The organism is Anaerotignum sp., from assembly GCF_017483025.1.
Classification (GTDB): Bacteria; Bacillota; Clostridia; order Lachnospirales; family Anaerotignaceae; genus Anaerotignum_A.
Map to the genome: position 1 here is coordinate 1 of NZ_JAFUMA010000034.1, position 57,671 is coordinate 57,671.

Here is a 57,671-nt window from a genome sequence, read left to right on the forward strand (position 1 = left end):
AATTGTCAAGTCTGTTAGTGCTATCTCACGATTTATTTCCTAACATTTTCTTAATATTCCGAAAAATTGCTCAATCAATCATTGATTATTCAGAAAAATTTCTGTAAAACATGATAAAATAGCGTATTCTCAGGTATTATGCATCTCGTTAACTCTGTTAAGAAAATATCACCAGAGTAGAAAATATTATCCATTTTGGCATAAATTGGAACCAAAGAGTTATAAGCAATTTTGTAATAAAATTCTTTTATACTGACATATATTTTCGCATTTTTTCTAATGGCGTTTCCCCTTCCATTATAAATCCTTACACGCAAAAAAAGCCCGAATATGATATTGAAAAGAACACCATATACAGGCTCTCCTATCAAAGGAGGTTTTCTACTATGATCAGTTTATCTTCTTTTTGATCTGTACAAAAATACGCTCGATGCAATACGCCAGCAAAAATACCAGGAAGATCGCAATACCTGCCGTGCCGTATTCATACCCCTGGATGCTTGTAGAAATCAGGTAGCCGATGCCCCCTGCACCTACCATACCAAGGATAGCACATTCTGCAAAATTGATTTCAAAACGCATACCTGCCCATGCCACGATCTGAGACAGGGAAGAAGGCAATACTGCGTTCAGGAAAACGCCCAATCTTCCTACACCAGTCGCTTCCAGCGCCTCCAGCGTTTCCCCGGGGATGCTTTCAAAGCTCTGGGCAAAGGATTTTGTAAAGAATGCTGTTGTATGGACACACAGACCGGCGATACCAGCGGAAGGGCCCATCCCCAGACAAACCATCATTAAAAGCACCCATATGACCGTGGGCACTGCTCTCAGGAAAGTGAAAAAGCTCTGCACGAAGCGGGAGAATTTTTTATGACGGAATACATTTTCTGCTGCCAGCATACCAAAAAACAGCCCCAATACCAGACTATACAAGGTAGAAAGCACAGTGATGGAAAGGGTCTCCATCAGAGCAGAGCTGAGAAGATCCATATTTTTCAGATCAAAATGGATTAGTTTCCAGAAAATGATACCAACATCCGGCACACGGGAAGCCAGTCTCACCCAGTTGATATGCAAAAATCGTTCACTGATCACTGCCAGCACGGCAATAGAGATCAGGAAAACAGGGATCGTATGGTCCTTCTCTGCGCAATCCACCCGCAATTTGCCGGAACGGGTACGCCGCAGATCTTTTTTCACAAAAGTGATCTCACTCATTGATACAACCTCCTTCTCAGGTGACCTGTGATCAAATCTACCACGATAACCATTACTGCAATCATCAGGATGATGCTGAAGGCGATATGATACTTAAACCCTTTGATATAGGAAAACAGCACCATACCAACACCGCCGCCGCCAACCATGCCAACGATAGTGGAAGCTCTGATATTTACCTCGATGCAGTAAAGGAACCAGGAAAGGAAACCGCTCAGGCAGGAAGGCAAAACGCCATGCACGACTCTCTGGGAAAATGTCGTACCAACTGCCTGCAAACTTTCCAGACAATCCTGGGAAATATCCTCCATGGTCTCTGCAAAAGCACGTACCATGAATGCAAAACTTGTGATGCAGAGCGCCACAAAACCAACACCTGTGCCGATGCCCAGGGAAGAGAACAGGATAAACGCCCACACCAAGGCAGGAATGTTTCTTAAAAATGTGGCAAAACCACGAACGAATTTTGCTGCCTTAGGGAACGGAGACACACTTTCGCTGGCAAAAAGGGAAACAAAAAACGCCAGGATCGCAGCCGCCGTTGTTGCAGAAAGGGCCATAGCCACCGTTACAAATACGCTTTCAACGATATTGGCGATCTTCTCTGCTTTTGGCAGCTCAGGAGGGAAGAAATCTTCATTGATAAATGCCCAGAAATTTTCAGAATTATGAACCAGCTCCATGGGATTGAATTCTGTATAGACCGTACAGATGACAAACAGCACAACGATCACGGCAAAAAAGCCTTCATAGACCTTTTTCTCAGCTTGCGCGATCTGCGGGATACGTTTTTTCATCCTCTGCTCCTCCAATCATCAGATTTTCCTTGGATGTGCCGTAAATCTTTTCGATCACACCATTTGTCAGCTCTTCGGGCTTGCCGTCGAATACGACCTCTCCTTTATGCAGACCGATGATACGGGTAGAATATTTGATCGCTACATCCAGCTGATGCAGGTTCACGATGCAGGCGATATTTCTTCTGCTTGTCATATTTCTCAGGATATCCATGATGACCTTTGCACTGGAAGGGTCCAAAGATGCGATAGGTTCATCGCACAGCAGCAGCTTAGGGTTCTGCATGATGGCACGGGCGATGCCGACACGCTGCTTCTGCCCGCCGGAAAGATCACTGGCACGATTATAGCAAAAATTGCCTACCCCCAGTTCTTCCAACAGGGAGATGGCTTTGCTTTTATCTTCTTCTGTATACATCCCAAGGATACCTTTCAGCCCCCGCATATGCCCCAGTGTACCATGCAGCACATTCTGCAGTACAGATAAACGGTACACCAGATTATAGTTCTGGAAAATCATACCAATTTTACAGCGGGTCGCACGAAGTGTGCGCCCGCTTTGATTGGAAATATCCGTGCCATCAATGATCACAGAGCCTTCACTGATAGGGATCAGTTTATTGATGGCACGAAGGAGAGTCGATTTACCAGAGCCGGATGGACCAATAACGGAGATAAATTCCCCGGGCATCACATCCAGAGTGATGCCTTTCAGAGCATGAACACCATTGGGATAGTGCTTTACTACGTTTTTAAAACTTAAAATTGGTTCCATAAAAGCCTCCAATATTTTTACTGCTTATTCCGCGTTGATATTTTTATTCAGTGTGATGATGGGTTCGTAATCAGCGATGCTGCATTCTACGAAACGAGCGCCTTCAACTTTGATAACATCTGTGAAATACTGTTCGTTGTCATAGCTTGTCAGGAAGTCGATCAGTGTTTCTCTCAGGTCAGCATCTACGGTTTTGCCGATCACGATAGCTTCTGCGGGGATCGCTGCGGAAGAGTGGATGATTTTGATATCAGATTCTTTTGCATTGCCGTTAGCGATTTCGGAAGCCAGAATCTGGTCGGAAATGGGAACAACATCAACGTCGCCTTTGATAACAGCCTGCAGGCCTGCCTGATGTTTGCCGGAGTAACTTACTGCTTCGAAGAATTCGCCGTTTGTATGCAGTTTGTCGCTGTCCAGATCTTCATCGGGGAATGCTTCCATGATATCGGATGTAGGAACCAGGTTACCGGATGTAGAGTCGGGGTCTACGAATGCCATTGTTTTTCCCTTGATATCTTCGATGGAGTTGATTTCATCATTATCTGCTCTTGTGATCAGTACAGAATGGTAAATGGCTTCATCTTTATTGCCGTTGGGTGCTTTCATTACGATGGGTTCTACATCCGCACGTTCAGATGCCAGTGCTACTGCCATGGAGCCCATATAAGCCATATCTGCCTGACCTGTACGCAGTGCTTCGATGATTGCGTTATAGTCGCTTGCCTGGATCTCTTCTACTTCCATGCCCAGAACTGCGCCCAGATCATCTGCCAGACCCTGACGAGCATCTGCGCTTTCTGTTGTGGATTCATTAGGTGCATATGCAATTGTGAATGTGTCTTTTTCTGCTTCTGCAGCTTCACCGCCGCCACAGCCTGTGAATGCTGCCATCGCCATTGTTGCTGCCAGAGCCATTGCAAATAATTTCTTCATGATTTTCTCTCCTTTTTACTTTAGAAAATTGTTTTCAATATATTGTGAACGACTGCTTCAGTCAGTTCTTCCGGGTTATTGTCTGCTCTGCCCTTTGTGATGCTCTGCGCCACCAGCTGAGGCAGATCTTCTTCTGTCACGCCCCATTTCTGCAGGCGGATGGGATGTCCTGCCACTGCAAGAATACCATTGATACGGGGACGAACCTCTCCAATCTGTTCCACGCCCAGGGCTGTCAGCAATGCATCCAGATCTTTCACAGCAGGAGCATTCAGCTCCAGCACGGGCCCTAGCAACAAGCTGACTGCTGCACCATGGGGGATGCCGTGGTGCATGGTCAGGGGATAAGAAATGGAATGGCAGCCGGTGGTGCGGGTATTACTGAAGGCCATGCCTGCCATCATACTGCCCTTTGCCATCTGTTCGCGGGCTTCCAGGCTTCCCTGATCCGCCAGCAGCTTATCGATGCTGCCCATGATGGTGCGAATGGCTTCCAGCGCCAAACCGCGGGAAACTGTATTTGTAGCTTTTGCCCAGTAGCTTTCCACTGCATGTGCCACTGCGTCCAGGGCGGAAGAAACCGCCAGCTTCAGAGGCATGCTCTTTGTCAGATCAGGGTCTACTACTGCTGCATAAGCGAAATTTTCACGGGATTCTACGGAGCGTTTCATATTCTGACTGGGGTCCCAGATGGTTGCCCAGCAGGTAACTTCGCTGCCTGTACCGGATGTGGTAGGTACGCCGATCCATTTTGTTTTCGGCTGTCCATAGGCTTTTTCAGAAATGATCTTTCTCATCTCATCGGGAGAATCCACCTCTTTGCCATAGAAACAGCAAAGGGATTTGCCCACATCCATGACGCTGCCGCCGCCAACGGCTACCACAACTTCGGGCTGAAAATCAACCGTCCTGCTATACAGTTCAAACAGTTGCTCAACTGTAGGATTGGATTCATTGAAGCGAATGGTACGTACGGTGAAGGCATCCTTCAATTCCTTAAATCCTTCCAGATATGTAGTGCTTTCGCTCCATGTGAGCAGGAGCACTCTCCTTTTTTCAGAAATGATGTTTTCGATCAGCGCAGGGATCTCTTTGATGGCTCCGCTGCCGCAAATGACCTGAACGGGATTGTAATAACGATCCAACGTTTTTCCCCTCCTTTGGGTTTCTTTTTTCTCTCTCATTTACAAAAATGATTTTATTCCCCCTACGTAAAGTCTGCTAGCATCTGAATGTTAAGTGTAAAATCACAATGTTAAAAAAGGATGCTTTTTTTGAAAGCATCCTTTACAATCACATCATATTTATTTGATCAGGTGCAGGATACCGCGGATATCCTTCACCACATGATCAGCACCGGCAGCATAATAAATGCCTGCCACTTTGTGATACAGTGCATCCTGCACCGCTTCGGGCAGCGCATTGTATTCCTCTTCTGTCAGGCCCATCACAGAGCTGCCTTCTACGATACCTACAGACACCATGCCAGCATTTTTGCCTTCCTTGATATCGGAAACGGTATCGCCTACCTTCATGACTCTGGAAACATCCTGCAGCTTCAGTTCCTGCATGTTTTTGAAAATCATATAGGGATAAGGTCTGCCGCATTTACCAACGGAATCGGGGCTGAACCAGCAATCGGGCTCATAGCCGGCTTCTTTTGCCGCAGGTACAACGATATCCATCATTTCATCTGTGTAGCCTGTAGTAGAGCCGATCTTCAGGCCCATTTTTCTCAGCTCCGCGATGGTTTCCTTTACATAGGGCTTCGGCTCTGCGAACTGATCGACGATCTCCAGGATCTTCTTTTCGCTCAGTTCGTATACTTTTTTTACATCCTTTTCTGTCCACGCCTTGCCGTGCTTTTCTTCCCACAGCTTGCTGATACGTTCCATGGAAAGCATCGTGCGCACATGGTCAATCTTCAGCATGCCCATAGGTTCACGCACTTCTTCCAGCGTAGGAGTGATACCGAAAGCTTCGAATGCTTCGATAAATGCCTTTACGGGAGCAAAGCAGCCATAGTCCACCGTTGTGCCTGCCCAGTCAAAAATAATGCTATCGTATTTCATATTTTTCCTCCTTAGATAAAGCAAAATTCGGTTTTCTTTAAAAAAGAAACAGATTTATCATACACTGACAATGTAAAATTTAAAAAAGCAGTCCCGTAAAATGTTCGTAAAAGGATCTTTGGCAATTAACAAAGGCACTATCTTTTGAAAATAAGATAATGCCTTTGTTTTTCATCAGAGCATTGCTCTGTTGTTTTTTATTTTGTTCCGGGAATGATCGTTACTTCCTGTGTATCCGCATCCCACTGAACCGCTGCGCCCAGTCCCTCCGCAATGAATCTGACGGGCAGGTATGTTCTGCCGTTTTCGATGAATGCAGGAGCATCCAGCATCACTGCTTCATTATCCACGAATGCAAAGGAAGAACCGACATAAATCTCCAGAGTCTTATCTGTTGTTGCGATCGTCACTTTTTTCGTTGTATCATTCCATGTGACCTTTGCGCCCAGGGCTTCTGCAACAAATCTTGCAGGCAGCATGGTTCTTTCGTTTCTGATGACAGGAGCCACATCATTGATGACTGTTTCGCCAAAAACTTTTGCCGCTATCTGGTCGATGGTCAGAATGATCGTATCTTTTTCTTCTGCCTTAGAAATATCTGTTTCATCGGCTTCTGTTTCCTCGATCTTTTCAAATACAGAATCGATATCCACTTTGCCTTTGGGCATTACAAAGGAGTATTTGTCATTGCCCAGATCTTTTAAAGTCAGCTCGTTGCCTTCTGCATCTGTAACAACTAGCTTTTTCAGTTCATAGTTTTCCTCAGGTGTTACAGTAACTGTAACCGTAGAGCCTTTTTTCGCCCTTGTTGCACTTACTTTCACTTCGCCGTTTTTTGTATCATCTGTATTAATTTCATACTTCTTACTGGAAGAAGATTTAGAAGAAGAGGAGCCGCTGCTTGTATTGCTGCCGTCACCTGCATTGCCACTATCACCCGTGTTGTCATCGTCGCCTGCATTGCCGCTATCACCCGTGTTGTCATCGTCGCCTGCATTGCCGCTATCACCCGTGTTGTCACTGTCGCCTGCATTGCCGCTATCATCAGCGTCATCCTCTTCCGTTTCGCCAACATGAGGTACTGTAAAGGTAAACTGATTGCGGTCACGGAACAGCTGATCGTTATCCACAGAATACCAGTTTACATTTACTTCGTTGCTGTCTTTATGGAAAGTGAGCATCATCATCATACCCAGGCCATAGCTATTATCAATGCCCTGCGCATCACATAGGATAGAAGTTACTTCCTTGCCTGCACCGTTCAGATCTGTACGATGTGCCAGATCAGGATAGCCGATATGGCCGCCCATACCCAGGACAACGTTAGGATATTTGCCCAGTTTATCCCAGATGTCGCCACCGTCCATATTACCGGGATAGTCCATATCTTTGTCATCTAACAATGTGCCGTCTGCATACATATAGGCGTGGGCAGTCACGATAACATTCTTGTCAGGGTTATTTTTCACGATATCCTCTGCCCAACTCAGCGCGCTTTCTGTAGGATTCCAGCCCAGAGACAGGATCAGATAGTCTCTACCTCCTGCTGTTACTTTCCAGCAGGTCTGTCTCAGTGTCTTATCATCACTGGAATCTACAAACCAACTTTTCTTAGAATATTCATCATAGGTATAGTTGCTGTCCCATTCCTGGTTATTTGTACCAACGTCATGGTTGCCCTGCATAGGCATCCAGGGGATACCGGATTCATCCAGAATGTCTGTTGCAGCCTGACAGTTTGCAAACTGTTTATCGGTCGTTGTATTTACCATATCCCCCATGTGCATAACAGCCGCGATATTATATTTATCTTTATTTTCTGCAATCCAATGGGTCAATGCTTTATAAATATCAGGATATGTCTGAGAGAGGAACTGGGTATCCGGCAGAGCGATCATTGTATAATCGCCTTCTGCAAATTCAGGTTTCAGCCAGTCTACGAACTTGTAAACCTCATTCTCATCATCTGTCAGATCCATATCTTTATATTCTTTTGACGCGGAATCAAATTTCCAGCTTGCCATCAGGGTATCCCCTGTGAAAGGTACAGAACCATCTGCTTTCAGGGCATCGAAATCTGCTTTGATATCTGCCGCTGTTCTGGTATCAGACCAGATGCTCACATTGGCAATTTCGCCTTTGAAATACTGCTCGTTATAGCCCTTTGTATTTGTATCTTTACTGCTGTAGCCACCTGTGCCACGATAGTCGCCGCCGATTTTCAGCGCCTGTGTAGGAACCTTGGGCGTGAGTGTACAGTCTTCTGCCACATAAACCAGTTCGCCATTGATGTAGCAGCTGATTTCATCGTAATCTGTATCAAAGGTCATTGCTACATGTACCCATTCATCCTGACGCAGATCTACACCAGGGATCACAACGCTCTGTACGGTACCCTCATTGGACTTGTTACTCAGCTTCCAATACAATCTGGGCTGACCGTTTTCTGCAACTTCAAAGCTTACATAAACCAGACTGTAATTGTAATAACCCAGATCTACATAGTTGCCACAGATCACGCCACCGCGGCCTTCCAGATCCTTATCCAGTTTAACAGTAGCTTCGAAGGTCAACGGTGCAGCATCCAGAGTCTTTTCTGCACACAGCTGGTCGGTAATACTGAATGTTGCGCCGTTCAGATCTCCCAGTTCTGCAGATACATAGTTGTATTTGAAGCCTGCATAGATGGTGGTATCGGCAGAGATGGTGTCATTTTCAAAATCCCATTTTGTTGTACAGGCAGCATCTTTATACCATCCTGTGAATTCGCTGTTTCCTCTTTCCAGCGTAACTTTAGGTTCTTCTACTTTTGTATATGTTTTCTGTGTTCTGTCCGCTAATTCGGATATATCCCCCTCTTTCACAGAGGCGCCCGCAGTGTTAAATTTGACTGTAAATTCCACATTCGGATCATAAGGATAGCCAACAGCTTTCACGTCATAGCCGCCACTTTTCACCTTATCAGGGAATACAGTATCGGAATAAACCTCTTTGCTGCCTTCCTCACCGTTGACGGAAGCAAAACTCCACGCATGAGCCAGGCCTGCTTCGTTGCCCTTTACTGTTTTTGTCGCATATTCTGCGATTTCCTCGGCAGTGCGCACGTCGCTCCACATACGCACTTCGTTGATCTCACCATTCAGATAGTATGTAGGATTTGTATGATAGTCACTGCCGAAGCACAACCAGTTTTCCAACGTGGCATCCGCAAAACCCTCTACTTCCTGTTCCGCTGCCTTTACACCATCGATATATACAATTACTTTTTTATTCTCACTATCACGAACCAGAGAGATCAGTTTCCACTGGTCATCACAGATATCACCCAGTTCCGTAAATTTGATATCATTTTTTACGCCGGTATCTTCCCACAAACGTAGGTTATTGGCTGCAGTCACTTCCAAACCCCATGTTTTGCCGCCATTGCCATAATTGTTCATAATGGTCTGTCGTTTTCCTGTATCTGCGCTATCCAGCTTGATGCGAACTTCCACAGTTGCAGGCGTTGTCACTGCACCCTGTGCCTGTACATAGTCGCCGTCTTCATAATCGAACACCAGACCTGTGTAATTTTCTGTATTCACTTCAAAACCTTCTGTGATAATGTCATTACTGCCAGCTGTATCTTTTACGGTCGTATTTTCATAAGCTGTACCCTTTGTATCGCCAAAATCCCAGCAGTGTTCCAGATCATCTGCATTAGATTCTGTGCCATCATAATATGCTTTGATTTCATCAGCAGTACGGGCGTCACCAAACATACGCACTTCGCCGATCTCCCCTGCCAGCCAGTACTGTTTTCTTAAGTCAGTGCCAAAATATGTAGAGGTAGACAATTCTGTATCTGTAAAACTCCATTCATCTGTCAGCATACTGCCAGATGTTTTGTATTCCCCATTAATATATACATCCAGGGTGCTGTTCGCTTTATTGCGGACAACAGAAATCAGCGTCCATTCACCAGTGCAAATATTTACATCTGTGAATTTATAGCTGATGCGGTCTTTGCTGCCGTTGCTTGTGCCGCCGTTGACATTTTCCCAGTATCTCAGAGTATTATCATCATTGACTTCCAGCCCCCAGCTCTTTGTTGTCTCTTTCAGATAGTTGTTCATAATGATCTGGCGACGGTTTTCCCCTTCATCCAGCTTCACCCAAATTTCTACGGTATCGGGAATGGAAATGGGTTCTTCTGTCAGGGCATAGTTGCCGTCGTCTTTAGAACCATCGAAATACAGACCTTCCCGCTCCTCTGCTTCCGGTGCTTCGGGATTTTCAATCACATCGGTCTCTTCATCTTCTTCCAAGGCCAGTGTCATCAGAGGAGCTTCCTCTTTCTTCTTTTCTTCGATGATCGCTTCATCATCTTCTTCAGCTACTCCGTCTTCTACAGGTGTTTCGTCCTCTACAGATGCTTCATCCTCTGCGGGTGTTTCGCCCTCTACAGTCTTCTCTTCTTCTGTTTCATCTGTATCGATTGCTTCTTCAATCTCTGCCCCATCTGTCATCTCTGATTCCTCTGCCAATGCCAGAACGGGCACTGCAGATGTGGTCATGGATAATGCAAGAAATGTACATAAGCCTTTTTTCGATGCTGCTTTATATTTCATGATATTCCTCCCTTTCATCAATACCTCTCTTTTCAGGATTTCTACAGCATCAATATATCCTTCCTGTGTAAAATTCGAAATCGCCTCTTCGTAAAAAGCGTTTCGTCCATGTAAAAAAAGGACGCTTTTTGTAAAAGCATCCTTTTTTACATCCAAAAATATTCGATTTAACAAACCAGAATGGTATTTTTTACTTTCTCAAAATCATCAATACCTTTTTAAATACATTCTTTTGAGGGTATCCGTTTTTTTGAAAGCAACGGGATGATCGATAAAATACTGCTGTGCGCTCAAGGCATCCTTCCTTAAAAGAAAAGGCGTGCTCAAAAAGCACGCCTTTTCGGGAAATTATATATGAAGCAAACGTTTTTCAATGAATTTATAAATTCAAATGCTTCGATTATTTCTTCTTAGCGAAGATAGCACGTACAGGCAGGCCAACCAGTACCAGGATGATACCGCCAACAGCGATCTTTGTGGAGCCCATGCCAGCCATGAACAGCTGGTTGATCAGCACGTAGCCACCGGAGATGATAGCGATCAGAGGGATTACAGGGTATGCAGGTACTTTATATGTACGTTCTACATCGGGAGCCTGTTTTCTGTAAACCATAACAGCTGCAAATGTCAGTGTGTAGAATACCCAACCAACGAATGTACCCAGGTTTGTCAGCAGGTCGAACTGGCCTGTCAGAGCGTAGATAGCGCCCAGAATACCAATCAGGAAGATACAGTTGATAGGAACGCCTGTGCCGGAGATTTTGGACAGAGCTTTGCTGCCAGGCAGGTCGCCCTGAGTTGCCATATACAGAGCTGTACGAGAACCGGACAGGATAAAGCCGTTGCAAGCACCACCAGCGGAGATCATAATACCAACGGATACGAATTTACCACCCATATCGCCGAAGATTTCCATAGCTACTGCAGATGCAGGAGATTCCAGATTCATCATTACGTCAGCAGGCAGTACCCACAGGTAAGCCAGGTTAACGATGATGTAAACAGCCATGATCAGAGCTACACCACCAACGATAGCTTTAGGCAGGTCTTTGCCGGGGTCTTTCATTTCACCAGCGATCGCACCTACGTTTGTCCAACCTTCGAATGCGAACAGTACAGCGATCATCAGCTGACCCAGTACGGAACCCATGGACAGGCCTTCACCCAGCATGGGATCAAAGATGGGGTTACCATTACCTCTGATGAAACCAAAGATCATAATCAGTACCAGGGGAACCAGTTTAGCTACTGTGAAAACGTTCTGAGCTACGCCGCCAACTTTAGCGCCCATGCAGTTCAGAATAACCATGATAATGATACAAGCGATAGCTACGGGAACTACCATACCGTCGCCCAGGAACAGTTTAGCCTGGTTAGCAACAGCTACGCCCAGAGCAGCTACCAGACCGGGGTAGAATACTACAGTCTGCATCCAGCCGCACAGGTAACCAACTTTTTCGCCGAATACTCTTTTCAGGTATACGGGCATACCGCCTGTTTCAGGCATCAGAATTGCGATTTCAGCAAATGTCATAGCTGCGCAAAGGCACATCAGGGATGTGATGATCCAAGCCAGGATTGCCAGACCGGGTGCACCAGCTGTTGCTGTGTACATTGCTGTAGGTTTGAAGAATACACCAGAACCGATAACGCAGCCTACTACTGTTGTCATAGCAGTAAACATACCCAGTTCCTTCTTCATTTCTGTGTTGTTACTCATTTTTCCTTCCTCCTTTTTTTGAAAGATCTGCCAAAAAACACCAATTGCCCGGTATTAAAAAAGATATACAGCAAACACCAATTATATACCAGTTTGCCTGTATATCCTCTGTCTCTCTACCTGAAAGCATTACTTCTACGGTGGCTTTGGCAAAACCAAGCACTTTCCAGAGTTCCATCTGTAAAAGGTATTTGTACCTGAAAGTTTCTTCGGAAAACGGCTCTTTTCCCAAATTGCTCCATCGGTTTTCTCATCGTTAAATATGATGTGATTTTTATGATTGCGTGAGAAATCTCCCTTTTACTTCGTCTGGTTTTATGCACTTTGTGAGTAAATTATATATCGGTGAGAAAATCTTGTCAATATATTTCGGTAAATTTTTTTATCGTCAAATTATAAAAGTTCATTATGCCGACAAATTGCACTAGAATCGGAGTTTATCAGCTTTTCAGAACATTTGCATGCAAAATATTTTCCGTTTCTTTCCAGCCAATTCTTCCTGTTTGACGTTACTTTTGTTCAGTCAAATCCGCTGCAGCTCTCGTCTATTTCTTTCCCTCTTGTCATATATATGAAGGGAACATACACCGGAGGTTCTCTCATGAGCCGAAAGACCATCATCACCGGAACCCTTATCCTGACTGCTGCCAACCTCATTACAAAATGCATGGGGTTTTTCTATCGTGTTTTCATGTCCAATGCCATCGGAGCCGAAGGAATGGGGCTTTATCAGCTGATCCTGCCCATCTATTCCCTTTCCTGGAGCATCACATCCGCAGGCTTCACCACTACCATTTCACGCCTGACCGCCCAGGAACATATCCGCGGACAAAACGGAAACATCGGACGTATTGTCAAACAAGCTGTGTGTCTTTCCCTGTTCATCAGCTTCATTGTCAGTGGGGCTCTATTTATCTTCTCTGATAAAGTGGCATTCTATCTGTTAAAGGACAGCCGCACCGCCCTGCCTTTGCAGCTGCTTGCCATGGCTGTGCCCTTTATGGCTGCCGGTTCCTGCTTCCGTGGCTTTTTCCTGGGTATGCAGGAAACCCTGATCCCCGCTCTTTCCCAGGTTTTGGAGCAGACTGCCCGCATTGTTACCATCTATTTTCTGGCAGGTATCTTTGTACCTCTGGGTCTTTCCTACGCCTGCTGTGCAGCAGTTGCCGGCATTTTGCTGGGGGAATTCCTCTCCTGCGGCTTTGCAGTGTGGAATTATCTTCACTACAAACGAAAGCATAAGCTCATCCGCAAGCCGACTCTTTCTTCCCCTGCAGTGCTTTCCATGATACTGGCCATGGCAGTGCCCCTCTCCGCTACCCGTATCGCCACTTCCCTGCTTTCCACGGTGGAAAATATCCTGATCCCCCGCCAGTTGCAGCTTCATGGGCAAAATACCATGCAGGCTCTTTCTACATACGGCGAACTGACAGGGATGGCAATGCCCTTGATATTACTGCCCTCCGCCTGCCTGATGGCTGCTTCTGTTTCCCTTGTTCCGGAAATCTCAGAGGCCTGCGCCGTAAAACAGGATACTCGTATCAGCCGCACTGTTTCTGCAACATTCCTGTTCACTTCTATCATCAGCTTCGGGGCAGCGGCGCTGTTTGCAGTATTCCCAAGGGAAATCTGCTATGTAGTATACAACCGACAGGCGTTGGGGCAGGTTTTATTTCCCCTGGCATTCCTCTGCCCTTTCATTTATGCGCAGACTACATTACACGGGCTATTGAACGGCCTGGGAGAACAGTTCTTCCTTTTTTGGAGCAGCATCTTTTCTTCCTTCATCACCATCGCTGTCATCTGGTTCTTCATGCCTGCCTATGGCGTGGCAGCATTCCTTGGCGGATGGTTGCTGAGCCTGCTGGTCATTGTCGGACTTTCTCTTTGGAAGCTGTATCAGAGAACGGGGGTGTTTCCTTCTCTGTATAACTGCTTCCTGAAGCCATTGCTGGCAGGGGCAGCGGCGGGACTTCTGGTGAAATATGTCATCCGTATCTCTGAGCCGTCAAAGCTGCTGTTTTTAGGCTCCCTCTGCGGCATGGGGATGCTGTATCTTTTGTTCCTGCTGGCTTTGGGCTGCCTGCGCAGAAAAAATTTAGAAGCACTTCTGAGTGCAAAAAAATAAGCTGGCGCAAGGCCAGCTTTTCCTCCGAAAAAATCATTTATTCAACTCTACCAGACCTGCTTCATACAGCTTCTGCAGACTCATCAGAATACCTGTTTTTGCATGGAACCATGTCAGACCGCCCTGGAAATATACGGAATAAGGCTCTCTGATGGGGCCATCAGCACTCAGTTCGATAGAAGAACCCTGGATAAATGCGCCTGCCGCCATGATAACATCGCAGTTATAACCGGGCATTGCATAGGGAATCGGTGTTACATAGCTATCTACGGGGGCCGCCGCCTGGATGCCCTGACAGAATGCTTCCATGGCTTTCGCACTGCCCAATTCCACCGCCTGGATGATATCGTGACGGGGTTCTGTGCTGTTGGGGATGACATGGAAGCCCAGTTTTTCGTAAATATTTGCTGCAAAAACAGCACCCTTCAGCGCGCCTGCTGTCACCGTAGGCGCCAGGAAGAAGCCCTGATACAGAGAACGGTTTACATCCAGAGAAGCACCAACTTCCTGACCCAGACCAGGAGCACTCAAACGGTATGCGCATCTGTCGATGCACTCCTGCTTGCCGCAGATATAGCCGCCGATAGGAGCCAGACCACCGCCGGGGTTTTTGATGAGGGAACCAACGATCATATCCGCACCAAGGTCAGAGGGTTCAATGACATCAACAAACTCACCGTAGCAGTTATCTACCATGCAGACCACATCAGGCTTGATGCCTTTGATGAAAGCAATCAGTTCACCGATCTGTTTCACAGAAAAAGTAGGTCTCATGGCATAGCCTTTGGAACGCTGGATAGTCACCAGCTTTGTTTTTTCATTGATGGCTTTTTTGATGTTTTCATAATCGAAGGTACCATCTTCCAGCAGGTCTACCTGTCTGTAGCTTACGCCATATTCCTTCAGGGAACAGGGAGAAGGCACAGTACCAATTACCTTTTCCAGTGTATCATAAGGCTTGCCCACGGGGGAAAGCAGTTCATCCCCGGGCACAAGATTTGCGCTCAAGGCAATGGCCAGCGCGTGGGTGCCGCATGTGATCTGAGGACGTACCAGTGCCGCTTCTGTATTGAAGCATCTTGCATATACGTTTTCCAGTTTATCACGACCGTCGTCGTTGTAGCCATAGCCTGTAGAACCCGCAAAACATGTAGCGTTTACGCGTTCTGCCTGCATGGCTTTCAGAACCTTTGCCTGATTATATTCTGCAACTGCATCGATTTTTTCGAAGCGTTCTTTTAAATCTTTCAGAATTTCGTTGCCGAAAGCTTCTACCTCAGGGGAGATGCCCAGCATACCGTACATATTTTCCATTTTTAACTCCAATCTATTTCAAAAACTGTATTTTTCACTCACAATTTGAAATCATATCAAATCTTTCCTATTCTTTCAAGTTTCCCGGGTAAAATCCATAATTTCGATCTGGCCGCCCTTGTCTTTGTTCAGAATGAGAACTGCCGTACCCTTTTCTCCTGTCTGGGGCAGGGTCACCGTCATGCGGTCAGTTTTGCCATTTTTCAGCAGCAGTTTCACCATGCCGCCGTCCAAATCCAGACCGTAGGGTTTCAGGCTGTCCTTCCAAAAGGAAAATTTACATCCATTCTTCCATCCTGCGCAGTAGAAGGACTTCGTATTTTCCAAAATATCTCTGCCGCAGACAGGGCATTTGCCAAAGGCGTTGTTTTTCCGCTTTTTCCCGCGGATCTGTTCCTCAGGGAAGACCACATCTGCCCTTCTGCCGGAAGCCGCATCCTGTATCAGAAACTGGACATATCTGCGAATACTCGCCATAAAGCGTTCTTCCGTCATATTGCCCTTTGCAATGGAAGAAAGACCTTTTTCCCATTTGCCTGTGGTCTGAGGGGAACGCATCTCATTGGGAACCACTTCGATAAGTTTCCGTCCTTTTTCAGTCGGCACCAATGTCTTCCCTTTGCGGACGATATAGCCTACCGTCAACAGGCGTTCAATGATAGCGGCACGAGTGGCAGGTGTGCCTAAGCCGCTGTCCTTCATCTGCTCTTTCAGGGCTTCATCCTCTACGAATCTTCCTGCATTTTCCATGGCAGAAAGGAGACTGCTTTCCGTATAGGGTGTAGGCGGTTTGGTTTTCTTTTTCTGCACCGTCGCCTTTTCGATTTTTCGTTCTTCTCCTTCGCTGAGGGCGGGCAATTTTTGTTCTTCCTCGTCTTTTTTCTTCTTTTTCGCTGCCGCCGCAGGGGTCAGGGCTTTTTCTACCGCCTGCCAGCCCTCTTCCAGAACCATTGTTCCTTTGGAAAGGAAGCGTTCTGCTTCCGCTTCAGCATATACCTTGGTGGTCTCATATCTATAATAAGGATAGAACACCGCAAGGAAACGAGCCGCCACCAGAGAGAATACCTTCCTTTCCTCTTCCGTTAAGCTGTCCACACGAAGTTTTGCATCTGTAGGGATGATGGCATGGTGGTCTGTCACTTTGGAATTATCGATGATACGTTTTGTAAAAGAGACATTTTCCATCAGAGGCTGTGCGTAGGGGGCATATTCGCCCAGCTCATTCAGCCGCTTGATGGTATTTCGCACCTTCCCCTTCATATCGTCGCTGAGATAACGGCTGTCCGTTCTGGGATAGGTGATCATTTTTCGTTTTTCATAAAGACTCTGGGCAATATCCAGCGTCTTTTTCGCAGAAAAACCGAATTTTTTATTGCAATCCCTCTGCAATTCCGTCAGGTCATAAAGCAGCGGAGGGGGCGTTTTCTTTTCTTCTTTTTCTACTTTTGTGATGCGGGCGGCTTTGTCCGCAACCTTTGCCACGATGGCCTTTGCCGTTTCCTCTTTTTCGATACGGGTATGTTCTTCTCTATCGATCCACATGCCCGTATAGCCGCCAAAATCCGCCTGCACTTCGAAGTAATCCTCCGCTACGAAAGCATCGATTTCCTTCTGGCGGTCTACAATAATGGCAAGAGTAGGTGTCTGTACACGGCCGATGCTCAATAGGGCATCATACCGTAAAGTATAGGCTCTTGTAGCGTTCATGCCCACCAGCCAGTCCGCTTCGGAGCGGCATTTTGCAGAGGTATAGAGCAGGTCATATTCCCTGCCGTCTTTCAGGGTGGCAAAGCCTTCCCTGATGGCTTCTTCCGTCATACTGCTGATCCAGAGGCGTTCGAAAGGTTTCGTACATTTGGTGATTTCGTAAATATAGCGGAAAATCAGCTCGCCTTCCCGCCCGCTGTCGGTGGCGCAGATGAGGCTATCAATTTCCCTGCTGTGCATCCATTTATGTAATACTTTCAGTTGGTCGCGGGTCTGCTTGATGGCCTTCAGTTTCATTTCTTCCGGAAGGATCGGCAATGTAGAAAAGTTCCATTTTTTATATTTTTCGTCATATTCCTCAGGCTCTGCCAGAGTCACCAGATGCCCCACTGCCCAGGAAACCACATATTTTTCCCCAATCAGGCAGCCGTCCCCCTTCTGGTTGGCCTTCAGCACCTTAGCGATATCTCTCGCCACCGATGGTTTTTCGGCAATGACCAGTATTTTTCCCATTTACGTTTCCTCCCTTCTTTCGATTTACACAATTTTGTATTATAACATTTCCTTTTGAAATTGACAAATCTCTTCCAGTATAAACTTCCCCGAAACATAAATTTTACAATTCTTACCATCCAGATATTACATCATGTGGTATACCTTACTACATTACAGTGTCATCGAATTTGTTGACACCTCAAGAAATAGTCGATAAAATAAATACTGAAAGATTATGTATATGATAAAATAGATAAATGGAGGTCATCCCTTATGAATACATATAAGATCATTGCTGATACATCCTGTGATATTCCCGTTTCCCTTATGAAAGCAAATCATATCACATACGTACCCTTCCATGTTTCCTTCGATCAGGAAAACTATCTGGAAGAACTGAGAGACATCACTCCCGATGAATTTTACAACAAGATCAATGCAGAAAAACTGTTTCCTAAAACATCCCTGCCCTCTGTACAGAGCTACATGGATGCCATGGAGGCAGCCCTGAAGGAAGGCAACGATGTGCTGTGCCTGTGCCTGTCCTCCAAATTCAGCGGTTCTTTCCAGAGCGCTGTCAATGCAGGCAATATTCTGTCCGAATCCTACCCTGACCATATCATCAGAGTAGTAGATACCACATGTGCCACAGCCTGTGAAGGCATGATGGTGCTGGAAGCCTGCCGCATGAGAGATGCCGGTCTGGATATTGAAACAACTGTGCAGAAACTGGAAGCCCTGAAAAATTCCGCTTGCCTGTATGTAACCGTGGACTCTCTGGAGCATCTGCAGAAAGGCGGCAGAATCGGTAAAGCCTCCGCTATGGCAGGCACCATTCTGAATATCAAACCCATCATCGCTATGAGAGACGGCGAGCTGCAGCCCGAAAGCAAGGTACGCGGTTCCAAAAAAGCCCTGAAAACCATTATGGATATGTCCAAAGCAAAAATGGGCGAAGAAAAAGACCAGTATCGTGTAACTCTGGTTCGTGGCGAACTGGAACGTCTGGCAACTGCTGATGAACTGGCAAAGGAACTGAAGGCAGAAGGCTATGATGTAGCTGAAGATGTATGGACCGTCGGCATCACCATCGGCTCCCATATCGGCCCTACTCCTATCGCTATCTGTATGCTGAAAAAATATGAATTTGTCTAAAGGCGGAGAAAACGAAAATTAAAAAAGATGTTCGATGAGCTTGCTCAATCGAACATCTTTTTTGTTTTCATTTGCGTAGCAAAAACACCGAAAATCCGAAGGATTTGAGGCGTTCTCCGCCGTTTTGAAGATTCTTATTTATCTCTCAGCTGTGCGCCCAGTTCTTCTGCCAGACCTTTCAGGATCGCATCCATAGCGTCTGCGATGTCTGCATCAGACAGTGTTTTTTCTGCACTGCGGAATGCGATGGAGTAAGCCACAGATTTGTGACCTGCTTCGATCTGCGCACCCTGATATACGTCGAAGAGTTTTACTTCTTCCAGATATGCGCCGCCGTTCTTCTTGATAACATCAGCAATTTCTTTTACTGTTACATCTTCTTTTACCAGCATAGCAATATCTCTTGTCAGTGCGGGGAATTTAGGCAGTGCTTTGTAAACTACGTCTCTGTTTGCATTTGCAATGATCTTTTCCATATCCAGAACAGCCAGATATGCTCTTGTGCCAATGCCGTAGTTTTTCAGCACTGCGGGATGCAGTTCACCCAGGTAACCGATGTTTTCGCCATTTACGATAACGGAAGCAGTTCTGCCGGGGTGCATCCAGGGCAGGGATTTTTCTGTTACATATTCTGCAACTTTGCCCATACCCAGTACATTCATCAGGTGTTCTACGATACCTTTCAGATCATAGAAATCCATATTGCCGTACATACCCATTGTCAGTGTAGGGATTTCATGAGGCAGTTCTGTCAGAGGCAGTGCTTTGGGAATGTAAACTTTTGCTACTTCGAACAGACCTGCACTTTCGTTTCTTCTGTTATAGTTTGTTGCCAGAGATGTCAGGATACCATTGAAGGATACTGTTCTCATGATGGAGAAATCTTCACCCAGAGGGTTGGAGATCACGATGGCTTTTCTCAGATCACTGTCCGCGGGGATCAGCAGTTTATCGAATACCTTAGGGCTTTCGAAGCTGTATGTCATTGCTTCACACAGGCCGTTTGCGATCACTGTATCTTTCACCAGTGCTGTGATGCTCTGTTCGTATGTTCTCTTACCAACTGTAGGTGTGCCGCTTGCCAGAGTTGCTTCGATCTTGTTATAGCCATAGAAACGAGCAATTTCTTCTGCCAGGTCTGCCTGTGCTTCCAGGTCGGGACGGAAAGTAGGAATTGTAACGATATGATTTACGGGATCCACTTTCAGTTCGATCTTTTCGAAGATCTGCTGCATTTCTTCTTCGGAAATATCTGTGCCCAGGAATTTATTAATCCAAGCGGGATTGTAGGACAGTTCCCAAGTGTCTCTCTTGTTGGGGTATTCATCTACTACGCCGGGAACAACATCGCCAGCGCCCAGCAGTTCAACAAGCTGTACGGCACGGTTTACTGCTTCCATAGCCAGATTGGGGTCCAGACCTTTTTCGAATTTGCTGGATGCGTCTGTTCTGAGACCAACTTTTTTCGCTGTGATACGAACGTTGGGGCCATCGAAGTTTGCAGATTCGAACAGAACTGCCTGAGAACCTTCTACGATCATGGAGTTTTCGCCATCCATAACACCTGCGATAGCAACTGCTTTTTCAGGGTCAGCAATTACCAGCATGGAAGGATCCAGATTTCTTACCTGGCCATCCAGTGTTGTGATTGTTTCGCCTTCTTTTGCGTTTCTTACGATGATATGGCTATCTTTGATGGTTTCGATGGAGAAAGCATGCATGGGCTGACCCATTTCGATCATCACATAGTTTGTGATATCAACGATGTTATTGATGGGACGAACGCCTGCCATACGCAGTCTCTTTCTCATCCATCTGGGAGAAGGACCGATTTTTACATTTTTCACCACTCTTGCCACGTATCTGGGGCACAGTTCGGGATTTTCGATTGTTACTTTAACGAAGTCTTCTGCTTTGCCTTCCGCTTCTTCTTTCACTGTGATTTCAGGGTAGTTGAAGGGGATATCATAAGTTGCAGCAGCTTCTCTTGCGATACCCAGAACGGAAAAGCAGTCGGGTCTGTTGGATGTGATTTCGTATTCTACTACTTCATCTTTCAGATCCAGCACTTCTACGATATCCTTGCCCAGTTCTACTGCTTCAGGGAAGATATAGATGCCGTATTCGGGTGCTTCGGGGAAGTCGTGTCTGTCGCAGCCCAGTTCTTCGATAGAACACAGCATACCTTCAGACATAACACCACGCAATTCGCCTGTGTGGATCTCTTTGCCGCCGGCGATCACGGAGTTATCCAGAGCAACAGGAACATAATCGCCAACTTTTACATTGGGTGCGCCTGTTACGATGGTCAGGTCTTTGCCCTGGCCCGCGTCGATGGTGCAGATAACCAGTTTATCCGCATGGGGGTGTTTTACGATTTCTTTGATATAGCCTGTTACTACGTTTTTGATTTCACCGGCTACTGTTGTATAGCCTTCTACTTTGGAACCGGACAATGTGATATCTTCAATAAAATCTTTGATATCTGTTGTCACAGGTGCATATTCTTTCATCCAAGACATAGGTACGTCCATGAAAATAACTCTCCTTTCGTTTATAACAAAACCTTGGGACGCTGTCCCAAAGATTAGAACTGTTTCAAGAACTTCGCGTCGTTTTCAAACAGCAGACGCAGGTCTGTGATGCCGTATCTCTGCATCGCTACACGTTCCAGACCCATACCGAATGCGAAACCGCTGTATTCTTCGGGGTCAATGCCGCTCATTTTCAGAACTTTGGGATGAACCATACCGCAGCCCAGCAGTTCGATATAGCCTTCGCCTTTGCATACGCGGCAGCCTTCACCGCCACAAGCGAAGCATGTTACGTCCATTTCCGCACTGGGTTCTGTGAAAGGGAAATGATGAGGACGGAAACGAACCTTTGTATCTTCGCCGAACAGTTCTTTTGCGAATACTGCCAGCGCGCCTTTCAGGTCGCCCATTGTAACGTTTTTATCAATTACCATGCCTTCCAGCTGATGGAATACAGGAGAATGTGTTGCGTCAACTTCGTCAGAACGATAAACCGCACCGGGGCAAACCATACGAATAGGCAGTTTGCCTTTTTCCATAGTACGAACCTGTACAGGGGATGTCTGTGTTCTCAGCAGGATATCGCCGTTGATATAGAATGTATCCTGTTCGTCTTTTGCAGGATGGTTCGCAGGGATATTCAGTGCTTCAAAGTTATAGTAGTCTTTTTCGATTTCGGGGCCGTCGGCTACTTCGTAGCCCATGCCTTTGAAGATATCGCAGATTTCGTCGATAACGATGCTCATGGGGTGTTTATGACCTTCGGGTCTTTCCTTACCGGGCATAGTTACGTCGATTTTTTCTGTTTCCAGTTTCAGGGCCATTTCTGCTGCTTCCAGACGTTTTTTGCTTTCTTCCAGCATTTTTTCGATGCTCTGTCTTACTTCATTTGCCATCTGGCCAATCACAGGTCTTTCTTCGGCAGACAGTTTGCCCATTTCTTTCAGAATGGCTGTCAATTCACCTTTTTTACCAAGGAATTTTACTTTCAGTTCATCAACATCTTTCAGTTCTCTGGCTTCCTGGAACGCTGCCAGTGCCTTTTCCTGGATCAGTTTCAACTTATCCTTCATCACTTTTGCTCCTCTCATATTTTAACGTTGATTAGTTTCATGCTATAAAGAAAGCCTCCGTCACACAAAGGGACGAAGGCTCGCGGTACCACCCAAATTCCTGCTATCACAGGCACTCTAATGCGTAACGTGCATGAAACGGACTCCCCTACTATTCGTTCAGGAAGCCGACTCCGATGGGAACTTCTGCAGCTTCGCAAACTAAAGGCTCTTTCAGCTCGGAACGATTCCGAAAGCCCTCTCTCTGAAGCAGTTCACTGCATACTTTTCATCTTCACAGTCGTTAAATATTCACAATAAATTTATTTTACCATAATGTTTTGCAAAGTCAAGGAAAAACCTTTATTTCTCACCATTATTCCCCTTTCAGGCGGCGCAAATGTTCCTTAATGCGGCGTTCAATACCGTTGTCTGTCGGTTCGTAGTATACAGTACCCACCAACTCATCAGGCAAATACTGCTGCTCCACATAATGACCGGGATAATTATGGGCATATTTATAGCCAATGCCATGCTCCAGTTCCTTGGCGCCGCTGTAATGGCTGTCCTTCAGATGAGGGGGAACAGTACGGATACGGATATTTCGCACATCGCTCAAAGCCTTATCAATACCCAGATAAGCCGCATTGCTTTTCGGCGCACAGGCCACGTAAGTCACCGCCTGCGCCAAAGGGATACGCCCTTCGGGCATGCCGATAAAATTCACCGCTTCCATAGCCGCCACTGCCACCTGCAGAGCATGAGGGTCAGCATTGCCAACGTCCTCAGAAGCACAAATGACAACTCTGCGAGCGATAAATTTCGGGTCTTCCCCTGCATAGATCATCTTTGCCAGATAGTACAACGCTGCATCGGGGTCAGAGCCGCGCATACTCTTAATAAAAGCGGAGATGGTGTCGTAATGATTATCCCCATCTTTATCATAATTCAATGCCCGCTTCTGAATACATTCCTGGGCTTCTTCCAGGGTAATATGTATCGTTCCATCCTTGCTGGGGTCAGTGGTCAGCACTGCCAGTTCCAGTGCGTTCAAAGCCGTACGGGCATCGCCGTTGGCTGTATTGGCAAGGAAAGACAAAGCGTCCTCATCCAATTCCGCATGATACACGCCCATGCCATTCTTTTCATCCGCCAGCGCCCGCTGCAACAGAACCTTGATATCCTTATCTTCCAACTGGCGCAGTTCAAACACGATGGAACGGGAAACCAGCGCTTTATTCACCTCGAAATAAGGATTTTCCGTTGTGGCACCAATCAAAATGATCGTACCATCTTCCACATGGGGCAGCAATGCATCCTGCTGGCTTTTATTGAAACGATGGATTTCGTCGATGAACAGAATCGTCTTTTTGCCGTACATGCCCAAATCTGCCTTAGCATCCTCTACCGTTTCCTTGATATCTTTGATACCTGCAGTAGTGGCGTTGATCTGGCGGAAAGCGCTTTTTGTGGTATTGGCGATGATCTTCGCTAGTGTAGTCTTGCCCGTACCGGGAGGGCCATAAAAAATAACAGAACTCAGTCTATCGCTCTTAATGGCACGATACAGCAGTTTTCCCTTGCCGACAATATGCTCCTGACCAACGAATTCTTCCAGCGTTGTGGGGCGCATACGCGCCGCCAGAGGAGCATCCTTCCCGCCCTGCAGGCTGCGGTTATATTCAAATAAATCCATTTTTCTTTTCACCGCCTTTTATTCAGAGGGCCCTGCCCTCTGACTCCCGCCAAGGGGAATCATTCCCCTTGGAACCCCGATACGCAAAACTATCGCTTTTGCAGGGTAAGAGAGAAACAGGACAAGGCCCTATTATCTTCATATTATTCCTTTGCTAAGAAAAGGCAAGCGTCGCCAAAACTGAAAAATCTATATCTTTCGGCCACAGCGTTTTTATAAGATTCCATTACCAAATCTTTCCCCATCAATGCGGAAACCAGCATAATGAGGGTAGATTCCGGCAGATGGAAATTTGTCACCAGACAATCTACCGCCTTGAATTCATAACCGGGATAAATAAAGATTTTCGTCCAGCCAGTCTTAGGCTGGATGATGCCATTTTCATCGGTCACGGATTCCAGTGTTCTGGTGCTGGTTGTACCCACGGCGATGATTCTGCCGCCGTTTTTCTTTGTTTCGTTCATAATGGCCGCCTGTTCGGGCTCTACCACATAAAATTCAGAGTGCATTTCGTGGTCCAGCACATTATCCACCTTTACAGGGCGGAAGGTTCCCAGGCCAACATGCAATGTCACATGGGCAATTTTTACACCCATTTCTTCGATTTCCTGCAGCAATTCAGGCGTAAAGTGAAGCCCTGCTGTAGGGGCTGCTGCAGAACCTTCATGCTCCGCATAAACGGTCTGATATCTATTCTTATCCTCCAGCTTATGGGTGATATAGGGAGGCAGAGGCATTTCGCCCAACTCGTCCAGAATCGCTTCAAAAACGCCTTCATATTCAAATTTGATAATACGGTTACCGCCTTCGATAACTTCCAGCACCTCCGCCACCAGCTTGCCGCCGCCGAAGGATATTTTATCACCGGGTTTTGCTTTTTTACCGGGTCTTACAAGCACTTCCCATGTATCCATATCTCTTCTCACCAGAAGCAGGATTTCCATGGCTGCGCCTGTACCCACTCTTTCGCCGTACATTCTGGCAGGAAGCACCTTTGTGTTATTGATAACAAGGCAGTCCCCTGCTTTCAGATATTCCTTGATATCTCTGAAATGTCTGTGCTCTCTTTCGCCAGTATCCTTATGCACCACCATCAGGCGGCTGGACGCTCTGTCCTTCAAAGGCTCCTGGGCAATCAGTTCCTCAGGCAGATCAAAGTAAAAATCACTTGTTTTCATCTTGTTCCTTTCAATAAATATGTCTCAGCATATTTTATACCAATAATTTTCAACATTTCCTTACGATAAGTGATCGTCGCATCATCAGGCAGATAATCGAAGCCCTCGATGTCGTAATCATGCAGCACATAATGTTCTTCCATATCCTGAGAATTGATAACAACTTCAGGGTCTGTTAACTTACGGAAGATATCTACTACTTCACATTCAGGGTCATCGGAAACAGCTCGCATGATCTGTTCAATTTCATGGTCTTTCAGTCTTTTTACAAACATATCTGTTCCCTCCCTTAATGTTCCAGCAAGTATTTGATTGCATATTCATCACCGAACCATTTATACATCAGTGTTCTGTAAACATAGTCAGAGCCTGCGCCGGCACGGTTTTTGCCGCGGATATTATAATCATACAGCTGATAGGTTTCGATGTCCTCCTGGAATTTCGCTGTTACCTCCGGAACATTGGAAACGGCAACAGCATCATCAAAGCTGCTATCATAGGTACGAATTTTCAAAATCGTCAATTCCCCGTCATCGGAAATGACATTCATAACTTCTCTGATCTGTTCTTCTGTCAGTTTTTCAAAAAACATCTCTCATTCCTCCTCGTTCCAATCTCTTTCAATGGCTTCCCAGAGTTCTGTTTTTCCTACCCCTAGCAGAGCTTCCTTCACTGCTTCTTTTTTAGGGTCAATGTGTCGGTGCATACCGCCGCAGCGAAGTCCTTCGTCCAAAAACAACCAGAGTTCATCTCCGTTTGGCTCACCGATCAGCCCTCTGTCGGAAAAAACAACGGTATTTCCTTTTTCATCCTGCCAGCCCTTGCAGGAAAGCAGGAATTTCCTCCAATCTTTCATAGCTTAATCCTCAATGGTGATGCCTGTGTAATAATGGTGCAGGATATCTTGATAATCATAGCCCAGCTGCGCCATATACTGGGCGCCCTTCTGGCTCAGGCCGACGCCATGGCCAACACCAACGCCTTCGAATACAAATTTTCCATTTTTCACTGTGCTGATATTCACAGAATATACTTCATAATCACTGTTATCCACAGAAACAGAGGGCTTACCCGCAGATTCTGCCGCTTCCACCTCTACGGAGAGATTTTTGCCGTTCAGATAGGATAATGCCCCTTCTGTTTTGGCAATGATACCCTTACTGGAAACTGCCGCCAGCAGACCACTCTTTACAGTAGTCTGTGTGGTCATAGATGCAGCCCCGCTGTGCTGGCCTACTTCTCCCCCCTTGCCATTGATGGTGAACATCTTGCTGGGCAGGCTGCCGCAGGCAGAAGAGAAATAGGTACGGATGGTTTCTTTTGTCAGTGTTTTTGTGCCATTTGTGCCGACGATCTGCAGTTCCTGCACACGACCGCCGGTGGAAAGCTTGGTGATAACGATATCCTTCGCTGTGCCAATGCCTTCGCCTTTGGCATTCAGAAGGTCGGTCAGTTCGTTCAGGGTCAATTCTCTCGTCCAGCTGTTGTCGCCATATTCGCCCAGTTCAGGCACTGCCCGCAGATAAGGCACTGCTGCATACCAGACATTTTCACTGTTTTCCGTATAGCCGCCGGTGGAAGCAGAGAACACTGCTTCAATGGGGCTTCCGTTATAACAGGCAACTTCCCCCGCAGTAGCATCTACTGCCACTGTGGTGGAAGATGCTTCGTTACTATAGCCTTTATATACCTGGCAGGCTGTGGTATCACAAAGCTGATATCCGCTGCCTGTATGGGCGCCCAACTTCGTCATGGCGTATGTACGTGCCGCAACGGCCTGGGCTTTCAGTGCTTCCGCATGATAGCTCTGGGGCATTTCGGAAGGAACAACACCATAAAGGTATTCTTCCAGATCAACAACATTCACACCAGTCATCGTAGTACCATTCACAGCGAAAGTCAGCATGCCGCGATAAGGCATGGTATTTAATTTGAATGTATCATCCACATTTCCGCCCATCAACACCGCTTCTTCAGGCACGATGACAGCCGCTTCTCCGCCTGTGATGCTGTAGCCTTCAAAACCGGATACCTTCTTGGCAGACTTTCTGGATGCGGTTTCCACCACAGAAACAGAAGAACCTTTTACATAAACATTCCAGTCCTCATCTTCCAGATATGCTGCGTAAGCATCCAGCCCCATATTAGATAAGGTTTTCGCCAGACTCAACGCATCCTCACAATCCATTTCATCATCGATAGCGATAAATTCACCCGTAGCAGGCTTTGCTGTGAAAATGCCGCTGGATGTGATCACGCCGCCTTTTTCAAAATCGCCGTCATCTTCCATGCCGATACGCAGTTCCCACGCGCCAATCGTAGCAGAAGAAACATTTTTACAGATAGATTCCAACCCGACACGAACAGTCTCGGGCACATCATATGCCATTGCCTCCACAGGGGCTGCACCAAAGAGCATGGCACAGGCCAGAATAGAAGCAAGTTGTTTTTTTCCTTTCATATTACCCCTCCTGTTTGGAGATTTTTCATGAGCATACTACTCATATTTTATCATTAAATTATAACATAACTTTCTATATCCTGACAGTATTATTTCCAATTTCTAATATAGAAAAATTTTACAAAAAATTTTCAGAATTTGTATTGACAAAAATACAATTCGGTGTTTAAATTGTATTTATTCTGATACAAAAAAACACGAAGAAGAGGAATAGTAAAACCTTCAGATGTTTTCAGAGAGCCTGCGGCTGGTGCGAGCAGGCAGCGAAAGAATGTTTGAACTGGCCTCGGAGTGGTTCGCTGAAAGAAAAGCAGTAGGTGCAACCGGCAGTCGACCGTTACCCCGACAGGATATCGGCTTAAAGCCCGTATCTGTAAAAGCGTATCCCCTTTCGGGATAAAAAAGAGTGGTACCGCGGATGGTTATGGCCTTTCGTCTCTTAAGACAGAGATGAAGGGCTTTTCTATTTTCCCCCGCTCTTCAAACCTAACGAAAATCACGAACCAAAGATAAAATCACCACAAGACACATAAGATTTAGAAAACACGACAGACCTAAGGAGGAACCACAAATGATGAACTACACAAAGTACAGACCTTATCCCCCCATGGATATGCCCAACCGCAAATGGCCCAGCAACACCATCAAAAAAGCCCCCGTATGGTGCAGCGTTGATATGAGAGACGGCAACCAGTCTCTGGAAATCCCCATGAATCTGCCTGAAAAACTGAAATTCTTCCAGTTCCTGGTGGATACAGGCTTTAAGGAAATCGAAATCGGCTTCCCCGCAGCCAGCGACACAGAATTCGAATTTGCAAGACATCTGATCGAAAACGATCTGATCCCCGATGACGTTGTGGTACAGGTTCTGACACAGAGCAGACCTCACATCATCCATAAAACATTCGAAGCACTGAAAGGCGCTAAAAAGGCCATCGTGCATCTGTACAATTCCACATCTACTCTGCAGAGAGACGTTGTTTTCGGCAATTCCATGCAGGAAACCATCGACCTGGCAGTAGCAGGTGCAACACAGATCAAGGAAGAAGCTGCAGCGATCCCCGAAACAGAATTCTTCTTTGAATATTCTCCTGAAAGCTTCACAGGTACAGAAATGCCCTTCGCAGTTGAAATCTGCAACGCAGTTCTGGATGTATGGCAGCCTACACCCGATCACAAAGCCATCATCAACCTGCCCTCTACAGTAGAAATGGCAACACCTAACGTTTATGCAGACCAGATTGAATACTGCTGCGATAACCTGAAATACAGAGACAGCATCTATGTCAGCCTGCATGCTCACAACGACCGCGGCACAGCCGTAGCAGCAACAGAAATGGCTATGCTGGCTGGCGCTGACCGTGTAGAAGGTACACTGTTCGGCAACGGCGAAAGAACAGGCAACACAGACATCATGAACGTGGCAATGAACATCTTCTCTCAGGGCATCGACCCCGAACTGGATTTCAGCCATATCGATGACGCGGTTAATATCTACGAAGAATCCACAAGAATGTTCATCTCCCCCAGACACCCTTATGCAGGCTCTCTGGTTTACACAGCATTCTCCGGCTCTCATCAGGATGCCATCAGAAAAGGCATGGAAGCAATGAAGAAGCATCCCGACAGATGGGAAGTTCCTTATCTGCCCATCGACCCCATGGACGTTGGCAGAAACTACGACCCTATCGTTCGTATCAACAGCCAGAGCGGCAAGGGCGGCGTAGCCTTCATCCTGGAACAGAACTACGGTCTGTATCTGCCCAAGGCATTCCAGCAGGATTTCAGTACAATTACAACAAGCATGAGCGACAAGCGTCATAAAGACCTGACTCCTGCTGATATCTATGAAGCATTTATCGATGAGTATGTAGACAACAGAGTTCCTCTGGAACTGGTAAGCTATAAAGAAATCGTTCTGAAAAACCATGAAGACGTTGCCATCGAAGCACAGTGCAACTATCATGGCGAACCCATTACAATCACAGGCGAAGGCAACGGTATCATTTCCGCTCTTTGCCATGCCATCGAAGATAAATTTGGTATCGTAATGGAAGTTGTGGACTATCGTGAACATTCCATGTCCCACGGCACAAAATCCAGAGCGATCTGCTATATCCAGATTGCTGATAACGAAGGCGGCATGTACTTCGGCGCAGGCACATCCAGCAACATCACAAAATCCGGTCTGCGTGCCGTAGTCAGCACAACAAACAAGATCATCAAATAAAATTTTAGATACGGAGGATAAAATATCATGGGAATGACAATGACACAAAAGATCCTTGCAGCCCATGCAGGGGAAACAAGCGTAAAAGCAGGACAGCTCATCCAGGCAAAACTGGACGTAGTTATGGGCAACGACATCACAACAGCTGTTGCTCTGAAAGAATTCAAAAAAACAGGCGCAAAGGAAGTTTTTGATAAGGACAAAGTAGTCATCGTTCTGGACCACTTCACGCCCAACAAAGACATCAAGGCAGCAGAACAGTGCAAAGCATGCCGTACTTTCGCGTATGATATGGAAGTAAAGAATTTCTTCGACGTAGGCCAAATGGGTATCGAACATGCCCTGCTGCCCGAAAAAGGTATCGTAGTGCCCGGTCAGGTCATCATCGGTGCGGACTCTCATACTTGTACATACGGCGCGCTGGGTGCCTTCTCCACTGGTATCGGCTCTACAGATATGGCCATCGGTATGGCAACAGGCGAAGCATGGTTCAAAGTACCCAGTGCCATCAAATTTGTCCTGACAGGTAAACCCGCAAAATGGATCAGCGGCAAGGACATCATCCTGCACATCATTGGCATGATCGGTGTTGACGGCGCTCTGTATCGCAGCATGGAATTCGTTGGTGATGGTATCCAGTACCTGACAATGGATGACCGCTTCTCCATGGCAAACATGGCCATCGAAGCCGGTGCAAAGAACGGTATCTTCCCCGTTGATGAAAAAACTCTGGAATATGTAAAAGAACACTCCATAAAAGAACCCGTTGTATACGAAGCAGACGAAGATGCAGAATACGACGAAGTATATACCATCGACCTGAGCACACTGAGACCTACAGTATCCTTCCCTCACCTGCCCGAAAACACAAAGACAGTGGATGAAGCTGGCAAAGTTGTGATTGATCAGGTTGTGATCGGCTCCTGCACAAACGGCAGACTGAATGACATGAAGATCGCTGCAGATATCCTGCGCGGCAAACAGGTTAACCCCAAAGTTCGTACCATCGTTATCCCCGCAACACAGCAGATCTATCTGGACTGCATCAAGTTGGGCTACGTGGAAGATATCGTAAAAGCAGGTGCTATTTTTAGCACACCTACCTGCGGCCCTTGCCTGGGCGGCCATATGGGCATCCTGGCAGCAGGCGAACGTTGTGTTTCCACAACAAACAGAAACTTTGTAGGCAGAATGGGTCATACAGAAAGTGAAGTATACCTGGCAAGCCCCGCTGTTGCAGCGGCTTCCGCAATCGCAGGCTACATCGCAGACCCCGAAGAAATCGCAGGAGGGAACAAATAATGGAAACAGCAAAAGGTAAAGTATTCAAATATGGCGACAACGTCGATACAGACGTTATCATCCCCGCAAGATATCTGAACGTATCCAGCGGCGAAGAACTGGCAAAATACTGCATGATCGATATCGATGCAGATTTCGTAAACAACGTAAAAGAAGGCGACATCATGGTTGCTACAAAGAACTTCGGCTGCGGTTCCTCCCGTGAACACGCGCCTCTGGCGATCAAATGTGCAGGTGTTTCCTGCGTTATCGCTTCCACATTCGCTCGCATTTTCTACAGAAACGCTATCAACATCGGCCTGCCTATCCTGGAATGTGAAGAAGCAGCCAACGATATCGAAGCCGGCGATACCGTTTCTGTTGATTTCAACACTGGTGTCATCACAAATGAAACAAAGGGCAAAACTTACAAAGCAGAACCCTTCCCTGAATTCATGCAGAAGATTATGGCTGCAGGCGGCTTGGTAACATATACAAAGGAAAAAATCGAAGGTTAAGGTGAAAGAAAATGGGTTCTTATAATATTACAGTATTGAAAGGCGACGGCATCGGCCCCGATGTCGTTACCGAAGCTATGGGCGTTTTGGAATGTGTTGGTGCAAAATTCAGCCATAGCTTCAACTTCAACGAAAAACTGGCAGGCGGCTGTGCATACGACGTATACGGCGAACCCCTGCCCGATGAAACACTGGAAGCATGCAAAAACAGCGATGCTATCCTGCTGGGTGCCGTTGGCGGCCCCAAATGGGATCATCTGCCCGCAAACCTGCGCCCCGAAGCAGGCGCTCTGCTGAAGCTGAGAAGCAGCCTGGGTCTGTATGCAAACCTGCGCCCTGCCATCATCCATAAGGCATTGAGCGCAGCCAGCCCTATCAAACCCGAAATCATTGGCGACAGCTTGGATATCCTGGTGGTTCGTGAACTGACAGGCGGTATCTATTTCGGCGAAAGAGGCTACCGTGAAGGCAAATATGGCCAGGAAGCTTACGATATGGAAGCATACAGCGAATTTGAAGTAAAACGTATCGCTGTACAGGCCTTTGAAGCCGCTATGAAGCGCAATAAACGCGTGACAAGTATTGATAAGGCAAACGTATTGGAAAGCAGCAAACTGTGGCGCAGAACGGTCACAGAAGTGGCAAAAGACTACCCTGAAGTAACACTGGATCATATGTACGTAGATAACGCAGCAATGCAGCTGGTCAGAAACCCCAAACATTTTGACGTTATCGTTACTTCCAATATTTTCGGCGACATCATTTCCGACGAAGCCAGCCAGATCACAGGCTCCATCGGTATGCTGCCCTCCGCCAGCCTGGCAGACGGCGCATTCGGCATGTATGAACCCATCCATGGTTCCGCGCCCGATATCGCAGGTCAGGATATGGCGAACCCCATCGCTACCATCCTTTCCGCAGCAATGATGCTGAAATTCTCCTTCGGTCTGGTAGAAGAATCCAATGCCATCGAAGCAGCCGTAACAAAAGTGCTGGATGCAGGCTACAGAACACCTGATATCTACAGCGAAGGTACAACAAAAGTTGGTACAAAAGAAATGGGTAAGCTTATTTGCGAGGCTATCCAGAAATAATAATAAAAATCCTTATAAAACAAGCCACAGATTATCTGATCTGTGGCTGATTTTATATCAAAAAAGAACCCCTCTGCTCTCAGAGGGGTTTGATTTTTCGTTATGAAATTTTTTACTTCAGAACACGTCTTGCTGTTACATATGTACTTGCACTATAGCTGCTGCTCAGGCTTGTAACTGTTACACCATAGGCTTTGCCGTCTGTGGAATGTACGTATGTGCCATCGCCGCAGTAAATACCAACGTGACAGATGCCACTATTACCGCCGCTGTTGAAGAATACCAGGTCACCAGCCTGCAGGTTGGATTTGGAAACTTCCACGCCGTTGCTTACCATGGATGCGGAAGATCTGTTCAGTGTGATACCGAAGTTTTTATAAACAGCATATACGAAACCGGAACAGTCAACGCCTGTTTTCAGGTTTGTGCCGCCCCAAACATAGGGAGTACCAATGAACTGCTTACCATATGCTACCACTTCTGCGCCCTTGCCGGATGCACTGGAACGTGTAGTTCTTGCGCCTGTTCTAACGGAAAGGTAATCTGCACTTACGTAACCCTTCTGGCCTGCGTCAGTAACGACTCTTACCCATTCCTGACCCACTCTGTCTACGTCCACTTCTGTGCCGTAAGGCAACACTGTCAGAACTGTAGAATTCATGGATGCTTCTTTTCTCAGTTTCAGGCCTGTATCAGCTGTTACCACGCCGTATGTAGATTCCACGGACTGAGAAGATACATTCTCAAACTTAGGTGTATATCTTGTGTAATCGCCTGTTACATAATCCTTGCTGATATAAGCAGAGCCGCCTTTATAGGAGATACGATACCAGTTATCATTCTGGCCTGTTACTGTTACATAATCGCCATCCGCAAATTTGCCAAGGGAATCGGAAGATGTAGAAGCACTTTCTCTCAGGTTCACACTGGAACCATCAACATTCGCATCTGCTTTTGTCACTTCAAAATAATCTGCGGAAACGAAGCCGTTCGCGCCATTATAAGAAATTTTGAACCAATCACCTGTTTTCCCCAGAACATTATATTCTGTGCCTTTGTTGATCTTGCCCAGCACGTTAGCACTTGTGCTTGCTTCGGCACGAACATTTACATTTGTACCGGAAGCCTGCCCTGCATTGGCAGCGAAAGCTGTTACTGTCCCCAGAGCAACAAAAACAGCGGTCATGCAAAACTGTTTGATCGCTTTATTTATACGCATTGGAATCTCCTCCAAACTCATTTCATTTTAAATTGTTACAAATCTGTTACAATCAGTATATAAAAAAGTAATAAAGCTGTCAACCTTTTTTCTATGAAAGTTTGCATAAAAATCAACTTTTCTCAATTAAAAAAGGCCGAAATTCGACCTTTTTCGCTCTTTATATTTACATAACTTTCCAATTATTGTTATTTACACAAATTTTTCAATTATTTAAAACTTTTAAAAATTTTACGATTTTCTTCAAAATCTTTTTACAAAACTCCCCCATCCTTTCAAAAAGACTGCAAGAATAGAATATCCCGCAGCCTTTCTGTTATTTTTCTAATAATTCTTCCTTAAACCTGCCGTTTTCGTAGAAAAGCACGCCATCGGCATAAATCCTGCCTTCTTTGGTCATATCGTTGATCATATCCCAATGGATAGCAGATTCATTTTTACCGCCCGCTTCCTGAAAAGCTTCACCGATTGCCATATGCATGGAACCGCCGATCTTTTCATCGAAGAGGATATTTTTCGTATGACGCTGGATGCCGTAGTTGGTGCCGATAGCGACTTCACCGAAATAACGGGAGCCTTCGTCTGTATCGATATAGGAAAGCAGTGTATCCAGCATTTCCGCATTTTTGCAGGAAACATCCACAATGCGACCTTTTTCCACCGTCAGACGCACTTCATAAAACTCATTGCCATTCATAATGGAAGGATAAGAAAAAGTAATATAGCCATTGATGCCATCTTCCACAGGAGAAGTAAAGATTTCACCATCGGGGAAGTTTGCATCGCCACAGCAATTGATCCATTTTCTGCCGTCTACATTTACCCGGATATCCGTATCCTTGGAAAGGATATGCAATTCCTTCGTTCCATCCAGCCAATTCACCCATTTTTCCTGCCATGCCGCCATTTCTTCCCATTTTGCAACAGGATCAGCTTCATAAAGGTAGCCTGCAGCATATACGAAATCTTCATATTCTTCCAGACTCATGCCTGCATTCTGGGCATCACCATTGGTAGGGAACTGAGTACCACACCAGCGCAGTTTCCCTGTGCCCATGCGATCGGAATAGATTTTGCGATTCTCTTTATTGGCAAGCCGCTTCTGTTTCAGTCTTTCACCATCGATGGACTGCATGGTCTTTGTATTTTCGCTGCCCCATGCGCTGATCCAGACATCGCTTCTGGCACAGGCGCCAAAACGGATATTTTCACGGGCATACTGTTCTTCTGCACCGTTTTTCAGAATTTCCGCATCCACATCGGGCACGTCCACATAGTAATCCACCAATGCGCCAGCCTTCACTGCTGCCCTTGCCACAGCTTTGATGAAAGGCAAAGCCACATCCTCCGCGGAAATGGCAACGCGATCGCCCTTTTTCACTTTTGTAGAGTAATTCACCAGCACATCCGCCAGTTTTTCCAGTCTTTCGTCTCTCATATATCGAACCTCACTTTTACAAAAGTCAACTGTTCGTTTTACTCACAGCTGCTAACAACATTCGTAAGATTCCGTCTTACTCATGCTCATGCAGTTAGGTTGTTTAATGTCCGCATGTAAATTCCTGAAAGCAGTCATTTTGCTTCGTTCATTTACAACACTTTGATCTGACACATCTGCATTGTTTTCAGAGCCGCTTCGTGGCTTTCAGGCGTTACCCCTGCGCAGCAGGAGGAATCCACGCTGATCTTCACTTCAGGCAGTCTTGCTTTCAGGATCATCGCATTGGAAACAACACAGATATCTGTGCACAGGCCAACCAGTTCGATTTCACATTCAGACAGTTCATGACCGAAGAATTCCATCATCATCATATCCGCCAGCTGCAGAGAGCCGAAGGTAGGCTTATTTACCACAACGGCTGTGCCAAGGGCCGCTTTTACTTTTTCATTGATCTCCCAGCCATGGGTACCTTCAATGCAGTGCACCACGGGCAGATTTTCGCCTTCCTGGGTCTGCAGGTAATCATCCTGGTGAGTATCTCTTGTGGCATAAACACAATCCTTTGTATATGTGTTGATTTTCGCAACTACGTTTTCTACAATGGCTTCTGCCTCTGGTGTGCCCAAAGAGCCATCGATAAAATCATTCTGCATATCTACAACGATCAAGATCTTTTTCATTTTCATTCTTCCTTTCCCTGTTTCAAGGTGAAATTTTCCATACTTTATTATTTTACCATAAGGGAAAGGGACAAGTCAATGCAGCTGTCAATACACCTTATCCACTTGAGGAAAAACAAATGATTTTCTGCCTTTTTCCTTGACATAACAGACTTTTTCGGGTTATCATAGATAGCGTGAAAAACAATGACAGGGAATAGTAGAAAAGCAATTTGTCTTCAGAAAACAGGCGGTCGATGCGAGCCTCGGCAAACCTTTTTGAACCTGCCCCTTGAGTTCCGCAGGGAAAATGCGGCGTAGATTCGGCGTTAACGATTTCGAGAGGATGATTTTATCATCAATAAGGGTGGCACCGCCGAATGACCTTGGTCCCTTTTTATGGGGATGAAGGCTTTTTTTTCGCCCATAAACCTGCATTATAAATTCCAAAGGAGGAAACAAAAATGGCAAAAGATAAGAAATTTGTAGAATCCATCACCGATATGGAGTTGGATTTTCCCCAGTGGTATACTGACGTTGTAAAAAAAGCTGAACTGGTAGAATACTCCAGTATCAAAGGCTGCATGGTTATCCGTCCCTACGGCTATGCAATCTGGGAACTGATCCAGAAAGATCTGGATGCTCGTTTCAAAGCAACAGATGTTGAAAACTGCTACATGCCCATGTTCATCCCTGAAAGCCTGCTGCAGAAAGAAAAAGACCATGTAGAAGGCTTCGCTCCCGAAGTAGCTTGGGTTACACACGGTGGTGACAAGAAACTGGAAGAACGTATGTGTGTACGCCCTACTTCCGAAACACTGTTCTGTGAACACTACGCAAACATCATCCAGTCCCACAGAGACCTGCCCAAACTGTACAACCAGTGGTGCTCCGTTGTTCGTTGGGAAAAAACAACTCGTCCTTTCCTGAGATCCATGGAATTCCTGTGGCAGGAAGGTCACACAGCGCACGCTACAGCAGAAGAAGCACAGGAAAGAACCATCCAGATGCTGAATGTATACTCTGATTTCTGCCACGAAGTACTGGCAATCCCCGTAGTAAAAGGTGAAAAAACAGAAAAAGAACGTTTCGCCGGTGCTGCTCACACATTCACAATCGAATCCCTGATGCACGATGGTAAAGCCCTGCAGTCCGGTACATCCCATAACTTCGGTGATGGCTTCGCAAAAGCTTTCGGCATCCAGTATTCCGATAAAGAAAACAAACTGCAGTATGTTCACCAGACAAGCTGGGGTATGACAACACGTCTGATCGGTGCTGTTATCATGGTTCACGGCGACAACAGCGGTCTGGTTCTGCCTCCCAGAATCGCACCTACACAAGTTGTCATCGTTCCTATTGCGCAGAAAAAAGAAGGCGTTCTGGAAAAAGCGGGCGAACTGAAAGACAAACTGAAAAACATCTGCCGCGTAAAACTGGATGATTCCGATAAGACACCTGGCTGGAAATTCTCCGAATATGAAATGAAAGGTGTTCCCGTTCGCCTGGAAATCGGCCCTAAAGATATCGAACAGAACCAGTGCGTACTGGCAAGAAGAGACACAGGCGAAAAAATCATTGTTTCTCTGGATGAACTGGAAACAAAGATCCCTGCCCTGCTGGATGAAATCCAGGCTAACCTGCTGAAAAAAGCAACAGAACACAGAAATTCCAGAACATATACAGCAAAAAATATGGAAGAATTCGACAAGATCATCAACGAAACACCCGGCTTCATCAAAGCTATGTGGTGCGGCGATCAGGCTTGCGAAGATGCAATCAAAGAAAAAACAGCTGCAACAAGCAGATGTATTCCCTTCGAACAGGAAGAAATCTCCGACGTTTGCGTATGCTGCGGCAAACCTGCAAAACACATGGTTTACTGGGGCAGAGCATACTAATTCACCCAAATACACAAAAAAGACACGGTTTTTACCGTGTCTTTCTTTTTTATATTTTATTTCCAGATCGTTACTGTTTTTGTTGCTGCATCCCAATCCACATTTGCACCCAGTGCTTCAGAAATGAAACGAATAGGCAGGAATGTTCTGCCATCTTTCACGAAAGCAGGCACATCCAATTCCTTTGTTTCACCATTGACTGTTGCCTTATCGCTGCCGATTTCCAGTTTCACCAGACTTTCAGGGGCTGCAGGTTCTTCGCCTACGGCATAAGCGCCTACTGTACCGCTGACTTCAAAGGCGGCCAGCAGAACAGGCGTGCCAGAAGGAGAATTTTCTGCAGAAATGAATGCCAGACCTTCTGGAGCGATATCGCCTGTCAGTTTTTCTGCTGTATCAGGATCTTCACTGAAGTCTCTTGTATTGATGTAGTTGCAGAAAGCTGCCTTTTCGGGATTTGTGATATCATATACCATCACACCGCCGATTCGTTCCAGACCTACAAACGCGTATGTCTTATCCCCTACTTTACCTACGGTTACGTTTTCAGGTTCAGGACCTTTTTTAGGAGAACGGCTGTCATATTCATTGTCATCATTGGAAACATTGAAGTATTCAGGGAAGTATGCTGCTGTTTTTGCTTCAAAATCATTTCCGCTGTCAAACACCTGCGTTAAACCGCCTTTGTCCACGCGATATATGGAGAAAGAACGACCGCCATACAATATCGCTTTCCCTTCCGGCAGGCCTTCTGTTGTTGCTTTATCCAGCACACGAACCTTTTTTGCTTCTGTGCCGTCTGCTGCGATCACTGTTTCCTTCACTTCATTGCAGTAGTCGCCCCATTCGCGAGCATCGCCTTCATTTGCTGTCAGGATATATGTTTTTCCCTTTGCTTCATAAACTGCTACGCCATCTGGCATATACGCGCCTAATGCATCATAAGTTTTTGCATCGTATACACCATCTTCCACCAGATCCAGCGCATTTTCTGCCGTGCTCAGGTCTTTATAACCCAGAGAGTATACGCCGCTGAATGTCTTTGTTTCCAGATCCAGTACTGCGATGGCATTGTTTTCCTGCAGAGCCACATAAGCAGCCTTATCTGTTACTGCAATATATTCAGGTTCAAAATCTACAGAAGGCATGGAATCCTTCACCATAATGATGTTCTCGGAAATCAGTGTTTCTCTCTGGCTATCGAAAGCTTCAAAACCAATTGTAACGGCTGTGCTTTTCTTTGCATCCGCTGCATCCACAGTGATAACTGTGACAGAACCAGCGGGATCAACGATGCCTTCGCCATAGCCCTCACGGGGTTCGCCCTCGTTTGCCACCAGAATCTTTGTACCATCAGGGGTAAAAGTGATCATATCAGGCTGACAGCCTGCTTCGATCATCGCCAGCAATTCGCCTTCTGTTGTCAGGAGCGCTGCATAGCCATGTTTGCTATAATCCGCATCCTGCAGTGCAATGGCAACGATACCTTTTTCACTATTTACTGCCACAGAAGTCATATCTCCGTAAGCAAAATCAGGGGCCGCTTCCGTCACGATAGAACGAATATCCAGACTCTTTGCAGGCATTTTATTGGAAACAGCGCTTGTTACGCCATCCATGTCCAAAATATCCAGCTTTCCTGTTGCACCATTGACTACCCATGCCTGATTTTTCACAGTGTCATAGGAAATGATCTCCGCTACGCCGCCGTCTTTGTTGGAAAAGCCGGAATCGTAACCACCAATTTTTACGAGATCTACCGCATTGCCATTTTCAAAACCCTCTGCTTTTCCCTCTGCCGCAAAACACTGTGTGTTGCTGCCCAGCACTGCCGCAGAAACCAGCATCAGGGATACTGCCTTTTTCATTTGTTTCATGATTACCTCTCCTTTTCATTTTTGATGCTTCTATTTTCTCTTAGAAAAATAAAATCCACCATCTTTCCATGTAAAAACTGCGTGAAACTCCGTTAAAACAGGAGAGCATTTTGTTAAAAACAAAAAAAGCATGGTAAAAACCATGCTCTCTTTCCATTTTTATTTCTTTTGTCCCTTCAGATTAAATAACAACAGACCGCCGATGATAACAGCCCCGCCGATGAACGTCCCCATACCGGGCACTTCCCCTAACAGCAGGAAGCTCATCAGCGCAGACAAAAACGGCGACAGGAACATAAAATTTGCTACTTCACTGGTCTTTTCTGCGTAAGCCATGGCCTTCCCCCAGAGGATACAGCCTGCCGCATTGGAAATGATGGCAAGATACAACAGAGAAAGGATATGTTTCCATTCCGCTGTATAGGTTTCTCTGAAACCATCCACAGACCAGAAGCATAGCCAGAATGCCGCTGCGATCATGCTGAAACAGGTGATTTGTGCAGAAGTATATCCTAACGCTACCAATTTTCTTGTCATAATATTATATCCTGCCCAGGAAGCAGCAGAAAGCAGCATCCAAAGCATAGCCGCATCAATGGTGAATGCGCCGCCGCTATCCCAAAGCAAAAGGATGGCAACACCTGCAAATGCAATAAAGATCGCACACCAGCTGATCAGATTGATTTTTTCATTATATACTTTTGCCGCTATGATTGCGGTCATAATAGGAGATGTAGCCACAAGAAGACTACATGTGGCAGAAGGAAGTGTCTGCAGGCCAATATTCATGGCTACCGTATAAATCACATACCCCAATGCACCCGACGCCAGAAACAGCGGAATATGTTTTTTCTTCGGCATCTGCATCCCATTCATCCTGCCGATCGCAAGCATAAACAAGCCTGCAATAAAGCTGCGGACAAAGGAAATCGGAATCGGTGTAAAATGGGTCTGGGCAATTTTCGTCAGCGGATATGCCGATGCCCAAAGGAAGATGGTAAACAGGCTATACGCTACCACTTTCTTTTTTTGTGCTGTCATTTATTTCATCTCTTTTCTTTCGTTACAAATTCTCCTTTAGACAAGGTACACCTTTTTATACAAAAAAGCAATAAAAAAGGAGCTGATTGCTCCTTTTCTTTTTCATATTTATTTTCCTTTCAGATTAAACACCACGATACTGCAGATGATGATGGCACCGCCGATGAAAGTACCCATATTAGGAACTTCCCTCAGAATGATAAAGCCCATCACCGTAGACAGCAACGGTGTAACGAACATGAAGTTTGTTACTTCACTGGTTCTTTCTGCAAAGCTCATAGCCTTGCCCCACAGGAAATATGCCGTAGCACTGGGGAATGCACCCAGATACAGCAGTGCAACGATATGGCTTGTACTTGCACCCGCCAGCTGCTGGAAGCCTTCTGCCGCCCAGAAACCCAGTAAAATCGCGCCACAGATCATGCTGTAGGTTACGATTTCCAGCGCATTATAGCCCATAGCACCCAGTTTTCTTGTCATAATATTATAACCGCAGAATACGATGGAAGCGCCGATCGTCCAGATCAGACCTACGTTGATGGAGAATACGCCTTCCCACAGTAGCAGGATCAACACGCCGATAAATGCAGACGCAATTGCCGCCCAGCCGATAGGTTTGATCTTTTCCTTATACAGCTTAGATGCTACGATAGCTGTCAGAATAGGTGTTACTGCGATGATGATGCTGGATGTTGCAGAGGTCAGGGTCAGGATGCCCGTATTAAAGGTGATCATATAGCCCGTGAAACCCAGGCCGCCGGATACGAAGAACAAAGGGATATGCTTTTTCTGAGGCAGTCTGATATGGCACAGTTTCCCGATGATCATCAGGAAGATGGCAGCCGCAGAGCAGCGCAGAAAGCCCAAGGGGATAGAAGTAAACTGTTCCTGGGCTACTTTTGTCAAAGGGAATGCCGATGCCCAAAGGAAAACTGTCAGAAAAGCCAGGCCAAATACCTTTTTCTTATTTGTTGTCATTTGTGTTTCCTCCTAAAAAATGAAACATATAATTGCATGAGAAAAGCGGAGGAAGGAATATAGGAAAACCACAGGCACCGAGCCGTGATGCCTGCAGAAAATCTCTCCGCTTTCTAGCTCATTATAGCAAACAGCTGTAAATAATACAACGCTTTTGTTCGCTATTTTTTACATTTATTTGTTTTTTGTTCGAAAAAACAGACCCGAATGAAATCACTCAAGTCTGAATTTACAACCTCTACCTCTTTACCATTGATTGGGTGGGTATATGCAACAGCGTTTTCTGACGGGATATTCTCAGCCACCTGAACAGGCTGTATGTTCCCAGCAGAAAAACCTATCATCGCACATAAACCCAAAGCCATAAATCGTTTTTTTATAAAAGCGCCCCCTTTTATTTCAACCATTTGCATGACTTTCTGCTTTGATATATGTCCATTTCCGAATGTATGTCAATCCATGCAAAAAGAAAAGCCCGAAGATACAAGATCCTCGGGCTTTTTTCAGCTGATAGCGGGACTCGAACCCGCGACCTATTGATTACGAATCAATTGCTCTACCAACTGAGCCATATCAGCATAACCGATAAATATTATAATATACTCCGCTTAAAAAAGCAAGAAATTTTCCTTTCTTCCGCACAAAATACCTTCGACGATATTCGTCAGTTCTCGCAAAAAAGCGGCGCAAAGCAGCGCCGCCTTTTCTCTAAATCCTCTTATTTCTTCACTACCAGTTCCTGACCAATATAAATCAGGTTAGGATTTTTGATAATATTTTTATTTACTTCGTAAATGCTTCTCCATCTATAGCCATCCCCCAGTTCTTTCTGTGCAATTTTCCACAGAGTGTCACCAGCTACGACTTTATACAGGTTTGTTACCGTTTCCACGGGAGTTTCAACGGGTTTCACGGGCTCTACAGCGCTTGCAGAAGGTTCTTCAGGAGCAACAGGTGTTTCCACGGGTTCAGAAACCACTTTGATCCTCCCCTGAGGCTCTGCATATTCTGTACCAATTACACCATCCATGGAATTTACATAGGAAATCAGCGCATCTGCGTCAACGATAGCCGTATCGTGTACGAAGGAGCATCTTGTCAGTGCATAGTATGTGTCGCCGCCTTCCGCCTGGAAGCTGTTTACCACTACTGTGTAAGTTTCATTCAGGTCGAAGGGTTTACCATTTACGCTTGTGATCGTTACTCTGCTGCCAGGATTTGCGGGAGCATAGTATGTAGAATTGGGATACTGTTCGCCATTTTCATAAGGAACAGCTGTATTTACTGTAAATTCCGCACCAGCGATCTGAGGGAAACCGCCCAGCGCTGTAGGAGTACAGAATGTGGATGCTTCCAGAACTTCCAGCAGTTCCGCACCTGTTACTGTTACCAGAACAACTGTATTACCATAAGGGAATACGGTATAAAGAGTGTTCATGGAGATTTCACCTGTGGGAATACTTGCGCGGATACCGCCGCCGTTGGACAAAGCTACGTCAACGCTCATATCCAGACCAGCTTCTTTTACATATTCTCTGCCGGCGTAGAGGTATGCATCAGCGGAGAAATCGCCCAGGTTTGTTTCCATATTACGAACGCCAGGATCTCTTTCGCCGTTCAGGTCAACCTTTGTTTCAGCAAAAATACCTTCGTAGATCGCATTGATCTCTTCTACGTCAGCTGCTACCATTTCTGTCAGTTCTGCATCATACATCGCATAGTCTGCTGCATATTCCGCTGCGCTGATCAGTTCTGCTGTTTCTTCCTTTGTTTTCAGATCGACTACAACAGTACCAACGTTTGCCATATAGCAGCCAGTGCTTGTGATCATGGTATCGCCAACCATCACGCCGCCATCCATTTCTGTGTGGCTGTGACCGTCGATGACAAGGTCGATGCCTTCTACTGCTGCAGCCAGTTCTGTGGATTTTCTGCCTGTGCTTTCATCATCCACGCCCAAATGTGTAATAGCAACAATATAATCGCAGCCTTCTGCTTTCAGTGCATCTACCTGTTCCTGTGCCAGAGCAAACATTGCTTCTTTATCAACGAAATCCATACCTGCTACGCTGCTGGGTGCAGCCTTTGTCTGTGTTTCCGCTGTATCCAGACCAAACAGGCCGATGCTCAGGCCGCCTTTTTGCACGATCATGTTATCGCCAAAAACAGCTTCATCTGTACCATCTTTCAGGATATTTGCATCCAGAACAGGAACGCCGCCTGCTTCCAGAGCCGCTGTCATATCCAGAACGGCTTCTTTACCAAAGTCAAATTCATGGTTGCCCAGGGAAACCACATCATAATCCGCTTCTACCAGATATTCTACTGCCTTCATACCTTTGTCATGGTTCACCAGAGTCGTACCCTGAGAGAAATCGCCTGCGTCGATCAGCAGCACTTCCGCGCCCATGTCTTCATAATAATCTCTCAACGCTGCTACACCGGCAATGCCCACCTGTTCTTCCGTAACTTCATAGTGACCGTGGATGTCATTGGTGTGCAGGATGACCAGCTTGCCATCCAGATCGCCCGCCATTACGGGAACAGACAACCCCATCACCATAGCCGCTGTCAGCAGCAAAGATAATGCTTTTTTCATACGTTTTCTCCTCCTTTTCCTAGTTGAAAGGTATTTAAAACACACCTAAAGCATAGCATAGAATGTCAAAAAAAGGAATGGTATTTCAAAAATTTTATCTAATTTGAACAAAAAACTTTCGACTTTGTTCGACTTTTCAAAACCCTTGCAGTCCTGCCCAAAAGTCTTTATAATATTCAGGTGAAGTTTTTGAACGAAAGAAAGGAGAGCATCATGCAGAAAAAAGACATCCTTGAACTGAAGCGTCGCTTCAAAAAAGACGCCTGCACCTTTACGAAAATGCGCGGCTGCTATGTGGACAGCCAGAAAAATATCATCTTACATATGAACGAAACTTTCCTCAATCTGGAAGAAGAAGAATTTTATAAATATCTGGAAATTGCCAAAAAAGCTCTTTCCGGCACCATTGGTAACAACCTGCTGGAACTTTCTTTCCTGAAAGACGAAGCCGGCACAGAAGCTCAGAAATTCTTCCTTGCCCTGCGGGACAGCGGCCTGAAAGGCGATGGCCTGTTAGATCTGCTCTATGAACGCATCATCAAGGAATACGAATATGCAGGGAATTACCTGATCCTGCTGTTCCACGATGCCTACGACGTTCCTCTGAAAACAACGGACAACAATAAGCTGGATGAATCCGAAGAAGTTTACGAATACATCCTTTGCGCCATCTGCCCTGTAGAACTGACAAAGGCCGGCCTGGGCTATCATAAGGATAAAAACTGCATTGCCCCCCGTATCCGTGACTGGGTGGTTTCCGTGCCCGAAACAGGCTTCCTCTTCCCTGCTTTTTCCGATAGAAGCAGCGATGTGAACGCCATGGGCTATTTTGTGAAGGATGCAAAAAAGGCGCAGCCTGATTTTATGAAGGAAGCCCTGGGCTGCGAACCCAAGCGCACCGCTACAGAAGAAAAGAAAGCATTCCATGCGATTTTGAAGGAAGTCATTTCCGCAGAGGTGGAAGACCCCGCAAACCTGATTCTGGATATCCAGCAGGATTTGAGCGATATGGTGGATGAGCATAAGAACGTATTTGAAAACGAACCAGTTCTCTTGACTGCTCCTGCCATCCGTGAAGCCATGGCGGATAAAGGTCTTTCCGAAGATGTCATTGCCAAAGTGGAAGAAATCTGTCAGGAAGAATTTGGCGATGCCCCTCCCCTGGCGGAAAATCTCATCGACAATAAAGCTCTGAATGCCCGCGCCGCTGCAAAAAAAGCAGAGGTGCTGGCACTGGAAGTGGAATCTCTGAAACAGAAACTGGAGGAAAAATCCACAGAAGCCCCCGCACCTGCGGAGGCCCCTGAAAAGGAAATCATCCTGCAGGTTTCCCCCGAAAAGCTGCCTGTCATCAAAACAGAAATCATCAATGGCAAAAAATGCATCGTTATTCCCCTGGAAGAGGACGAACACGCTACCATCAATGGCAGCGAATTGGACGAAGCACCATTTTAAAAACAAAAGCCCCTATTCAGGGGCTTATTTTTATTTATCCGTAGTGTAAGGTGCCAGTTCCAGTCGGATGAAGAATCCCTTATCATGCTGACAAACAGGGCACATAGCCGGTGCTTCCTTGCCTTCGTAAACGAAGCCGCAGTTCAGGCACATCCATTTACATTCCACATCATTGATGAACAGTTTATTCTGCTCCAGCAGGTCTGCCAGCTGACCAAAGCGGTCGCCATGGATCTTTTCAATGCCTGCGATATGATGGAAAGATGCCGCAACTTTAGGGAACCCCTCTTCCATGGCTTTATCACCAAAGGCCTTATAGACAGGGTCAAATTCCTCATATTCGTTATGCTGAGCCGCCCGCAGCACCTGCAGCACAGATTCATAAATATCTACGGGGTAGTTGCCATCGATATGAATATTTTCCCCCGCCAGTTCTTTCAGATGGTTATAGAAAATTTCCGCATGTTCCTTTTCCTGATTGGCAGTAAAGGTGAATACTGCTTCCACCACGTGCATTTTCTGCTGCTTCGCCTGAGATGCGACGAAGGTATAGCGGTTTCTGGCCTGGCTTTCCCCTGCAAAGGCCCGCATCAGGTTTTCTTTTGTTTCGCTGTTTTTAAAATCCATGTTGATTCCTCCTTTTTTTATTTTAAAGCAGAGGATTTCCTGCTTTCTCTTTCAGAATTTCCCATCTTCTCTCGATTTCCTTTTGTATTTCATCGGTAATATCCTTATATTTTTCGTTTATCAGATGCTTCGTCCGTCCCATCATCCTGAGCCAGTCTGTCACAGGAATTTTTTTCTGCCCAGGGTCATAACTGATGGCGGTGATGCCCTGCTCCACTTCATACAGAGGAAAATAGCAGCTATCCACTGCTGCGCCGATGACCTTTCGCTCCAGATTGGGCTTATCGCCCCAGTTCAGGGGGCAGGCAGAAATGGCTTTGATATATGCCATACCGTGATAATTGGCATAATGCTGGGCTTTTGCCGCCTTTTTGATAAAATCAATGGGATTGGATTCTGCCACAGTCGCTACATAAGGGATGCCCGTCGCCGCCATGATCTGGGGCATATCCTTATTGAAGAAGGTCTTGCCGTATTGGGCTTGCCCCACGTGGGAAGTAGCACTTTTCGCTCCCATAGGCGTGGAATAGGAAAGCTGATAGCCAGTATTCATATAGCCGCCGTTATCATATTCGAACAAAATCAGACGGTTATTGCGGATAGCTGTTCCCAGAGCAGAACCCATGCCGATATCCATGCCGCCGTCCCCGCTGACCATGATAAAAGTAATCTCCCCATCAGGATACTCGCCTCTTCTCTGCCGTTCCCGAAACATTTCCGCCAGGCCCGTCAGAGTTGCCGCACCGTTCTGAAAAAGATTGTGGACATAAGGCACTTTAAATGCCGTTTTGGGATACCCCGTGGTAACGACCATGCCGCAGCCCGTCTGGAACAACAAAACAACGTTCCCCTCAATGCCCCGCAGCAACAGATTCAGATTCACAGGGATACCACAGCCGGGGCAGGCACCGTGCCCGGGAGCGATACGCTTGGGCATTTCCGTCGTCTCATTCAGCCTACCGCCCTCTACCTGCAGTTTTCCGTTTTGCTCAATACATTTCATCAGGCCAAGGTTTGTTTCTTTTTCCGCAAGGGGTGCGAAATATTGCGCCGATTCTACCGTCTCCCCGGGGTATTTCCCCAGATAGTCGAAGCGTTCCACTTCTGCATCGTAGCACGCCAAGAGCATCTCTTCTGCATCCTTCTCATAAAAATCCTTGCCGCCCAGACCATAGATACGAGTCAAAACCTTTGCCATGGAGCCTTTTTCCTGCAGCATGGCTTTCAGTTCCATGGAAAGATTGCCGCCCTTGGCGCCATAGCTGTCCTGTCTGTCGCCAACAAGGATAGTTTTTACATTTTTGCATAGTTCGTATAATTCCTCCGCAGGGTAAGGTCGGAGGATATTCGTGGTGAAAACGCCCACCTTTTTGCCTTTCTCTCTTAATTTATCCACCACTACCTTCGCCGTATGGTATGCAGAGCCTAGCAAATGCAATACCACCTCCGCATCTTCCGTGCGGTATCCCTCTGCGGCGGCGTACTGCCGCCCTGACAGCTGAGCATAAGCATCGAAAACAGTTGTCATCGTTCCTTTTGCCTCTTCCATGGCCTGATGCAGCTGAAACTTATTATTCAGCACGTCAGGCTCATTCATATAAGAGCCGATAGAAACGGGATTTTGCAAATCCAAAGCAGAATATTCCGCATCATGTTTCCCAATGAAATCCTGTACCGTTTTATCGTTTTCGAAAACCATGCAGCGACGCTTCTGGTGGCTGGTAAAAAAGCCATCGAAGGCCACGATAACGGGCAGTTTGACCTGTTCCGCAATTTTTAAGGCGCAAATATTCATGTCATAGACCGCCTGAGGTGTATTGGCGAAAAGAATGATCCAACCTGTATTCAGACAATACATAATATCGCTGTGGTCACCTTTGATGCATAATGGCCCGGAAACCGTACGGCAAGCCACATTCATTACCATGGGGAACCGCGTCCCCGACTGGACAGGCAACTGTTCCAAGGCATACAACAGCCCATTGGCGCTGGTGGCATTGAATACCCGCCCGCCGCCAGTGGATGCACCATAACAGATACCCGCCGCGCTATGTTCCCCTTCGGCAGGGATCATGCAAATTTCGTGTTCCCCGTCAGCCTTCATCTGATCGAGAAATTCGGCGATCTGTGTAGAGGGCGTGATGGGGTAATAGCCCATGACGTGGTAGTTGATCTGCTTCGCCGCATAGGCAGCCACTTCGTTGCCGCTTTCAAATAAGACCCGTTGCTGTTCCATCAGACCACACCTCCGTCAATTCGTTTTTCCGTTAAATAGGACTCGCTTGTTACCCAGGAATTCGCCCCTGCATCCTCAAATTCCATTTTGTCCACGATCAAATCTTTGTTCCGCACAAACCATTTCGGTTTCGGATGCTCCCGTTCCACGCCCATGACCAAGGCATTTGTGGGGCAGACCTCCACACATCGCAAGCAACCCTTGCAATGGTGATAATCCAGACCCATATTCACCATGGCGGGTTTGCCTTTATATTCCCCCTTTTCAAATCGGAAAACCATATCCGGGCAGGCGGTATCACAAAGGCCACAGTTAATGCATTTTTCCTGCAAAAACAGAGGGATATAGCCTTCTCTGGAGGAAGAGAGATCGTTGGAAACTGTGCTGCCGAAAATAGGATTCACTCCGCCGATAGGCGCATTTTCGTAACCCCAATCACTTTTTGCTTCCCGATAAGAAATTTTTTCGTAGGTGCCATCCTCTTTGAAAAAAGCGGACTTTGTCTCGTTGTATCCTCTGCGCACACCTTCCAGATTGGCCTCCAGCAAAGCGGGATATTTTTTCCCGATGGTCTCTTTGGCAATGGCTTCTGCTGCTTCCAAGGGAACAAAACCGCTGGCCTTAGCAATGGCCCCCAGCATGACCATATTAATGCGTGTTTTCGCTTCCATGGCAATATTCAAAGCATCGATACAGAAAACCTCCCCTCCGCAAAGCTGCAGTCGTTTCCGCATTTCGTCAGGAGATGCATCCGTATTGATAACGATTTTCGTTTTTTCCGTCACACCTGCTGTCACAGGCAGTTTTCCCGCCAGGGCTTCATGGAACAAACCCAAAATATGAGGGTTTTCTACAGGGCTGTTGATGCCGATTTCCCTATTCTCCTCCGCCCAGCGGATATATGCTTTCACGGGAGACCCCCGCTTCTCTGAACCATAGCTGGAAAAACTGGCAGCATTCAGACCCAGAGTCACCGCCCCCAATTCCCCCAGCATTTTGCCGCAAAGATTCGCCCCCAAACCGCCGATGCTTTCCAGGCGAATCTCAAAATACCCATTTTCATTTGTCACAGGTAATTTCATCCCATTCCCTCCTTTTCCTCTAGTATGGGCAAAATTGGAAAGGCTATGCATTCTCTTCCATCAGTCGATTCAGTTCCGCAAGGTTTCTCTGGGGCGCAAAGCAATGCTGTCCGCGGCAAAGGTAATAAACCTCACCTGCGTCTGGAATGGGATAATCTGCCGTAAGAGGGGCTATTTGGGCTAATTGTCCCTGATTTTCATTGTTTTTGAACAGAACCGACAACCCCATTTCCTGTCTTTCCCCAAGAAACGCCAAAAATGCTGCTGAAGGCTGCTCTTCTGCGGAAACACAAATCAATTCCATGGCAGGATAGAACACCTCACCCATGGCAAAAAGGACAAAACAATGGCCCGAAGGCATCCCTTCCATGGCTCCTGCCAAAAAGGAAAGCTGATTATCTCTTGCATCTATCCATTTTGGTTCCCCTGTCAGCGCCGCCAGTTTTACAAAAACATACCCCGCCACAGAATTGCCGGAAGGCAAAGCCCCATCGTAAGTCTCTTTGGGACGCTGGATAAGCTGCTCCGCATCCTTTGCATAGAGATATAACCCGCCCTTTTCATCGGTAAACCATTCCAGCATCATTTCTGCCAGCTCTGCCGCTCGTTCCAGATAGTTCAAATCGAAGGTGGCTTCATACAATTCCAGCAGACCAAAGGCATAAAAAGCGTAATCATCCAACTGCCCCAAGTGGGCCGTATCCCCATCCCGATAGCGCAGATAAAGCCGCCCCTGTGCATCCGTCAACCGTTCTTCGATAAAGGCCGCCGCTCTTTTTGCAGCGGCCGTATAGGCTCCATTCCCCAAAAGAAAACCTGCCTTAGCGAAAGCCGCCATCATCAGCCCGTTCCAGGAGGTCAGAATCTTATCGTCTTTATGCAAAATTGTCCGCTGTTTCCGATAATCGCAGACTTTTCGGCAGAGCTGCTCTATCTTTTCATTTCGTTCCTCTTCTGGAGTTTCCCGCAAGCGATTGGGGATGCTTTTCCCATCAAAGTTTCCCTCTTCCGTAATGTGGAAATAGCGGCAAAATTCCACCGTATCCTCTCCCAAAACAGAACGCAGCTCTTTCGGTGTGAAAACATAGTATTTCCCTTCCACGCCTTCGCTGTCCGCATCCTGCCCGCAATAAAAACCACCTTCCCTATCGGTCAATTCCAACAGAACATAATCCAGTGTTTTTTCTGCAACGATACGATAAAAATTCCGCCCTGTCTGCCGATATCCTTCCAGATAGGCTAATACTAGCAAAGCATTATCATAGAGCATCTTTTCAAAATGGGGCACCAGCCATTTTTCATCTGTGGAATAGCGGGAAAATCCCCCGCCGATATGGTCGAACATCCCGCCCAAAGCCATGCAATCCAACGTCTTTTCCACGGCAGAAAGGGCGATTTCATTCCCCTCCTCTCTGCCATAACGCAGCAGAAACAGCAGATTATGGGGTGTTGGAAATTTTGGTGCCACCCCAAAGCCACCCCATTCCCGATCGAAGCGCTGCAGCAATTCTGCTGCTCCTTGTTTTAGTAATTCAGGCCTAGGAGCAGTCAGTATGGCTATCGATTCCTTTTGTAGAATATCTGCAATTTTCTCTCCTGTTTCCAGCAACTTCTTTCGGTCAGTTTTCCATAGGTTTTCTACCTGTGCCAACAATTCCATCAGCCCCGGCATGCCATATTTGCTCCATTTGGGAAAATACGTCCCTGCGAAAAAAGGCTTTTGTTCCGGCGTCATCAGGATCGTCAAAGGCCAGCCGCCGCTGCCCGTCATCATCTGGCAAACGCCCATATAAACGGAATCCACATCAGGCCGTTCCTCTCTGTCCACTTTAACGGCAACGAAGCCACGATTCAGAATTTCCGCCACTTCCTTATCCTCGAAGGATTCCCCTTCCATCACATGGCACCAATGGCAGGTGGAATAGCCGATGCTCAAAAATACAGGCTTATCCTCCTGTTTTGCCTTCTCAAAGGCTTCCCCTTTCCACGCAAACCAATCCACAGGATTATTTTTATGCTGCAGCAGATATGGTGATTTTTCATATTGCAAGCGATTCATATGCGTCCTCCTTTCATTTCCCCTAGTTTTCTTCAAAATAGATTTTTCATTCCTGCATTTTCCACGCAAAAAACAAAAAAATCCTGATATGTTAAGAAAAAACACATCAGGAGGCATTTATGGAATCCATTTGGACAAAAACCTGCAGCATCCCCAGACGGGAACAGCTTCAGAAAGATATGAAAACAGAGGTGGCTGTCATTGGCGCAGGTATGGCAGGCATCCTCATCGCCTGGCAACTGCAGAAGGCAGGCAAACAAGTCATCATTCTAGAAGCAGACCGCATTGCCAGCGGGCAGACGAAAAATACTACGGCCAAAATCACTTCTCAACATGATTTGATTTACGCAAATCTGATTTCTTCTCAGGAGGAAGAAAAAGCCCGCCAATACGCCATGGCAAACGAAACTGCCATTGAGGAATATCGACGTATCATTCAGGAAGAACAGATTCACTGTAATTTCGAAGAAACTCAAGCCTATGTTTATTCTACAGATAAAGAAAAACTGATGGAAGAAGCCAAAGCCGCCGCATCCCTCGGGATTTCCGCTTCTTTTGTCAGCCATGCAACTCTGCCCTTTCAACGAACCTGCGCTCTGCGTTTCGATGGGCAGGCCCAATTTCATCCTTTGAAATTCATCAAGCATCTGGCAGAACAACTGGAAATATACGAAAAAACGCCCGTCCGAACAGTGGACGAGCATATTTTACACACGCCAAAGGCAACCGTAACAGCGGAACACATCGTCTTTGCGACCCACTACCCCTTCGTGAATTTCCCCGGACTGTATTTCGCCCGCATGCATCAGGAACGTTCCTATGTGCTGGCGCTGGAAAATGCCCCTATGGAACAAGGCATGTTCATCGGTGATGGGGAAACCTCTTATTCCTTCCGCACCTATGACAAATATCTCCTTTTCGGCGGCGAAGGGCACCGCACGGGCGATAATCGCCAAGGCGGGAAATACAATGCTCTACGACAAAAGGCAAAAGAATTATTTCCCCAATCCTTAGAAGCTGCCCATTGGTCTGCTCAGGATTGTATTCCTGCAGATGGCATTCCCTATATTGGACAATATGCCAGCGGGAAACCCTATTGGTACGTGTCAACAGGCTTCCAGAAATGGGGCATGACCACTTCCATGGTTTCCGCCATGCTGATTCGAGATATGATCTGCGGAAAAGAAAATCCTTATGCCGCAGTTTTCGATCCCCGACGTTTTTCTGCCGAAGCCGCCAGCGGGATCGCCTGCGAAGGCAGGCAAGCCGTCAAAACTTTCGCAAAACGGCTATTTCAATTACCAGAAGCCACCGCAAAGGAATTGCCTTTGGGTCATGGTGGTATAGTCGACCTAGATGGGGATAAAATTGGCGTATATAAAGAGGAAGATGGTACTCTGCATTTGGTTGAAATCCGCTGTCCCCATCTGGGCTGCCAGCTGGAATGGAACCCTGATGAAAAAAGCTGGGACTGCCCCTGCCATGGTTCCCGATTCGATTTTCGCGGAAAATGCATCACCAATCCTGCTCAGGAGGATATTACAATAGAAAAAGAAAGGCCCCTGCCATAAGGCAGGAGCCATTTTTTATGTATGAAATTCAGATGATTCGATTAAAAATCAAGCCTTCATTTCTTTCAGACCCATCAGGCCTTCTTCGAACAGAGCAGCGGGCATCAGTTTGATTTCGCCGTTTTCATCTCTATCGATGATAGGTTCGAATTCCATCTGATCCAAGATCTGTGTCTGCAGATCGATACCAGGAGCGATTTCTGTCAGGTGCAGACCGTCTTCTTTCAGAACGAATACGCATCTTTCTGTCATGTACATTACCTGCTGACCGTTTGCGTTAGCAATGTCACCATTGAATGTAACCTGTTCTACAGATTTAACGAATTTTTTCTGTCTACCTTCCTGAGCGATTACAACTTTGCCGTCTTCTACTTTAACTTTCAGACCGCCTGCTGTAAATGTACCGCAGAAGAATACTTTAGGTGTGCACTGTGTGATGTTGATGAAACCACCGCAACCAGCGATTCTGGGACCGAATCTGGAAACGTTGATGGAGCCGTGAGGGTCACATTCAGCCAGACCCAGATAGCACAGATCCAGACCGCCGCCATCATAGAAGTCGAACTGGTAGCCCTGATCCAGCAGTGCGTCTGCGTTGTAAGCAGCACCGAATCTGATACCGCCAGCGGGTACGCCGCCAACAGCGCCGCCTTCTACTGTCAGTGTCATGAAGTCGCCGATGCCTTCTTCGTTAGCTACGGAAGCAACGTATTCAGGAGCACCTACGCCCAGGTTAACTGCAACGTCTTTTTCCAGTTCCAGAGCGCCACGACGACCGATGATCTTCTTAGCGTCCAGAGGCAGGGGAGCGGGAGCAACGTCAGGGTTTCTCATTTCGCCGGACAGAGCAGGATCGTATTCACAATCCAGAGACTGCTGATGATCTTTGGAATCAGCAACTACAACGTAGTCAACATAGATACCGGGAACTTTAACCAGACGAGGATCCAGTGTACCAGCTTTAACAACTTTTTCTACCTGAACGATAACGATACCGCCGCTGTTTTTAACAGCCTGGCATACGGATGTACCTTCCAGAGGAGAAACTTCTTTTTCGAAGGAGATGTTACCAGCTTCGTCAGCGTATGTACCTCTGATCATAGCAACGTTGATGGGGAATGCAGGGTAGAACAGATAGTCCTGGCCTTTGAAGTTTACCAGTTCAACGTAGTCTTCTGTTGTTTTTTCGTTTACTTTACCGCCGCCGTTTCTGGGATCGATGAATGTACCCAGACCAACTTTTGTCAGGACACCAGGTCTATGACCAGCGATTTCTCTGAACAGGTGGCACAGAGCACCCTGAGAAACGTTGTAAGCTTCGATTTTATTTTCCAGAGCCAGTTTCTGCAGAGCGGGAACTGTTGCCCAGTGACCAGCCATGTATCTCTTCAGCAGACCTTCGTGTGCGAAGTGTTCTGCACCACGGCCGTCTTTGTTACCCTGAGAACCGCAGTATACATAGAACAGATCTCTAGGTTCACCTGTTGCCAGGAATCTTTCTTCTACAGCTCTATCCAGAGCTTCGGGAATTGCAGATGCTACGAAACCACTTGTTGTGATTGTATCGCCGTTTTTAATCAGCGCAGCAGCTTCAGCAGCAGTAATAATTTTTACCTGTCTAGCCATTATGTTAGACCTCCTATAAAAATTTTTGTAATATTACAAGAACACAGGGGTAGTCTCCTACCCCTGTTTATTTACATTTCCATCAAAGTAAATGCGGCAGGAAAAATTACAGCATTTCTACGAAGGACTGCAGTCTTGTCTTAACCTGTTCGAAGGATGTTACTTCCTGGTCAACTTCGATCATCAGGTTCTTAACACCTTTTTCTTCGAATTCTCTGTACATTACAGGGTAGTCCCATTCTTCGGGATCGCAGAATTTCATCATAGCAACGATAACTGCGTCAGCGCCTGTAGCGATTGTTTTGTTGATCAGCATTTTGCCGCGGCCTTTCTTTGTATCTGTTGCAACGGAGCAACCATACATCTGCTGCCATGCTTTTGCCATTCTGTACAGAGGGCCTTCTTCGCCGTCCAGAACGTCAACACGGATCTGTCTGGATTCCTGAGCCAGGTCGTCATCAACGATAGCCAGTTTGAATTCGTCGAAGATTTCAAGCAGCTGGTTGGGTTCCAGCAGGATACCTGTAACAACTACTTTCTTGCCATCCCAAGGTTCAACGGGCATAGCTTTGATTTCAGCGATCAGTTCTTTCACCAGAGCTGTGTGTTTTTCTTTCAGCATGAACTGTCTTGCTTTGAATACAGCATGACGGTCAACAGCGCTGATAACCTGAGGGTAGTCAGCTGCTACTTTAACGAATTCACGCATAACTGCTCTGTTTTCGTTGTAGATAGCGATGGAGTTTTCCAGAGCTGCGTTTGTGATTGTAACGCCCAGGTAAGCTTCCAGCTGTTTTTTAACCAGTTCGTATTCTGTTACCAGGAATTTGTTAGCTGCTTCCAGGCCTCTGTTCTGAGGATGTGTGAATACGATTACTTTGTCAGCGTTAGCGCCTTTCCATTTCTGGGACAGGCATTTCAGTGTGTCACAAGGTACGGAGAACAGAACTGCTGCCAGATCATCGTAAGCGCCTTCGCACTGCAGTTCCATGATCTGCTGCATGATAGAGCATGCGAATGCGGGCAGATATGTACGTGCTTTAGAGATCTGTTTGCCCTGTGCACCCCAGATACCCATGGGCAGGTAACCTGTTGCGTGTACCATTTCTTCGGGAGCGTAGATAGGCATGATACCTACAGCGCCTTTACCTGTTTCAGCTTTATAATCATCCATTGCTTTCTTGGGATTAGCTGCAACTTCTTTCAGTTGGGATAAGATAGCTTCTACTTTACTCATCGTTTTCTCCTCCTCAAATTATTCTGCTGCCAAGTTTGCTTCCATCATTTCTACCAGTGCCTGTACACGTGTTTCGTACTGAGCAGGAGAATATACGTTAGGGTCTGTCTGGTCACCATCGAAGGATACGTAAGGTTTGCCGTTTACGCCTTTGATGATTTCAGCTGTTTCAACGTTCAGGAAGGACATCAGCTTACAAGATCTGTTCAGGTGGTAGATTGTACCATCGATCTGGCCTTTTTCCATGATTTTCAGCAGAACATCAACTTTGTTGGACAGGCATGTGTTGATGTAGATTCTTGTGTAAGCTTCTGCCATGGAGTGCAGGGATTCATCGTTTGCATCATATTCCAGGTTCCACAGGTCGGGGTATGCTGTACCTGTCATGATAGCGCCCAGGTTCTTTGTTGTTTTGAATGTGTGACCCAGGTGAGGCCATACAGCGATACCTTCCCACTGGAATCTTGTTTTTTCAGCACCTTTGAAAGCGTAAACGCCAGCTTTCAGATTAGCTTCCAGTTCGTCTGCGAATGCTTTGAATGTGATTTCAGCATAATCCAGGGAACGGCAAGCTACGATCAGTGCCATGTAGTTGAACAGGTCGAAACCATTCAGAGGAGAGGGTTTGTATTTAGCCATATCAGCGATTCTGTTCCAGTGGTATACGGAACGCTGTGTCTGGTCTTTAACTTCCTTGAATTTTTTCCAGTCGAAAGGTCTGCCGCAGATTACTTCCAGCTGAGAAATAGCGTTTCTGAACTGGTCAGCGATATATGCTTTTGCATATTCGGGAATAGGCATTGTGTGGTTGAAAGGTACGTCGATTACGATGCAGGGAATATCCAGTTCTGCAGCCAGGTTTTCGTACCATTTCAGCAGTGTGTTACAAATGTTGTTACATGTGATTACCAGATCGGGCAGGGGAACGTCAGCTGCAGGAGAGTTAACCAGAACTTCGGGTTTTTTACCTGTGATAGCTGCTTCTTTCAGACATTCCATGTAACCCATGTTTACTCTACCATAAGAACAGCAGTCGATGTTGTAACCTTTTCTTGTTGCAACGTCCAGCATGTCGATAGCACCTTTTCTAGC

At 46.4% G+C, this 57,671-nt stretch carries 42 protein-coding genes, 1 tRNA gene, 1 riboswitch and 3 other annotated features (1 of these 47 running past the window's edge); of the genes, 9 read left to right on the forward strand and 34 right to left on the reverse strand.

All coding sequences use genetic code 11. The features are described 5' to 3' along the window. Positions 1–390: 390 nt before the first annotated feature. From IJ369_RS02870 to IJ369_RS02905, 8 genes are all read right to left on the reverse strand, one after another. Positions 391–1,218: a PhnE/PtxC family ABC transporter permease gene (locus tag IJ369_RS02870; RefSeq protein WP_290715761.1), complete on the reverse strand. Its 828-nt coding sequence runs from the start codon at positions 1,216–1,218 to the stop codon at positions 391–393. Continuing rightward, the gene (gene phnE, locus IJ369_RS02875) at positions 1,215–2,015 is read right to left on the reverse strand and encodes a phosphonate ABC transporter, permease protein PhnE (RefSeq protein WP_290715764.1); all 801 of its coding nucleotides are present in this window, start codon (positions 2,013–2,015) and stop codon (positions 1,215–1,217) included. Before phnE ends, IJ369_RS02870 begins: the two co-directional genes overlap by 4 nt. Continuing rightward, positions 1,981–2,790, reverse strand: coding sequence for a phosphonate ABC transporter ATP-binding protein (gene phnC, locus IJ369_RS02880; protein WP_290715766.1), 810 nt, complete (start codon positions 2,788–2,790; stop codon positions 1,981–1,983). The genes phnE and phnC overlap by 35 nt, the downstream gene beginning before the upstream one ends. A gap of 24 nt (positions 2,791–2,814) precedes the next feature. Then, the gene (locus IJ369_RS02885; RefSeq protein ID WP_290715768.1) at positions 2,815–3,726 is read right to left on the reverse strand and encodes a phosphate/phosphite/phosphonate ABC transporter substrate-binding protein; all 912 of its coding nucleotides are present in this window, start codon (positions 3,724–3,726) and stop codon (positions 2,815–2,817) included. Between the two features lie 20 nt (positions 3,727–3,746). Next, complete coding sequence (locus IJ369_RS02890) at positions 3,747–4,871, reverse strand: phosphonoacetaldehyde reductase (RefSeq protein ID WP_290715771.1); 1,125 nt, start codon at positions 4,869–4,871, stop codon at positions 3,747–3,749. A gap of 159 nt (positions 4,872–5,030) precedes the next feature. Beyond that, complete coding sequence (gene phnX / locus IJ369_RS02895; RefSeq protein WP_290715773.1) at positions 5,031–5,798, reverse strand: phosphonoacetaldehyde hydrolase; 768 nt, start codon at positions 5,796–5,798, stop codon at positions 5,031–5,033. 197 nt (positions 5,799–5,995) lie between these two features. Further along, complete coding sequence (locus IJ369_RS02900; protein ID WP_290715775.1) at positions 5,996–10,408, reverse strand: LamG-like jellyroll fold domain-containing protein; 4,413 nt, start codon at positions 10,406–10,408, stop codon at positions 5,996–5,998. 400 nt (positions 10,409–10,808) lie between these two features. Further along, positions 10,809–12,128, reverse strand: a complete 1,320-nt coding sequence (locus IJ369_RS02905) for an APC family permease (RefSeq protein WP_290715777.1) — start codon at positions 12,126–12,128, stop codon at positions 10,809–10,811. Between the two features lie 175 nt (positions 12,129–12,303). Then, positions 12,304–12,437, reverse strand: a riboswitch (glycine riboswitch). A gap of 292 nt (positions 12,438–12,729) precedes the next feature. On the opposite strand from IJ369_RS02905, the gene IJ369_RS02910 reads away from it, so the two are divergent. Then, on the forward strand, positions 12,730–14,256 hold the full coding sequence (locus IJ369_RS02910) for a putative polysaccharide biosynthesis protein (protein WP_290715780.1): 1,527 nt from the start codon (positions 12,730–12,732) through the stop codon (positions 14,254–14,256). Positions 14,257–14,289: 33 nt separating this feature from the next. On the opposite strand, the gene IJ369_RS02915 is transcribed toward IJ369_RS02910, so the two are convergent. Both IJ369_RS02915 and IJ369_RS02920 read right to left on the reverse strand, forming a co-directional pair. Further along, the gene (locus IJ369_RS02915; protein WP_290715783.1) at positions 14,290–15,570 is read right to left on the reverse strand and encodes a methionine gamma-lyase family protein; all 1,281 of its coding nucleotides are present in this window, start codon (positions 15,568–15,570) and stop codon (positions 14,290–14,292) included. A gap of 75 nt (positions 15,571–15,645) precedes the next feature. Then, complete coding sequence (locus tag IJ369_RS02920; RefSeq protein WP_290715785.1) at positions 15,646–17,790, reverse strand: DNA topoisomerase 3; 2,145 nt, start codon at positions 17,788–17,790, stop codon at positions 15,646–15,648. 255 nt (positions 17,791–18,045) lie between these two features. Between IJ369_RS02920 and IJ369_RS02925 the strand changes: the two genes are divergently transcribed. Further along, positions 18,046–18,927, forward strand: coding sequence for a DegV family protein (locus IJ369_RS02925; protein WP_290715787.1), 882 nt, complete (start codon positions 18,046–18,048; stop codon positions 18,925–18,927). Between the two features lie 134 nt (positions 18,928–19,061). Here IJ369_RS02925 and pheT read toward each other — a convergent pair whose 3' ends face one another. The 8 genes from pheT to IJ369_RS02965 all read right to left on the reverse strand — a co-directional run bounded on the left by pheT (position 19,062) and on the right by IJ369_RS02965 (position 27,848). Beyond that, entirely contained in the window at positions 19,062–21,461 is a 2,400-nt protein-coding gene (gene pheT, locus IJ369_RS02930; RefSeq protein WP_290715790.1) for a phenylalanine--tRNA ligase subunit beta, read from the reverse strand. A gap of 53 nt (positions 21,462–21,514) precedes the next feature. After that, positions 21,515–22,534, reverse strand: a complete 1,020-nt coding sequence (gene pheS / locus IJ369_RS02935) for a phenylalanine--tRNA ligase subunit alpha (RefSeq protein WP_290715793.1) — start codon at positions 22,532–22,534, stop codon at positions 21,515–21,517. A 65-nt stretch (positions 22,535–22,599) separates the two neighbouring features. Continuing rightward, positions 22,600–22,821, reverse strand: a binding site (T-box leader). 68 nt (positions 22,822–22,889) lie between these two features. Then, the gene (locus IJ369_RS02940) at positions 22,890–24,209 is read right to left on the reverse strand and encodes an AAA family ATPase (RefSeq protein ID WP_290715795.1); all 1,320 of its coding nucleotides are present in this window, start codon (positions 24,207–24,209) and stop codon (positions 22,890–22,892) included. A 143-nt stretch (positions 24,210–24,352) separates the two neighbouring features. After that, entirely contained in the window at positions 24,353–25,387 is a 1,035-nt protein-coding gene (gene queA, locus IJ369_RS02945) for a tRNA preQ1(34) S-adenosylmethionine ribosyltransferase-isomerase QueA (RefSeq protein WP_290715797.1), read from the reverse strand. Next, positions 25,384–25,662, reverse strand: coding sequence for a hypothetical protein (locus tag IJ369_RS02950; RefSeq protein ID WP_290715799.1), 279 nt, complete (start codon positions 25,660–25,662; stop codon positions 25,384–25,386). Before IJ369_RS02950 ends, queA begins: the two co-directional genes overlap by 4 nt. A gap of 14 nt (positions 25,663–25,676) precedes the next feature. Then, positions 25,677–25,979 carry a hypothetical protein gene (locus IJ369_RS02955; RefSeq protein ID WP_290715801.1) on the reverse strand — a complete coding sequence of 101 codons (303 nt, stop codon included), beginning with the start codon at positions 25,977–25,979 and terminating at the stop codon, positions 25,677–25,679. A 3-nt stretch (positions 25,980–25,982) separates the two neighbouring features. Further along, a complete protein-coding gene (locus IJ369_RS02960) occupies positions 25,983–26,243 on the reverse strand; it encodes a hypothetical protein (protein ID WP_290715802.1) in 261 nt (86 codons plus the stop codon). Positions 26,244–26,246: 3 nt separating this feature from the next. Further along, complete coding sequence (locus tag IJ369_RS02965) at positions 26,247–27,848, reverse strand: SpoIID/LytB domain-containing protein (protein ID WP_290715804.1); 1,602 nt, start codon at positions 27,846–27,848, stop codon at positions 26,247–26,249. Between the two features lie 191 nt (positions 27,849–28,039). Further along, positions 28,040–28,291: a binding site (T-box leader), on the forward strand. 128 nt (positions 28,292–28,419) lie between these two features. Between IJ369_RS02965 and leuA the strand changes: the two genes are divergently transcribed. From leuA to leuB, 4 genes are read left to right on the forward strand one after another with little or no spacing between them, the layout of a single operon-like run. Next, complete coding sequence (gene leuA / locus IJ369_RS02970) at positions 28,420–30,078, forward strand: 2-isopropylmalate synthase (RefSeq protein ID WP_330612908.1); 1,659 nt, start codon at positions 28,420–28,422, stop codon at positions 30,076–30,078. Between the two features lie 27 nt (positions 30,079–30,105). Then, positions 30,106–31,380, forward strand: a complete 1,275-nt coding sequence (leuC, locus tag IJ369_RS02975) for a 3-isopropylmalate dehydratase large subunit (RefSeq protein ID WP_290715806.1) — start codon at positions 30,106–30,108, stop codon at positions 31,378–31,380. Then, entirely contained in the window at positions 31,380–31,877 is a 498-nt protein-coding gene (leuD, locus tag IJ369_RS02980) for a 3-isopropylmalate dehydratase small subunit (protein ID WP_290715808.1), read from the forward strand. Before leuC ends, leuD begins: the two co-directional genes overlap by 1 nt. Positions 31,878–31,888: 11 nt before the next feature. Beyond that, positions 31,889–32,971, forward strand: a complete 1,083-nt coding sequence (gene leuB / locus IJ369_RS02985) for a 3-isopropylmalate dehydrogenase (protein WP_290715810.1) — start codon at positions 31,889–31,891, stop codon at positions 32,969–32,971. A 112-nt stretch (positions 32,972–33,083) separates the two neighbouring features. Here leuB and IJ369_RS02990 read toward each other — a convergent pair whose 3' ends face one another. From IJ369_RS02990 to IJ369_RS03000, 3 genes are all read right to left on the reverse strand, one after another. After that, the gene (locus IJ369_RS02990; RefSeq protein ID WP_290715813.1) at positions 33,084–34,190 is read right to left on the reverse strand and encodes a C40 family peptidase; all 1,107 of its coding nucleotides are present in this window, start codon (positions 34,188–34,190) and stop codon (positions 33,084–33,086) included. A 316-nt stretch (positions 34,191–34,506) separates the two neighbouring features. Next, positions 34,507–35,628, reverse strand: coding sequence for an aminopeptidase (locus tag IJ369_RS02995; protein WP_290715815.1), 1,122 nt, complete (start codon positions 35,626–35,628; stop codon positions 34,507–34,509). A 152-nt stretch (positions 35,629–35,780) separates the two neighbouring features. Continuing rightward, on the reverse strand, positions 35,781–36,311 hold the full coding sequence (locus IJ369_RS03000; protein ID WP_290715818.1) for a cysteine hydrolase family protein: 531 nt from the start codon (positions 36,309–36,311) through the stop codon (positions 35,781–35,783). Positions 36,312–36,488: 177 nt separating this feature from the next. Beyond that, positions 36,489–36,688, forward strand: a binding site (T-box leader). A gap of 66 nt (positions 36,689–36,754) precedes the next feature. Here IJ369_RS03000 and proS point away from each other — a divergent pair. After that, positions 36,755–38,191, forward strand: a complete 1,437-nt coding sequence (proS, locus tag IJ369_RS03005; protein WP_290715821.1) for a proline--tRNA ligase — start codon at positions 36,755–36,757, stop codon at positions 38,189–38,191. Between the two features lie 56 nt (positions 38,192–38,247). On the opposite strand, the gene IJ369_RS03010 is transcribed toward proS, so the two are convergent. The 6 genes from IJ369_RS03010 to IJ369_RS03035 all read right to left on the reverse strand — a co-directional run bounded on the left by IJ369_RS03010 (position 38,248) and on the right by IJ369_RS03035 (position 44,686). Next, positions 38,248–40,068 carry a choice-of-anchor I family protein gene (locus IJ369_RS03010; protein ID WP_290715823.1) on the reverse strand — a complete coding sequence of 607 codons (1,821 nt, stop codon included), beginning with the start codon at positions 40,066–40,068 and terminating at the stop codon, positions 38,248–38,250. Positions 40,069–40,227: 159 nt separating this feature from the next. Next, positions 40,228–41,109 carry a DMT family transporter gene (locus IJ369_RS03015; RefSeq protein WP_290715825.1) on the reverse strand — a complete coding sequence of 294 codons (882 nt, stop codon included), beginning with the start codon at positions 41,107–41,109 and terminating at the stop codon, positions 40,228–40,230. A 108-nt stretch (positions 41,110–41,217) separates the two neighbouring features. Continuing rightward, a complete protein-coding gene (locus tag IJ369_RS03020) occupies positions 41,218–42,087 on the reverse strand; it encodes a DMT family transporter (protein WP_290715828.1) in 870 nt (289 codons plus the stop codon). Between the two features lie 161 nt (positions 42,088–42,248). After that, complete coding sequence (locus tag IJ369_RS03025) at positions 42,249–42,494, reverse strand: hypothetical protein (RefSeq protein WP_290715831.1); 246 nt, start codon at positions 42,492–42,494, stop codon at positions 42,249–42,251. 98 nt (positions 42,495–42,592) lie between these two features. Further along, positions 42,593–42,665: transfer RNA gene (locus IJ369_RS03030), tRNA-Thr, on the reverse strand. A 140-nt stretch (positions 42,666–42,805) separates the two neighbouring features. After that, positions 42,806–44,686 (reverse strand): 5'-nucleotidase C-terminal domain-containing protein, encoded by a 1,881-nt coding sequence (locus IJ369_RS03035; RefSeq protein WP_290715833.1) that lies wholly within the window; start codon positions 44,684–44,686, stop codon positions 42,806–42,808. 213 nt (positions 44,687–44,899) lie between these two features. On the opposite strand from IJ369_RS03035, the gene IJ369_RS03040 reads away from it, so the two are divergent. After that, positions 44,900–46,141 (forward strand): DUF4317 domain-containing protein, encoded by a 1,242-nt coding sequence (locus IJ369_RS03040; RefSeq protein WP_290715835.1) that lies wholly within the window; start codon positions 44,900–44,902, stop codon positions 46,139–46,141. A 30-nt stretch (positions 46,142–46,171) separates the two neighbouring features. Here IJ369_RS03040 and rbr read toward each other — a convergent pair whose 3' ends face one another. From rbr to IJ369_RS03060, 4 genes are read right to left on the reverse strand one after another with little or no spacing between them, the layout of a single operon-like run. Then, complete coding sequence (gene rbr / locus IJ369_RS03045; RefSeq protein ID WP_290715838.1) at positions 46,172–46,768, reverse strand: rubrerythrin; 597 nt, start codon at positions 46,766–46,768, stop codon at positions 46,172–46,174. A gap of 22 nt (positions 46,769–46,790) precedes the next feature. Beyond that, positions 46,791–49,004 carry a thiamine pyrophosphate-dependent enzyme gene (locus tag IJ369_RS03050; protein WP_290715841.1) on the reverse strand — a complete coding sequence of 738 codons (2,214 nt, stop codon included), beginning with the start codon at positions 49,002–49,004 and terminating at the stop codon, positions 46,791–46,793. Continuing rightward, positions 49,004–50,086: a 2-oxoacid:acceptor oxidoreductase family protein gene (locus IJ369_RS03055; protein WP_290715843.1), complete on the reverse strand. Its 1,083-nt coding sequence runs from the start codon at positions 50,084–50,086 to the stop codon at positions 49,004–49,006. Before IJ369_RS03055 ends, IJ369_RS03050 begins: the two co-directional genes overlap by 1 nt. A gap of 43 nt (positions 50,087–50,129) precedes the next feature. Then, complete coding sequence (locus tag IJ369_RS03060; RefSeq protein WP_290715845.1) at positions 50,130–52,145, reverse strand: thioredoxin domain-containing protein; 2,016 nt, start codon at positions 52,143–52,145, stop codon at positions 50,130–50,132. A gap of 119 nt (positions 52,146–52,264) precedes the next feature. Between IJ369_RS03060 and IJ369_RS03065 the strand changes: the two genes are divergently transcribed. Beyond that, positions 52,265–53,716: an FAD-dependent oxidoreductase gene (locus IJ369_RS03065; protein WP_290715847.1), complete on the forward strand. Its 1,452-nt coding sequence runs from the start codon at positions 52,265–52,267 to the stop codon at positions 53,714–53,716. Positions 53,717–53,764: 48 nt separating this feature from the next. Here IJ369_RS03065 and IJ369_RS03070 read toward each other — a convergent pair whose 3' ends face one another. The 3 genes from IJ369_RS03070 to IJ369_RS03080 all read right to left on the reverse strand — a co-directional run. Next, positions 53,765–55,342, reverse strand: coding sequence for an acyl CoA:acetate/3-ketoacid CoA transferase (locus IJ369_RS03070; protein WP_290715849.1), 1,578 nt, complete (start codon positions 55,340–55,342; stop codon positions 53,765–53,767). A 106-nt stretch (positions 55,343–55,448) separates the two neighbouring features. Continuing rightward, entirely contained in the window at positions 55,449–56,579 is a 1,131-nt protein-coding gene (locus IJ369_RS03075; RefSeq protein WP_290715852.1) for a 2-hydroxyacyl-CoA dehydratase subunit D, read from the reverse strand. An 18-nt stretch (positions 56,580–56,597) separates the two neighbouring features. Next, on the reverse strand, positions 56,598–57,671 hold the 3' portion of the coding sequence (locus tag IJ369_RS03080) for a 2-hydroxyacyl-CoA dehydratase subunit D (protein ID WP_290715854.1). It continues 192 nt past the right edge of the window; 1,074 of the gene's 1,266 nt are visible here — the last part of the coding sequence; the start codon falls outside the window, past its right edge; it ends in the stop codon at positions 56,598–56,600.

What these genes read in the sequence shown, in the direction of transcription:
- IJ369_RS02995 (WP_290715815.1), bottom strand. Translation starts at nt 35,628, where the DNA reads ATGAGAGACGAAAGACTGGAAAAACTGGCGGATGTGCTGGTGAATTAC.
- phnE (WP_290715764.1), bottom strand. Translation starts at nt 2,015, where the DNA reads ATGAAAAAACGTATCCCGCAGATCGCGCAAGCTGAGAAAAAGGTCTAT.
- phnX (WP_290715773.1), bottom strand. Translation starts at nt 5,798, where the DNA reads ATGAAATACGATAGCATTATTTTTGACTGGGCAGGCACAACGGTGGAC.
- IJ369_RS02940 (WP_290715795.1), bottom strand. Translation starts at nt 24,209, where the DNA reads ATGGATTTATTTGAATATAACCGCAGCCTGCAGGGCGGGAAGGATGCT.
- IJ369_RS02905 (WP_290715777.1), bottom strand. Translation starts at nt 12,128, where the DNA reads ATGAGTAACAACACAGAAATGAAGAAGGAACTGGGTATGTTTACTGCT.
- IJ369_RS02920 (WP_290715785.1), bottom strand. Translation starts at nt 17,790, where the DNA reads ATGGGAAAAATACTGGTCATTGCCGAAAAACCATCGGTGGCGAGAGAT.
- IJ369_RS02990 (WP_290715813.1), bottom strand. Translation starts at nt 34,190, where the DNA reads ATGCGTATAAATAAAGCGATCAAACAGTTTTGCATGACCGCTGTTTTT.
- IJ369_RS02885 (WP_290715768.1), bottom strand. Translation starts at nt 3,726, where the DNA reads ATGAAGAAATTATTTGCAATGGCTCTGGCAGCAACAATGGCGATGGCA.
- IJ369_RS03000 (WP_290715818.1), bottom strand. Translation starts at nt 36,311, where the DNA reads ATGAAAAAGATCTTGATCGTTGTAGATATGCAGAATGATTTTATCGAT.
- IJ369_RS02925 (WP_290715787.1), top strand. Translation starts at nt 18,046, where the DNA reads ATGAATACATATAAGATCATTGCTGATACATCCTGTGATATTCCCGTT.
- IJ369_RS02900 (WP_290715775.1), bottom strand. Translation starts at nt 10,408, where the DNA reads ATGAAATATAAAGCAGCATCGAAAAAAGGCTTATGTACATTTCTTGCA.
- queA (WP_290715797.1), bottom strand. Translation starts at nt 25,387, where the DNA reads ATGAAAACAAGTGATTTTTACTTTGATCTGCCTGAGGAACTGATTGCC.
- IJ369_RS02950 (WP_290715799.1), bottom strand. Translation starts at nt 25,662, where the DNA reads ATGTTTGTAAAAAGACTGAAAGACCATGAAATTGAACAGATCATGCGA.
- IJ369_RS02965 (WP_290715804.1), bottom strand. Translation starts at nt 27,848, where the DNA reads ATGAAAGGAAAAAAACAACTTGCTTCTATTCTGGCCTGTGCCATGCTC.
- IJ369_RS03020 (WP_290715828.1), bottom strand. Translation starts at nt 42,087, where the DNA reads ATGACAACAAATAAGAAAAAGGTATTTGGCCTGGCTTTTCTGACAGTT.
- IJ369_RS02915 (WP_290715783.1), bottom strand. Translation starts at nt 15,570, where the DNA reads ATGGAAAATATGTACGGTATGCTGGGCATCTCCCCTGAGGTAGAAGCT.
- IJ369_RS03040 (WP_290715835.1), top strand. Translation starts at nt 44,900, where the DNA reads ATGCAGAAAAAAGACATCCTTGAACTGAAGCGTCGCTTCAAAAAAGAC.
- IJ369_RS03055 (WP_290715843.1), bottom strand. Translation starts at nt 50,086, where the DNA reads ATGAAATTACCTGTGACAAATGAAAATGGGTATTTTGAGATTCGCCTG.
- leuC (WP_290715806.1), top strand. Translation starts at nt 30,106, where the DNA reads ATGGGAATGACAATGACACAAAAGATCCTTGCAGCCCATGCAGGGGAA.
- IJ369_RS02870 (WP_290715761.1), bottom strand. Translation starts at nt 1,218, where the DNA reads ATGAGTGAGATCACTTTTGTGAAAAAAGATCTGCGGCGTACCCGTTCC.
- pheT (WP_290715790.1), bottom strand. Translation starts at nt 21,461, where the DNA reads ATGGACGTACCTATGTCTTGGATGAAAGAATATGCACCTGTGACAACA.
- IJ369_RS03010 (WP_290715823.1), bottom strand. Translation starts at nt 40,068, where the DNA reads ATGAAACAAATGAAAAAGGCAGTATCCCTGATGCTGGTTTCTGCGGCA.
- IJ369_RS03060 (WP_290715845.1), bottom strand. Translation starts at nt 52,145, where the DNA reads ATGAATCGCTTGCAATATGAAAAATCACCATATCTGCTGCAGCATAAA.
- leuB (WP_290715810.1), top strand. Translation starts at nt 31,889, where the DNA reads ATGGGTTCTTATAATATTACAGTATTGAAAGGCGACGGCATCGGCCCC.
- IJ369_RS03070 (WP_290715849.1), bottom strand. Translation starts at nt 55,342, where the DNA reads ATGGCTAGACAGGTAAAAATTATTACTGCTGCTGAAGCTGCTGCGCTG.
- IJ369_RS03075 (WP_290715852.1), bottom strand. Translation starts at nt 56,579, where the DNA reads ATGAGTAAAGTAGAAGCTATCTTATCCCAACTGAAAGAAGTTGCAGCT.
- leuA (WP_330612908.1), top strand. Translation starts at nt 28,420, where the DNA reads ATGATGAACTACACAAAGTACAGACCTTATCCCCCCATGGATATGCCC.
- IJ369_RS03065 (WP_290715847.1), top strand. Translation starts at nt 52,265, where the DNA reads ATGGAATCCATTTGGACAAAAACCTGCAGCATCCCCAGACGGGAACAG.
- IJ369_RS03050 (WP_290715841.1), bottom strand. Translation starts at nt 49,004, where the DNA reads ATGGAACAGCAACGGGTCTTATTTGAAAGCGGCAACGAAGTGGCTGCC.
- phnC (WP_290715766.1), bottom strand. Translation starts at nt 2,790, where the DNA reads ATGGAACCAATTTTAAGTTTTAAAAACGTAGTAAAGCACTATCCCAAT.
- IJ369_RS02960 (WP_290715802.1), bottom strand. Translation starts at nt 26,243, where the DNA reads ATGAAAGATTGGAGGAAATTCCTGCTTTCCTGCAAGGGCTGGCAGGAT.
- IJ369_RS03035 (WP_290715833.1), bottom strand. Translation starts at nt 44,686, where the DNA reads ATGAAAAAAGCATTATCTTTGCTGCTGACAGCGGCTATGGTGATGGGG.
- IJ369_RS03025 (WP_290715831.1), bottom strand. Translation starts at nt 42,494, where the DNA reads ATGGTTGAAATAAAAGGGGGCGCTTTTATAAAAAAACGATTTATGGCT.
- IJ369_RS02955 (WP_290715801.1), bottom strand. Translation starts at nt 25,979, where the DNA reads ATGTTTTTTGAAAAACTGACAGAAGAACAGATCAGAGAAGTTATGAAT.
- leuD (WP_290715808.1), top strand. Translation starts at nt 31,380, where the DNA reads ATGGAAACAGCAAAAGGTAAAGTATTCAAATATGGCGACAACGTCGAT.
- pheS (WP_290715793.1), bottom strand. Translation starts at nt 22,534, where the DNA reads ATGAAGGATAAGTTGAAACTGATCCAGGAAAAGGCACTGGCAGCGTTC.
- IJ369_RS03015 (WP_290715825.1), bottom strand. Translation starts at nt 41,109, where the DNA reads ATGACAGCACAAAAAAAGAAAGTGGTAGCGTATAGCCTGTTTACCATC.
- IJ369_RS02910 (WP_290715780.1), top strand. Translation starts at nt 12,730, where the DNA reads ATGAGCCGAAAGACCATCATCACCGGAACCCTTATCCTGACTGCTGCC.
- rbr (WP_290715838.1), bottom strand. Translation starts at nt 46,768, where the DNA reads ATGGATTTTAAAAACAGCGAAACAAAAGAAAACCTGATGCGGGCCTTT.
- proS (WP_290715821.1), top strand. Translation starts at nt 36,755, where the DNA reads ATGGCAAAAGATAAGAAATTTGTAGAATCCATCACCGATATGGAGTTG.